General features: G+C 59.4%; 50 protein-coding genes, 1 tRNA gene and 1 other RNA gene (1 of these 52 running past the window's edge). 22 read left to right on the forward strand and 30 right to left on the reverse strand.

The annotated features are described in order from the left end of the window. Positions 1 to 39 precede the first annotated feature (39 nt). Genes RV1423_RS10310 through RV1423_RS10330 form a run of 5 tightly spaced genes read left to right on the forward strand, consistent with a single transcriptional unit; the run spans position 40 to position 7,449 of the window. Positions 40 to 2,487 carry a type VI secretion system Vgr family protein gene (locus tag RV1423_RS10310; protein ID WP_081768777.1) on the forward strand — a complete coding sequence of 816 codons (2,448 nt, stop codon included), beginning with the start codon at positions 40 to 42 and terminating at the stop codon, positions 2,485 to 2,487. A 60-nt stretch (positions 2,488 to 2,547) separates the two neighbouring features. Further along, the gene (locus RV1423_RS10315; protein ID WP_051516618.1) at positions 2,548 to 4,509 is read left to right on the forward strand and encodes a hypothetical protein; all 1,962 of its coding nucleotides are present in this window, start codon (positions 2,548 to 2,550) and stop codon (positions 4,507 to 4,509) included. Positions 4,510 to 4,547: 38 nt separating this feature from the next. Beyond that, a complete protein-coding gene (locus tag RV1423_RS10320) occupies positions 4,548 to 5,237 on the forward strand; it encodes a hypothetical protein (protein WP_155835075.1) in 690 nt (229 codons plus the stop codon). Positions 5,238 to 5,248: 11 nt separating this feature from the next. Continuing rightward, on the forward strand, positions 5,249 to 6,733 hold the full coding sequence (locus RV1423_RS10325; RefSeq protein ID WP_034296131.1) for a hypothetical protein: 1,485 nt from the start codon (positions 5,249 to 5,251) through the stop codon (positions 6,731 to 6,733). Continuing rightward, positions 6,733 to 7,449: a hypothetical protein gene (locus RV1423_RS10330; protein ID WP_034296133.1), complete on the forward strand. Its 717-nt coding sequence runs from the start codon at positions 6,733 to 6,735 to the stop codon at positions 7,447 to 7,449. Before RV1423_RS10325 ends, RV1423_RS10330 begins: the two co-directional genes overlap by 1 nt. Before the next feature lie 519 nt (positions 7,450 to 7,968). Here RV1423_RS10330 and RV1423_RS10335 read toward each other — a convergent pair. Beyond that, positions 7,969 to 8,439, reverse strand: coding sequence for an SRPBCC family protein (locus RV1423_RS10335; RefSeq protein ID WP_034296136.1), 471 nt, complete (start codon positions 8,437 to 8,439; stop codon positions 7,969 to 7,971). A 109-nt stretch (positions 8,440 to 8,548) separates the two neighbouring features. Between RV1423_RS10335 and RV1423_RS10340 the strand changes: the two genes are divergently transcribed. From RV1423_RS10340 to RV1423_RS10370, 7 genes are all read left to right on the forward strand, one after another. Further along, entirely contained in the window at positions 8,549 to 10,621 is a 2,073-nt protein-coding gene (locus tag RV1423_RS10340; protein WP_034296137.1) for a UvrD-helicase domain-containing protein, read from the forward strand. A gap of 224 nt (positions 10,622 to 10,845) precedes the next feature. After that, positions 10,846 to 11,640 carry a basic amino acid ABC transporter substrate-binding protein gene (locus RV1423_RS10345; protein WP_034296139.1) on the forward strand — a complete coding sequence of 265 codons (795 nt, stop codon included), beginning with the start codon at positions 10,846 to 10,848 and terminating at the stop codon, positions 11,638 to 11,640. 128 nt (positions 11,641 to 11,768) lie between these two features. Beyond that, the gene (locus RV1423_RS10350) at positions 11,769 to 12,512 is read left to right on the forward strand and encodes an amino acid ABC transporter permease (protein WP_034296141.1); all 744 of its coding nucleotides are present in this window, start codon (positions 11,769 to 11,771) and stop codon (positions 12,510 to 12,512) included. Next, the gene (locus tag RV1423_RS10355; protein WP_034296144.1) at positions 12,493 to 13,761 is read left to right on the forward strand and encodes a TIGR03862 family flavoprotein; all 1,269 of its coding nucleotides are present in this window, start codon (positions 12,493 to 12,495) and stop codon (positions 13,759 to 13,761) included. Before RV1423_RS10350 ends, RV1423_RS10355 begins: the two co-directional genes overlap by 20 nt. Continuing rightward, positions 13,758 to 13,970, forward strand: a complete 213-nt coding sequence (locus tag RV1423_RS10360) for a SlyX family protein (RefSeq protein WP_034296147.1) — start codon at positions 13,758 to 13,760, stop codon at positions 13,968 to 13,970. Before RV1423_RS10355 ends, RV1423_RS10360 begins: the two co-directional genes overlap by 4 nt. A 51-nt stretch (positions 13,971 to 14,021) precedes the next feature. Beyond that, positions 14,022 to 15,176 (forward strand): DNA polymerase IV, encoded by a 1,155-nt coding sequence (dinB, locus tag RV1423_RS10365; protein ID WP_034296153.1) that lies wholly within the window; start codon positions 14,022 to 14,024, stop codon positions 15,174 to 15,176. A gap of 105 nt (positions 15,177 to 15,281) precedes the next feature. After that, a complete protein-coding gene (locus tag RV1423_RS10370; protein ID WP_034296156.1) occupies positions 15,282 to 16,208 on the forward strand; it encodes a recombination-associated protein RdgC in 927 nt (308 codons plus the stop codon). 66 nt (positions 16,209 to 16,274) lie between these two features. On the opposite strand, the gene RV1423_RS10375 is transcribed toward RV1423_RS10370, so the two are convergent. Beyond that, a complete protein-coding gene (locus tag RV1423_RS10375; RefSeq protein WP_034296157.1) occupies positions 16,275 to 16,907 on the reverse strand; it encodes a TetR/AcrR family transcriptional regulator in 633 nt (210 codons plus the stop codon). 345 nt (positions 16,908 to 17,252) lie between these two features. Here RV1423_RS10375 and fusA point away from each other — a divergent pair, with 345 nt between their 5' ends. Continuing rightward, a complete protein-coding gene (gene fusA / locus RV1423_RS10380) occupies positions 17,253 to 19,361 on the forward strand; it encodes an elongation factor G (protein WP_034296159.1) in 2,109 nt (702 codons plus the stop codon). Positions 19,362 to 19,646: 285 nt separating this feature from the next. Here the strand turns inward: fusA and RV1423_RS10385 are convergent. Continuing rightward, a tRNA-Asp gene (locus RV1423_RS10385) sits at positions 19,647 to 19,723 on the reverse strand. Between the two features lie 77 nt (positions 19,724 to 19,800). Beyond that, a complete protein-coding gene (locus tag RV1423_RS10390) occupies positions 19,801 to 20,397 on the reverse strand; it encodes a nitroreductase family protein (protein ID WP_034296161.1) in 597 nt (198 codons plus the stop codon). Positions 20,398 to 20,630: 233 nt separating this feature from the next. Here RV1423_RS10390 and RV1423_RS10395 point away from each other — a divergent pair, with 233 nt between their 5' ends. Continuing rightward, positions 20,631 to 20,822, forward strand: a complete 192-nt coding sequence (locus RV1423_RS10395; RefSeq protein ID WP_034296164.1) for a hypothetical protein — start codon at positions 20,631 to 20,633, stop codon at positions 20,820 to 20,822. A 188-nt stretch (positions 20,823 to 21,010) separates the two neighbouring features. Here the strand turns inward: RV1423_RS10395 and mnmE are convergent, their stop codons facing one another. The 5 genes from mnmE to rpmH all read right to left on the reverse strand — a co-directional run bounded on the left by mnmE (position 21,011) and on the right by rpmH (position 25,026). After that, positions 21,011 to 22,417 carry a tRNA uridine-5-carboxymethylaminomethyl(34) synthesis GTPase MnmE gene (gene mnmE, locus RV1423_RS10400; protein WP_034296166.1) on the reverse strand — a complete coding sequence of 469 codons (1,407 nt, stop codon included), beginning with the start codon at positions 22,415 to 22,417 and terminating at the stop codon, positions 21,011 to 21,013. An 88-nt stretch (positions 22,418 to 22,505) separates the two neighbouring features. Beyond that, on the reverse strand, positions 22,506 to 24,158 hold the full coding sequence (yidC, locus tag RV1423_RS10405; RefSeq protein WP_034296167.1) for a membrane protein insertase YidC: 1,653 nt from the start codon (positions 24,156 to 24,158) through the stop codon (positions 22,506 to 22,508). Between the two features lie 19 nt (positions 24,159 to 24,177). Then, positions 24,178 to 24,444 (reverse strand): membrane protein insertion efficiency factor YidD, encoded by a 267-nt coding sequence (yidD, locus tag RV1423_RS10410; RefSeq protein WP_034296168.1) that lies wholly within the window; start codon positions 24,442 to 24,444, stop codon positions 24,178 to 24,180. Then, the gene (rnpA, locus tag RV1423_RS10415; RefSeq protein WP_081768786.1) at positions 24,444 to 24,806 is read right to left on the reverse strand and encodes a ribonuclease P protein component; all 363 of its coding nucleotides are present in this window, start codon (positions 24,804 to 24,806) and stop codon (positions 24,444 to 24,446) included. Before rnpA ends, yidD begins: the two co-directional genes overlap by 1 nt. Positions 24,807 to 24,888: 82 nt before the next feature. Next, positions 24,889 to 25,026 (reverse strand): 50S ribosomal protein L34, encoded by a 138-nt coding sequence (gene rpmH / locus RV1423_RS29030; protein WP_006461360.1) that lies wholly within the window; start codon positions 25,024 to 25,026, stop codon positions 24,889 to 24,891. Between the two features lie 935 nt (positions 25,027 to 25,961). Here rpmH and RV1423_RS10420 point away from each other — a divergent pair. Further along, a complete protein-coding gene (locus RV1423_RS10420; protein WP_034296175.1) occupies positions 25,962 to 27,884 on the forward strand; it encodes a PrkA family serine protein kinase in 1,923 nt (640 codons plus the stop codon). Positions 27,885 to 27,948: 64 nt separating this feature from the next. On the opposite strand, the gene RV1423_RS29035 is transcribed toward RV1423_RS10420, so the two are convergent. After that, positions 27,949 to 28,024: non-coding RNA, sX9 sRNA (locus tag RV1423_RS29035), on the reverse strand. A gap of 82 nt (positions 28,025 to 28,106) precedes the next feature. On the opposite strand from RV1423_RS29035, the gene RV1423_RS10425 reads away from it, so the two are divergent. Genes RV1423_RS10425 through RV1423_RS10435 form a run of 3 tightly spaced genes read left to right on the forward strand, consistent with a single transcriptional unit; the run spans position 28,107 to position 31,560 of the window. Further along, positions 28,107 to 29,372, forward strand: coding sequence for a YeaH/YhbH family protein (locus tag RV1423_RS10425; RefSeq protein ID WP_034296178.1), 1,266 nt, complete (start codon positions 28,107 to 28,109; stop codon positions 29,370 to 29,372). Further along, positions 29,369 to 30,910: a SpoVR family protein gene (locus RV1423_RS10430; RefSeq protein WP_034296180.1), complete on the forward strand. Its 1,542-nt coding sequence runs from the start codon at positions 29,369 to 29,371 to the stop codon at positions 30,908 to 30,910. Before RV1423_RS10425 ends, RV1423_RS10430 begins: the two co-directional genes overlap by 4 nt. 35 nt (positions 30,911 to 30,945) lie before the next feature. After that, positions 30,946 to 31,560, forward strand: coding sequence for an LON peptidase substrate-binding domain-containing protein (locus RV1423_RS10435; protein WP_051516631.1), 615 nt, complete (start codon positions 30,946 to 30,948; stop codon positions 31,558 to 31,560). A gap of 6 nt (positions 31,561 to 31,566) precedes the next feature. Here the strand turns inward: RV1423_RS10435 and RV1423_RS10440 are convergent, their stop codons facing one another. The 4 genes from RV1423_RS10440 to metH form a co-directional block, all read right to left on the reverse strand. Further along, the gene (locus tag RV1423_RS10440) at positions 31,567 to 32,247 is read right to left on the reverse strand and encodes a MarC family protein (RefSeq protein WP_034296188.1); all 681 of its coding nucleotides are present in this window, start codon (positions 32,245 to 32,247) and stop codon (positions 31,567 to 31,569) included. 128 nt (positions 32,248 to 32,375) lie between these two features. Beyond that, entirely contained in the window at positions 32,376 to 33,581 is a 1,206-nt protein-coding gene (locus RV1423_RS10445) for an MFS transporter (protein WP_306409268.1), read from the reverse strand. A 260-nt stretch (positions 33,582 to 33,841) separates the two neighbouring features. Then, positions 33,842 to 34,117: a WGR domain-containing protein gene (locus RV1423_RS10450; RefSeq protein WP_034296196.1), complete on the reverse strand. Its 276-nt coding sequence runs from the start codon at positions 34,115 to 34,117 to the stop codon at positions 33,842 to 33,844. Between the two features lie 48 nt (positions 34,118 to 34,165). Next, positions 34,166 to 37,924, reverse strand: coding sequence for a methionine synthase (gene metH / locus RV1423_RS10455; RefSeq protein ID WP_034296199.1), 3,759 nt, complete (start codon positions 37,922 to 37,924; stop codon positions 34,166 to 34,168). Between the two features lie 259 nt (positions 37,925 to 38,183). On the opposite strand from metH, the gene RV1423_RS10460 reads away from it, so the two are divergent. The 3 genes from RV1423_RS10460 (at position 38,184) to RV1423_RS10470 (ending at position 39,984) form a co-directional block, all read left to right on the forward strand. Continuing rightward, on the forward strand, positions 38,184 to 38,747 hold the full coding sequence (locus RV1423_RS10460; protein ID WP_034296202.1) for a 5'-methylthioadenosine nucleosidase: 564 nt from the start codon (positions 38,184 to 38,186) through the stop codon (positions 38,745 to 38,747). Positions 38,748 to 38,892: 145 nt separating this feature from the next. Further along, positions 38,893 to 39,477, forward strand: a complete 585-nt coding sequence (locus RV1423_RS10465; RefSeq protein ID WP_034296205.1) for a cysteine hydrolase family protein — start codon at positions 38,893 to 38,895, stop codon at positions 39,475 to 39,477. 45 nt (positions 39,478 to 39,522) lie between these two features. Further along, positions 39,523 to 39,984: a cupin domain-containing protein gene (locus RV1423_RS10470; RefSeq protein WP_034296208.1), complete on the forward strand. Its 462-nt coding sequence runs from the start codon at positions 39,523 to 39,525 to the stop codon at positions 39,982 to 39,984. Positions 39,985 to 40,055: 71 nt separating this feature from the next. Here RV1423_RS10470 and RV1423_RS10475 read toward each other — a convergent pair whose 3' ends face one another. From RV1423_RS10475 to hemE, 9 genes are all read right to left on the reverse strand, one after another. Next, positions 40,056 to 40,961 carry a LysR family transcriptional regulator gene (locus RV1423_RS10475; RefSeq protein WP_034296210.1) on the reverse strand — a complete coding sequence of 302 codons (906 nt, stop codon included), beginning with the start codon at positions 40,959 to 40,961 and terminating at the stop codon, positions 40,056 to 40,058. A gap of 40 nt (positions 40,962 to 41,001) precedes the next feature. Continuing rightward, positions 41,002 to 41,955 carry a methionyl-tRNA formyltransferase gene (gene fmt / locus RV1423_RS10480; RefSeq protein ID WP_034296213.1) on the reverse strand — a complete coding sequence of 318 codons (954 nt, stop codon included), beginning with the start codon at positions 41,953 to 41,955 and terminating at the stop codon, positions 41,002 to 41,004. A gap of 12 nt (positions 41,956 to 41,967) precedes the next feature. Further along, positions 41,968 to 42,741 (reverse strand): SDR family oxidoreductase, encoded by a 774-nt coding sequence (locus RV1423_RS10485; RefSeq protein ID WP_155835076.1) that lies wholly within the window; start codon positions 42,739 to 42,741, stop codon positions 41,968 to 41,970. Between the two features lie 98 nt (positions 42,742 to 42,839). Next, complete coding sequence (locus RV1423_RS10490) at positions 42,840 to 43,550, reverse strand: thiol:disulfide interchange protein DsbA/DsbL (RefSeq protein WP_034296218.1); 711 nt, start codon at positions 43,548 to 43,550, stop codon at positions 42,840 to 42,842. Positions 43,551 to 43,626: 76 nt separating this feature from the next. Next, positions 43,627 to 44,292, reverse strand: a complete 666-nt coding sequence (locus RV1423_RS10495; RefSeq protein WP_051516619.1) for an SPOR domain-containing protein — start codon at positions 44,290 to 44,292, stop codon at positions 43,627 to 43,629. 8 nt (positions 44,293 to 44,300) lie between these two features. Beyond that, positions 44,301 to 46,049 carry an arginine--tRNA ligase gene (gene argS, locus RV1423_RS10500; RefSeq protein ID WP_034296225.1) on the reverse strand — a complete coding sequence of 583 codons (1,749 nt, stop codon included), beginning with the start codon at positions 46,047 to 46,049 and terminating at the stop codon, positions 44,301 to 44,303. A gap of 100 nt (positions 46,050 to 46,149) precedes the next feature. Beyond that, on the reverse strand, positions 46,150 to 46,512 hold the full coding sequence (locus RV1423_RS10505; RefSeq protein WP_051516620.1) for a hypothetical protein: 363 nt from the start codon (positions 46,510 to 46,512) through the stop codon (positions 46,150 to 46,152). A 165-nt stretch (positions 46,513 to 46,677) separates the two neighbouring features. Further along, positions 46,678 to 48,714, reverse strand: coding sequence for a primosomal protein N' (locus RV1423_RS10510; protein ID WP_034296227.1), 2,037 nt, complete (start codon positions 48,712 to 48,714; stop codon positions 46,678 to 46,680). A gap of 735 nt (positions 48,715 to 49,449) precedes the next feature. Further along, entirely contained in the window at positions 49,450 to 50,529 is a 1,080-nt protein-coding gene (gene hemE / locus RV1423_RS10515; protein ID WP_034296230.1) for a uroporphyrinogen decarboxylase, read from the reverse strand. A gap of 148 nt (positions 50,530 to 50,677) precedes the next feature. Between hemE and RV1423_RS10520 the strand changes: the two genes are divergently transcribed. Continuing rightward, positions 50,678 to 51,448, forward strand: coding sequence for a transporter substrate-binding domain-containing protein (locus RV1423_RS10520; protein WP_197034921.1), 771 nt, complete (start codon positions 50,678 to 50,680; stop codon positions 51,446 to 51,448). A 37-nt stretch (positions 51,449 to 51,485) separates the two neighbouring features. On the opposite strand, the gene RV1423_RS10525 is transcribed toward RV1423_RS10520, so the two are convergent. The 7 genes from RV1423_RS10525 to atpA all read right to left on the reverse strand — a co-directional run. Beyond that, positions 51,486 to 52,259 carry an SGNH/GDSL hydrolase family protein gene (locus RV1423_RS10525; RefSeq protein WP_034296236.1) on the reverse strand — a complete coding sequence of 258 codons (774 nt, stop codon included), beginning with the start codon at positions 52,257 to 52,259 and terminating at the stop codon, positions 51,486 to 51,488. Positions 52,260 to 52,263: 4 nt separating this feature from the next. Continuing rightward, positions 52,264 to 53,070, reverse strand: a complete 807-nt coding sequence (locus RV1423_RS10530; RefSeq protein ID WP_034296238.1) for a PPK2 family polyphosphate kinase — start codon at positions 53,068 to 53,070, stop codon at positions 52,264 to 52,266. Between the two features lie 63 nt (positions 53,071 to 53,133). Continuing rightward, entirely contained in the window at positions 53,134 to 53,559 is a 426-nt protein-coding gene (locus RV1423_RS10535) for a CoA-binding protein (RefSeq protein WP_034296241.1), read from the reverse strand. A 246-nt stretch (positions 53,560 to 53,805) separates the two neighbouring features. After that, positions 53,806 to 54,228 (reverse strand): F0F1 ATP synthase subunit epsilon, encoded by a 423-nt coding sequence (locus RV1423_RS10540; RefSeq protein ID WP_034296244.1) that lies wholly within the window; start codon positions 54,226 to 54,228, stop codon positions 53,806 to 53,808. Positions 54,229 to 54,299: 71 nt separating this feature from the next. Beyond that, positions 54,300 to 55,700, reverse strand: coding sequence for a F0F1 ATP synthase subunit beta (gene atpD, locus RV1423_RS10545; RefSeq protein WP_034296247.1), 1,401 nt, complete (start codon positions 55,698 to 55,700; stop codon positions 54,300 to 54,302). Between the two features lie 56 nt (positions 55,701 to 55,756). Continuing rightward, positions 55,757 to 56,626 carry a F0F1 ATP synthase subunit gamma gene (atpG, locus tag RV1423_RS10550; protein WP_034296250.1) on the reverse strand — a complete coding sequence of 290 codons (870 nt, stop codon included), beginning with the start codon at positions 56,624 to 56,626 and terminating at the stop codon, positions 55,757 to 55,759. Positions 56,627 to 56,656: 30 nt separating this feature from the next. After that, positions 56,657 to 57,671 carry the 3' portion of a F0F1 ATP synthase subunit alpha gene (gene atpA / locus RV1423_RS10555; RefSeq protein WP_034296253.1) on the reverse strand. Its footprint extends 527 nt past the window's final position, so the window shows 1,015 of its 1,542 coding nt (coding positions 528–1,542); the start codon falls outside the window, past its right edge; the stop codon is at positions 56,657 to 56,659.

Below are 57,671 nucleotides of genomic sequence, written 5' to 3' on the forward strand. Positions count from 1 at the left end.
TAGCATGGCGAGCACTCCCTCTCGTAAAGGACACTCGCCATGCCCGATCTATTCAATCCCTCCCGCCTTGCAGCGCATCTCAAGACCCTCACCGGCCAGCAGCAATACCATGTGATCGTTCCCGGCACCGCCTCTGCGGCACTGTTGTCGGTCGTCTCCTTCGAAGCCGTCGAGAAGTTGGGCGAACCGTATCGCATCACCATCCAACTCACCCATCCGCAGGAATTACAGCGCGCCGACTATCTTGGCAAGGATGCCAGCTTCAAGATCACGCCGTCCGTCATCGATGCGCTCACCGGCTACGCCAACGATGCCCCCGAGGGCCGCACGTTCGCCGGTTGCATCACCCGGTTCAACAAACTCAAACAGACCGCCGACTTCCACAGCTACGAATTCGTCATCGAACCGCTGGTCGCGCGTCTGCGCCTGACCCACGCCAGCCGCGTGTTCCAACACAAGACCGCGCCGCAGATCATCGAAGCCATCCTGCGCAGACACGACTTCAACGGCAACCAGTTCCTCTTCAAGACCCGCAGAACCTATTCTTTGCATGCTTTTCGCCTGCAATACCAGATGAGCGACTGGGACTACATCCATCTGCTCATGCGGCAGGAAGGTCTCTATAGCTACTTCACCCCCGGCAAGTTCGGCGACATCATCGTCTTCGGCGACGACATCGACCATTACATTTATCTGCCTGAATTACGCGTTCCGTATCGCGAAACCGCCGGACTGGAGTCCGGTCAGGAAACGGTGTCTGCTCTGCAAACGCACACCCAAACGGTTCCCGCCTCCTATAGCGTGGCCGACTATCACCCCGACAACGCCTGGGAGCGTTTCAAGGAAGAAGCGAATATTGCCCGCAAGGACACCACCACCTACGGCCAGCCCTACGTCTACGGCAGCCACCATCTGGATCAGAAAGAGGCCAAATGGGAAGCACAACTGCGCCACGAAGCCGCCATCGCCCACCAAATCACCTACACCGGCCAGAGCAACATCCTCGAACTGCGCCCGGCCCGCATCCTGCGCATGGATCAGTCCCTGCCCGATGCACCGAATGGCCAGGTCATCGTCAGCGTCACCCACAGCGGCGCACGCGATGCTGCCTACAGGAACAGCTACACCGCCATCCCCAGCGACCGGCGCTTCCGCATCGCGCTCGACGAAGCCAACTGGCCGAAGATCGCCGGCACGCTGTCGGCAAGAGTCACCTCGCCGAACCAATATCCCCATGCCTACATCACCAAGCACGGTCATTACAAGGTGCGCTTCGATCTTGATTTCGACGAATGGGATCCGGGCCAGGAGAGCGTGCCGTTGCGCCTTGCCAAACCGTTTGCAGGGGCCAACGAAACCGGTTTCCACTTCCCCATCATCGACGGCACCGAAGCGGCGATTGCCTTCATGGACGGCAATCCCAACAAGCCCTACATCGCCCACCTGCACCACAACAGCCGCCAGCCCGACCACATCACCACCGAGAACCGCTGGCTGAGCCGCAACGTCATTCGCACGCAAAGCAACAACAAGCTGCGCATGGAAGACTGGAAGGGGCAGGAGCATATCAAGCTGGCGACGGAACGTGGCAAGAGTCAATTGAACCTGGGCCATCTGGTCGACAGCCAGCGTCAGGAGCGCGGACAAGGCTTTGAACTGAGGACCGACGGTCATGGCGCCATCCGGGGCGGCAAGGGATTGTTTGTCAGTACCGACATGCAAAGCAAGGCCCGCGGCCAGCAACTGGACATGCAAGCTGCGCAAACCTTGCTGCAACAACTGCAAGCCCACACACAAGGGCTCGCGCAAGCCGCCGCCGTCGCCAAGGCCGAAGTCGCCGCATTGCGCGAGCACAACGACTGGCTCACCGAGAGTGTGGCCGAACTCAAACAAGCCGTGCTGCTGCTGTCCTCGCCGGCAGGCATTGCCGCCGCCACGCCCAGCCATATCAACCTGAGCGCCGGGCAAGACATCATGCAGCACAGCGGCGACGACCACAGCATCAGCGCCGGCAAGCGCTTCTTGCTGGCCGCCAGCCAGGGTCTGTCCATGTTCGCCCACAAGATGGGCATCAAACTGTTTGCCGCCCAAGGCAAGGTACAGATACAGGCCCAAAGCGACAATCTGGAAATGGTCGGTCAACGGGATGTGCAGATCACCAGCGCCGCCGGCAAGACCGTGGTCAATGCCGCCAATGGCATCGTCCTGCACAGCGGCAGCGCTTACATCAAAATCCTCGGCGACAACGTCGAGATCGGCGGAGACGGCAAGCTCAATCTCAAGATTCGCAGCGTCGTCAAGGAAGAACCGGGCACGCTGTCGTACCCTTGCCCGTGTTCCAGCAAAAGGCCATCCCGCACACCGAACGTTACGTCCTCATGGACGGCCGTACCCTACGTCCCGCCGCCAACCACGACTACCGCATCCGGCTGGCCGACGGCCAGGTCGTCACCGGCACCACCGACGACCACGGCCGCACCAGCCTGACCAGGAACGACGTCGCGCGCGGCATCACCTTATTGACCAATCATCCGAAGGAGTCCTGACATGGCCGTCGTGAACTATCCCATCAAGCGCACTCCCCTCGACGGTGAAGAAAAGCCCGTCTATCAACATTCCGACGCCATGCATACGGTCGAGGGCGTCGAGGACGTCTTCGGCAACCTGACCTGGAAATCCTTCGAAACGCCCGAGGACTATCACGTCTACGCGCGTGTAGACCTGCCGATCAACCTGCCCGGCGTGGTGATCTTTGTGCATGGCGTGAACTCCGAAGGAGAATGGTATGACGCAGCGGAGCAGGCATTGTGCGATGGATTGAATGAGCGGCTGAATCGGGATGATCTCAAGCCGAATAAATACATATCCTATAGCCTGGAAAGTAAAAAGCCGATACGCCGTACCATTGCGCCAGGCAACGATGGCCGCTCTCCCGTCATCCGTTTCTACTGGGGTTACAGCGCCGGTAAGGGGCAAGAAAATAACTGGAGTATCCCGCTCAAGAATCCCGACCAGCAGGATCATGCCAGACATCCCGCAGCCGACGGCCCCTGGTACTGGGGCGGCGGCCCCTTCCAGAACGGCACCAACAACCTGCAACAGCTATGGAGCGGAGAAGGCTTTCGCCGTCACGTGCTGGGTGTCGACATGCAGCAGTTGAACACCGAAGCCGAGCGCGAATTGAACGACGCGCCGCCACGCGACTATTTTGCGCATGCCGCAGGACGGCTGGCGCGGCTGATCGACACCGTCCGCGAACAATCCCTAAACAGCCTCACCATCGTCGCCCACAGCCAGGGCACCATGCTCGCCATGGCCGCCACGCTGTTGTGCAAGAAGAGGCCGCCGGACGCCGTCATGCTCATGAATTCGCCCTACGCCCTGCACGACAAAGTCACCGATGCCCTGACCAGCGGCCATGACCGGCCCACCGACGGTGCGCGCCTGCGCACCTTGCAGGCGGTGGTGGACAAGCTGCGTCCCAACCAGCAACTCCTGAAGAGCAAGAAGCTGCTGGACAACATACGCATCGGCGCCACCAAGTGCGGCCAGATGCACTTCTGGCTGCCGGACATCGTGCATCCCTGCGGCACGCCCGAGCGCGACAACCACGGCCGTTTGTATGTCTACTTCAACCCGCACGACCGCGTCATGGGGGCCGAGCCCTTGCAAAGCATCGGCTGGCAGGGCATCGACGGCGGCACCCTGTTCGGCATGCAGGACGTGGTCAAGCAGCGCATGCTGGCGCGCGGCACGTCCTGCGGCGATGAACCGGCCCTGGTGCCGTTCGGCAAGCTGCCGCCGATTCTCGATCCCGAGCCGGGCGTCTCTCCGCACAATTTCTGGAACGGTAATCGCAATGTGTTGCTCGGCAAAAAACTCTGGACTGTGCCGCCAATGGAGCAGATGGCATCTATTAATGCCGAGAAGGTGCCGCAGCCGTTGACTGAAAAGGAGATGAGTCAGCCGAGGATTAAGGAAATTACAAAAATTATCAGTGGCAAAGAAATAAAAGACGAAGTTGAAGTTTATTTCGACGAAGCTCCTCATACCGAAAATCCATGGGGAGCGAAACGTGAAAGTGGAGACTATAAAGACCCTAGTTACTCTTACTTTTCTTCTATCTACACAGACAAGAAAATCGTCGATCACGACGATATCTATAGCGGGAAAATTCGTGAGGCCGAAAGTGACGAAGAAATGCAACGCCGTATTAAAAATTATCGCCCAATGCCAACTAATCACAGCACCATGCCTGAGCATGTTGAATTCATGAAACGTGTAGTCGCCTACGATTTGCCGGTTGGCTTCTGCGGCAGTTATACGCGGGAGAACTGGATCAAGTTGATTAAATTGGCGGACTGGGCCAGGTCCGACCTGTACTTCGAGACGGGGAAATTGGACGCGCCCCCCATGCCGCCCGAGATTGATCGCGAAGAAGTCAGTCACCAGATACGCCAAGCTGATGAGGAACGGATCAAGAGCAATAAAACGTATGGCGGGGCGTGATGAAGACAACGGAAAAAACAACTTCGAAGGACATAGCAATGAATGCAATCAAGACAAGTGCTGCAATAATGTTTGCCATCAGCGTAGCTGGATGTGCGGGCAATACTATTTCTGAACAAAATATTCAAACGGGCGCTATTCCACAATGGGATGTTCCCACGCAAGTCATTTATCGAATCGACGAGAATCGTTATATCTCAATGGAAAACTATGACCGGTGCTACGGTGATAGTTACTACGTTGATGAGACGGCTGGGATTCGCACCAGACTATGGCGCGGAAATTTGAGCAGATATCTCGGACGCCTGATCATTGCAGATCCGACAGGAATGAATATTGTCGTTCCCGATGCGCCGGCAGAATCTTGCGGAGATAGGGGGTGCAATGTTTATCTGTCATATTCCACTGATGGTGGACGTACCTTTAAGGATATGAAATACATGCAAAGTTCTTATCCAACAAAAGCCTCTGAAAACTACTCCATACTCGTCGCCAAGGATGGGTTTTATGTGGCTGAAAAGAGAAGCCAAACGACTGATTCTACGTACGTGATCAAATACCCTCTTGTACCAAATATTGACCTTGACAATCCTTACCCAGAAGGCGTCAAAGGGGAGGGTTTCGCTCTTTCAAAAAAATCTCTCCCACCATTACGAACCCCTTCCGGGCAAGACCGTTTCACCTGTGACGCCAGCATCCGCCCCAGCAATTTGCCCAAAGAAAAATGACTGCATTAAGGTTGCATACCGATCCGGCATGCAACCCTTACTGGGGCGGCGGCCCCTTCCAGAACGGCACCAACAACCTGCAACAGCTATGGAGCGGAGAAGGCTTTCGCCGTCACGTGCTGGGTGTCGACATGCAGCAGTTGAACACCGAAGCCGAGCGCGAATTGAACGACGCGCCGCCACGCGACTATTTTGCGCATGCCGCAGGACGGCTGGCGCGGCTGATCGACACCGTCCGTGAACAATCCCTAAACAGCCTCACCATCGTCGCCCACAGCCAGGGCACCATGCTCGCCATGGCCGCCACGCTGTTGTGCAAGAAGAGGCCGCCGGACGCCGTCATGCTCATGAATTCGCCCTACGCCCTGCACGACAAAGTCACCGATGCCTTGACCAGCGGCCATGACCGGCCCACCGACGGTGCGCGCCTGCGCACCTTGCAGGCGGTGGTGGACAAGCTGCGTCCCAACCAGCAACTCCTGAAGAGCAAGAAGCTGCTGGACAACATACGCATCGGCGCCACCAAGTGCGGCCAGATGCACTTCTGGCTGCCGGACATCGTGCATCCCTGCGGCACGCCCGAGCGCGACAACCACGGCCGTTTGTATGTCTACTTCAACCCGCACGACCGCGTCATGGGGGCCGAGCCCTTGCAAAGCATCGGCTGGCAGGGTATCGACGGCGGCACCCTGTTCGGCATGCAGGACGTGGTCAAGCAGCGCATGCTGGCGCGCGGCACGTCCTGCGGCGACGAGCCGGCCCTAGTGCCGTTCGGCAAGCTGCCGCCGATTCCCGATCCCGAGCCGGGCGTCTCCCCGCACAATTTCTGGAACGGCAATCGCAATGTGCTGCTCGGCAAAAAACTCTGGACTGTGCCGCCGATGGAGCAGATGGCATCTATTAATGCCGAGAAGGTGCCGCAGCCTTTGACCGAGGAGGAAATGAGTCAGCCGGTCGATACCGTTACGATCAATACACCTGATGGACCGAAAACAAGACCTGTCTACTTTGACCAAGCACTTGGAACAGCATACGGCTGGGGAGAAATTGATCCCAAAACGGGTAAATATCGAGAACCTGATTTCCCTCATTTTTCGTCTATCTACAAAGACAAGAAAATCGTCGATCACAACGACATCTATAGTCCGAGCGGAAAAGTCCGCGAACCTGAGAGTGACGAGGAAATGCAAAACCGGATCAAGGATTACCGGCCGCGCCCACCCAACCACAACACCATGCCTGAGCATGTTGAATTCATGAAACGTGTAGTCGCCTACGATTTACCAGTTGGCTTCTGCGGCAGTTATACGCGAGAGAACTGGATCAAGTTGATTAAGTTGGCGGACTGGGCCAGGTCCGACCTGTACTTCGAGACGGGGAAACTGGACGCGCTGCCGCCCCAGCCGCCCGAGATTGACCGTGAGACGGTTAGTGAGCAGATTCGCAAGGCCGATGAAGAGCGGATCAAGAGCAATAAAACGTACGGCGGTGCTTAATGAAAACAACAACTTTGAAAGAAAAGATGATGCATGTGATCAAGATCATGGGGGCAACGCTGTTCTCCGTCGGTGTAGCAGGGTGTGTTACAGAGCTACCCGAGCTCGCTCAAAGGAACTATCCACCGGCCAAGTTCGATGTGCCGCCACAGGTGCTATATAAAATCGATGACAACCGGTTTATCTCGCTTGAGAACTATCAACAGTGTTTTGGAGACACTTATTTCAACGATACGAAACAAGGAATACGCACAGAATTAGGACGCGGCACCATTGAACGCTATCGTGGTCGCCTCATCATTGATGACCCCACCGGAATGAACATTGTCATTCCTTCGGCACCACCTGCCCCTTGTGGAAGCCGAGGTTGCAATTCCTCCCTGATTTACTCCACTGACGGCGGTCGCACCTTCAAGGGCATGGTTTACATGAATAGCGGGATTCCCTCCAAAGCCTCTGAAAACTACTCCATTCTCGTCGCCAAGGATGGGTTTTATGTGGCTGAAAAGAGAAGCCAAACGACTGATTCTACGTACGTGATCAAATACCCTCTTGTACCAAATATTGACCTTGACAATCCTTACCCAGAAGGCGTTAAAGGAGAGGGTTTCGCTCTTTCAAAAAAATCTCTCCCACCATTACGAACCCCTTCCGGCCAAGACCGTTTCACCTGTGATGCCAGCATCCGCCCCAGCAATTTGCCCAAAGAAAAATAGCTGTATTGATGACCAGAGCGCAATCTCGACGAGTACAGCACCATGCCTGAGCACGTTGAATTCATGAAGCGCGTTGTCGCCTACGATTTGCCGGTTGGCTTCTGCGGCAGTTATACGCGAGAGAACTGGATCAAATTGATTAGTCTGGCGGATTGGACTAGGTCTGACATGTATTTCGAGACGGGGAAACTGGACGCGCTGCCGCCCCAGCCGCCCGAGATTGACCCTGAAACGGTTAGTGAGCAGATTCGCAAGCTGATGAAGAGCGGATCAAGCTACATAAGACTTATGGCGGAGTGTAATGTAGACAAGGACAAACATAACTGGGGTATGGTGGCATCGATCGTCATCGTGGAGGCTCATCATCGACGCCCACCGCAACGACGAATGGCTTCCTGCACAGTCTCAATACAGAAGTCTGTCGTCAGGGTGTTCGACAAGCGCCATAACAGAACCCGACTGCACCTTTGCGGTCTGCTTCGGGGGAGCATCAATCCACACAGCCGTGACCAGCCTCTTCTAATGCAGGGAACCCGTGACGATCAGCTCACGGATGATGCGGATGGTGTCGATGTCCGCCTCTTCATAGGCCGAGCGGCGGAACTGGTCGTAGAAGGCGCTTTCGCTGTCGACTTCTTCGGGCGCGCCGTCGTCGTATTCGAAACGTACGAACAAGGCTTCCTCTTCCGGTTCCTCGATGGTCATGCTCATGCTCGACGTCGGAATTTCGCCCTGCGCCGGCACTTGGTAATGCACGCGCAGCAGCGGCTGGTAAGTCACGATGTCGTGGATGCGCAATTCGCCATAGCGCAACATGCGCCTGACCGAATCGGCGGTCTTGTCGGACAGCCGGCATTCATCGAGATGCGGCATGAACAATTGCGGCGCTTCGGCGCGCATCACCAGGCCGCGCCATAATTGCTCGCGCGTCAGGTTGTCGATCAACGGATTGAGCGGATCGTTGATTTGGATCAGGTGGTTGAATTTCATGATGGCAGCCTGTTTCGGTATGCCGTTATTGTCCCACAGAAGCCCCGCCCGGGCAGGTCCGGCCTGCTACAATGGCGTGTTCTCCACCTCCCGACACGGCGACGATTGCATGTCTGCACCCGCATTTGGCCTGAACGCCCCGCAAAGCGAAGCTGTCCTGTACATGAATGGTCCCTGCCTGGTCCTGGCGGGCGCCGGCTCGGGCAAGACGCGCGTGATCACGCAGAAAATCGCCCACCTGATCGAAAACTGCGGCTACGAATCGCGCCACATCGCCGCGCTGACCTTCACCAACAAGGCCGCGCTGGAAATGCAGGAGCGCATCGCCAAGCTGCTCAAGGATCCCAAGCAGGCCAAGCACCTGACAGTCTCGACCTTCCACTCGCTGGGCGTCAAGATCCTGCGCCAGGAAGCCAAGCACCTGGGCCTGAAGGATCGCTTCTCGATCATGGACAGCGACGATTGCTTTTCGCTGGTGCAGGACCTGGCCGTGACCACCGACAAGCAACTGATCCGGCGCATCCAGACCGCCATGTCGCTGTGGAAGAACGGCCTGATCGATCCCGACCTCGCCCTGAAGAACGCCGTCGATGAAGAAGAGGCCCAGGCCGCGCGCATCTACCGCAGCTACGTCGCCACGCTCTCCGCTTACCAGGCGGTCGATTTCGACGACCTGATCCGCCTGCCGGTGGAGTTGTTCCGCCAGAACGAGGAGGTGCGCGACCGCTGGCAGCGCCGCCTGCGCTATCTGCTGGTGGACGAATACCAGGACACCAATACCTGCCAGTACGAACTGGTCAAACTGCTGGTCACCGGCATCGGCAAGAAGCCGATGTTCACCGCCGTGGGCGACGACGATCAGGCGATCTACGCGTGGCGCGGCGCCACCATCGAAAACCTGAAGACGCTGCAGATCGACTTCCCCAACCTGCATCTGATCAAGCTGGAACAGAATTACCGCTCCAGCACGCGCATCCTGCAGGCCGCCAATTCGGTCATTTCCAACAATCCCAAGCTGTTCGAAAAAGCACTGTGGTCGGAACACGGCCTGGGCGACCCGGTCAAGGTCATGGCGATGGACGATGACGAAGCCGAAGCCGATCAGGTGGCGATCATGCTGTCGGCGCACCGCTTCGAGCGGCACGCGAAATTTTCCGACTACGCCATCCTGTACCGCGGCAACCACCAGGCGCGCATCTTCGAAAAAGCGCTGCGACGCGAACGCATTCCTTACGTGATGTCAGGCGGCCAGAGTTACTTCGACCGCGCCGAAATCAAGGACATCATCAGCTACCTGCGCCTGATCGCCAACCAGGACGACGATCCGGCCTTCATCCGCGCCGTCACCACGCCGCGCCGCGGCATCGGCCAGGCCACGCTGGAAGTGCTCGGCACGGTGGCCGGTCAATGGCAATGTTCGCTGTTTGAGGCAGTTTACAAGGGTGGCCTCGAAGACAAGCTGGCCGACAAGCAATTGCTGCCGCTGCGCCAGTTCTGCGACTTCATCAACCAGATGGAATCGCGCGCCAGCCGGCCCGGTCCGTCCGGCAGCGGCGAGAACGCCGCGCAGGTGCTGGACGACCTGATGGAGGCGATCAATTACGAAGGTTACGTCTACGACGCCTTCGATGAGCGCCAGGCGCAAAGCAAATGGCAGAACGTGCAGGAATTCACCACCTGGCTCAAGGAGCGCGGCTGCGGCGGCAAGGACGGCGCAGGCGAAGAGAAGAACCTGCTGGAACTGACCCAGATGGTGGCATTGATGACCATGCTCGAAGGCAGGGACGAAGAGCCCGACGCCGTGCGCATGTCGACGCTGCACGCCTCCAAGGGACTGGAGTATCCCCACGTATTCCTGGTCGGCGTGGAAGAAGGCATCCTGCCGCACAAGGGCGACCCGGATGCCCCGGCCGAAACCATCGCCGCGCGCATCGAGGAAGAACGGCGCCTGATGTATGTCGGCATCACGCGCGCCCAGCGCAGCCTGCACATCACCTGGTGCAAACGCCGCAAACGCGCGCGTGAATACGTCGCCTGCGACATGTCGCGTTTCGTCAAGGAAATGAACCTGAACGTCGGCGACGCCGTGCCCAAGGAAGAAGAACAGATCACGCCGCAGAACCGGCTGGCGAACCTGAAAGCGCTGCTGCAGAAACCGCGTCCCGCCCCTGGCGGCGAGTGAGGACGCACCGGCCGGTATTTATTGCATATCGCCCAATTTTTTCGCATCAATCTCGCGCGATTCTCGGGACGATGCCCTATTTGCCTATTTGCCTATTTGCGCCGCCAATAGCGCTGAAAAGCGCCGTAAACGTTTACAATCCTCCCCTTCCCGCCCCCACGTCCTCGCGTTGCAGGCGAAACGGCTGCGGATGTCCCGCTATTTTCATTTTTACAAGGTTGGCCATGAACAAGTTCTTCAAGCAATTCGTCCCTGTGTTGGCGCTGGTTTCCGCGCTGTCCGCCTGCGGCAAGAAAGACGAGCCGGTCGCGCAAGTCCCGGCTGTGCCCGCCGCCAAGGTCTACCTGGTCGGCGTGGAGTCGGCCTATGCGCCGTTCTCCGCCGAGAATGAGCAAAAGGACGTGGTCGGTTTCGACATCGACATCATGAAGGCGCTGGCGCAAAAAATCGGCATCGAGGTCAAGTTCGTGCCGACGCCGTTTGAAGGCTTCTTCAACTTCCTGGCGCAAGGCGATCGCGACCTGCTGATCTCCGCCATCACCATCACCGACGAACGCAAGCAGACCGTCGACTTTTCCGAGCCGTACTTCGAAGCATCGCAACTGATCGCGGTGCCGGCCGGCGATGCCAAGGTGCAGAAGTTCGACGACCTGAAGAACCTCAAGGTCGGCGTGCAAAGCGCGACATCGGGCGACGAGATCGTGCAGCAGTTGCTGGGCAAGAACAATCCCAACATCAAGCGCCTCGATTCCACGCCGCTGGCGCTGAAGGAACTGGAAACCGGCGGCGTCGATGCCGTTGTGGCCGATGACGCGGTGGTCAAGAATTACATCACCAACAACCCCGCCAGCAAACTGCGCACCGTCGCCGACGCCGGCTTCCCGAAAGAGTATTACGGCATCGCCGTGCGCAAGGGCAACACCGAACTGCTCGGCAAGGTCAACAAGGGTATGGCCGACCTGAAGGCCGACGGCACCTTCGACAAGATCAGCGCACAGTACTTCGGCCCCAAGAAGTAAGGGCCTTTCCGCCGCTCCGGCCGCGCCATCCGGAGCAAGGCTGGGGGCGGCGCTGCGGTATAATGCGGACAAATGCGTAATCCGGCCGGATTGCGCATTTTTCATGTCCACCATACAACTTTCTCGCCATGGATTTCCGCTGGAGCATCATCGAGGGCTACGCGCCGCTGTTCATCAAAGGCTTCTTCATGACGCTGGAAGTCGCCGTGATCAGCATCATCGCCGGCACCGTGCTGGGACTGCTGCTGGGCATGCTGCGGCTGGCCGACGTCCGGCATGGCATGTGGAAATACGTGCTGCGTACGGCCAGGTGGATCGCCGGTTTCTACGTCGCCTTTTTTCGCGGCACGCCCTTGTTCGTGCAGATCCTGCTGATCCATTTCGCCGTGATGCCGGTGCTGATCCATCAGGACAACGGCCTGCTGATCTCGGGAGAATTGGCGCGCACCATCAAGCAGGATTACGGCGCGTTCGTCTCCGGCGTGGTGGCCTTGTCGCTCAACGCGGCGGCTTATATCTCCGAGATTTTCCGCGCCGGCATCCAGTCGATCGACCGCGGCCAGAGCTATGCGGCGTCCAGCCTGGGCATGGGCTATCGTCTGCGCATGCGCTACATCATCCTGCCGCAGGCCTTCCGCCGCATGCTGCCGCCGCTCGGCAATGAAGCGATCACGCTGCTCAAGGATTCCTCGCTGGTGTCGACCATCGGCCTGGCCGAACTGGCCTATGCCGCGCGCACCGTGGCCGGCAGCTATTCGCGCTACTGGGAGCCGTACATCACGATTTCAGTGGTGTATTTCAGCATGACGATTTGCCTGGCGACGCTGGTCGCCAGACTTGAAAAGAAATACAGTGCCCCATCCCGCCACTGACTCCCGCCGGATCGCCATTGTCGGCGGCGGTCCGGCCGGCCTGATGGCCGCCGAAGTACTGGCGCTGGCCGGCGTGCAGGTCGACCTCTACGATGCCATGCCATCGGTCGGACGCAAGTTCCTGCTGGCCGGCAAGGGCGGCATGAACATCACCCACTCCGAAAACATCGACGGTTTCCTGTCGCGCTACGGCGCGCGCCGTAATGAAATCGCCGCGCTGCTCAAGGCATTCACGCCCGATGATTTGCGCGCGTGGATACACGGTCTCGGTATCGACACCTTCGTCGGCAGCTCGGGGCGCGTCTTCCCGGCCGACATGAAAGCGGCGCCGCTGTTGCGCGCGTGGCTGCATCGCCTGCGCGAAGCCGGCGTACGCTTTCATATGCGGCATCGCTGGCAAGGCTGGGACGCCGACGGCAGGTTGCGCTTCGCCACACCCGAGGGCGAAGTCGCCGTGCCGTCGTCCGCGCTGATCCTGGCGCTGGGCGGCGGCAGTTGGGCGCGGCTCGGCTCCGACGGCGCCTGGATGCCCTTGCTGCAAGAACGCGGCGTCGCGCTCGCGCCGTTGCGGCCATCGAACTGCGGCTTCGATGTCGACTGGAGCGAACATTTCCGCAGTCGCGCCGCCGGCGAGCCGCTCAAGACGGTCGCCGCCAGCGTGACGCTGAGCGACGGCAGCATCTTGCGCCGCCAGGGAGAATGCGTCATTACCGACGCCGGCATCGAAGGCGGGTTGATCTATGCGCTGTCGGCGCCGTTGCGCGACGCCATCACGCCATCCGCGCCGGCGACGCTGCATCTGGACTTGTTGCCTGACTGGACGGCGGCGCGCCTGCTGAGCGAACTGCAACATCCGCGCGGTGCACGCTCCATGTCGAGCCACCTGCAAAGCCGCCTCAGGCTCAAAGGCGTCAAGGCGGCGCTGCTGCGCGAATGTACCGGTACAGAGGATTTCCACGACATGCACAAACTGGCGCAGGCGATCAAGCATTTGCCGGTCAGCCTGCGTGCCGCGCGCCCGATAGACGAAGCCATCAGCAGCGCCGGCGGTGTACTATTTGAAGCCATGCAAAACGACCTGATGCTGCGTCGATTGCCGGGCGTATTCTGCGCCGGGGAGATGCTCGATTGGGAAGCGCCGACCGGCGGCTATCTGCTGACCGCCTGCTTTGCCAGCGGCCGGACCGCCGCGCAAGGCGCATTACGCTGGCTGGGCGAACGCCCTGCCGGCAAGGAGAACACACCATGATCGACGAAGAACGTCTGGTCGACATCGAACTGAAGCTGACGCATCAGGAAGACACCGTCGATACACTCAACAAGATTGTCTACGAGCAGCAAAAGAAAATCGACCAGCTCGAAAAACTGCTGAGCGCGCTGGCGCGACAAGTCAAGGACACCGCTAACAGCATCAGCGAGCAGCGCACCATCGAGAACGAAAAGCCGCCTCACTATTGATATCGTGCGACCTGGTTTTCCATTGCATCGACAGACGGTTATACGCTCGCCATGAACGCCAACGCCCGCCGCATCGCGCACCTCGACATGGATGCGTTCTACGCATCCGTGGAATTGCTGCGCTATCCGGAATTGCGCGGCCACGCGGTGGTCATCGGCGGCCGTTCGGTGCATCAGCCGACCGTGCGCACGGATGGCACGCGCGAGTTCGCCAAACTGCGCGACTATGTCGGCCGCGGCGTTATCACCACGTCCACTTACGAAGCGCGCGCACTCGGCGTGTTCTCCGCAATGGGCATGATGAAGGCGGCGCAACTGGCGCCCGACGCCATCTTGCTGCCGGTGGATTTCGACTCGTACCGGCACTATTCGCGACTGTTCAAGAAGGCCGTCGCCGACATCGCGCCGCTGATCGAAGACCGCGGCATCGACGAAATTTACATCGACCTGAGCGAACACGCCGAAGAGACGCGCGCGCTTGCTACGCGGATCAAGGACGCGGTGCGCGATGCCACCGGATTGTCGTGCTCGATCGGCGTCGCCCCCAACAAACTGCTGGCCAAGATCTGCTCGGATCTGGAAAAACCTGACGGCCTGACCATCCTCGACATGGCCGATGTGCCGACGCGCATCTGGCCGCTGCCGGCGCGCAAGATCAACGGCATCGGACCGAAAGCCGCCGAGAAGCTCACGACGCTCGGCATCCTCACCATCGGCGACCTCGCCGCGGCGGACGCCGGTTTGCTGCAGGATCATTTCGGCCGCAGCTATTCCGCCTGGCTCGGCAATGTCGCGCAAGGCATCGACGACCGTCCGGTCTCGACCAGTTCCGAGCCGAAATCGATCAGCCGCGAGACCACCTTCGAGCGCGACCTGCATGCGCGCCATGACAAGGAGAAGCTGTCGAGTATTTTCACTGCGCTATGCACGCGCGTGTCGGAAGACCTGCACCGCAAAGGCTATGTCGGACGCACCATCGGCATCAAGCTGCGCTACACCGATTTCTCGACGGTCACGCGCGACGTCACCTTGCCTGCATCGGTCGCGGATGCGGCCGCCATCCGCCGCGCTGCTGGCGAATGCCTGCGGCGCGTACCGCTGGAGCAACGCATCCGCTTGCTGGGCGTGCGGGTCGGCGCCTTGTCGAGAAATGACGGCACGCCGCAAGGCGAAGATTTTTCGCAGGGCGAACTGCATTTCACCTAGAACTCAGGCGGCGTGCGGCGCAGCGCCGGGGCCGCAGATAAAGTGTGCCGGAATGACCGGCCCGATTGTGGCTGCGTGTAAAATGGACGCTTTTGCCCGAACGCCATGTGGTTTAAGAATCTCCAGATCTATCGCCTTCCCGCACCGTGGGCCATCAGCGCCGATCAGCTCGAGTCGCATCTCGCTTCGCAGGCGTTTGCCGCCTGCTCCAGCCTGGAAATGCAGTCGCAGGGCTGGGTGTCGCCGCGCAGCAACGAGCGCCTGGTGCATGTCGTCAATCGCCAGTTCCTGCTCAAGCTGGACACTGAAAAGAAGCTGCTGCCAAGCACCGTGATCAACCAGGTCGCCAAGGCGCGCGCGGCCGAGTTGGAAGAACAGCAAGGTTTTCCGCCGGGCCGCAAGCAAACCAAGGAATTGAAAGAGCAAGTCGCCGACGAGTTGCTGCCGCGCGCCTTCAGCATCGTGCGCAGCACCTGGACCTGGATCGATCCGGTCAACGGCTGGCTGATCGTCGACGCCGGCAGTCCGGCCAAGGCGGAGGAAGTCCTGAAGCTGTTGCTCAAGGCGATCCCGAAATTCCCGCTTGAAACCTTGCGCACCGTGCGCTCGCCGTTGTCGTCGATGACCGACTGGCTGGCTTCCGACGAAGCACCGAGCGGCTTTACCGTCGATCAGGACACTGAGTTGCGCGCCAGCGGCGACAGCAAGGCGACTGTGCGCTTCGTGCGCCACACCCTGGAACCGGACGACGTGCGCCGCCATATCGAATCGGGCAAGCAATGCACGCGCCTGGCGCTGACCTGGAACGACCGCGTCTCGTTCGTTCTGACCGAGAACCTGAGCGTCAAGAAGATCACGCCGCTGGATGTACTGAAGGAAGACAGCGACGTCACCGCGAAGAACGACGACGAGCGCTTCGATGGCGACTTCATGTTGATGACGGGCGAGATCAGCAAAATGCTGGCCGACCTGATCGAAGCGCTGGGCGGTCAGTTGCGCGAGAACGACGGCTCGGCTGCGCTGGCGGCCTGATTCACCTCGGCAAACAACAACGCCGGACGATCCTCGAGATCGGTCCGGCGTTTTTTTATTGTGTTTTCATTGCGCCGCGCGTTTTTTCTTGGGCACGATCAACACCGCGTCGAGCGCCTTCATAGCGTGACAAATGGTGTTGAACAGCCGTTCGCAACTGATGCCGTCGCGCGCACTCAGCGACAGCCCATGCAGGACGGCGGTATAGAAATCGGCCAGGCCGTCGATATCGGCGTCGGCACTCAACTCGCCCTGCTCCTGCGCCTTGCGAAAACGCTTCGCCAGTTCGAGACGTTTCTTCTGGCGGCGCACCGTCAGCTCGTCGGCGTGAGCGGAATTTTCCGGCGCGCAATTGATGGCCGAGGTGACCACCATGCAACCTTTGCCGTTGGCCGGATCGGCAAACATGGCGACGCTGGCTTGCAGCATGCTGCGCAAATCCTCGCGCACGCCCTTGCCTTCTTTCAAGGCGTTGATCGGCCCGACGGCGGTGGTTTCCGAATAGAAGTTGACCGCTTCGCGAAACAGCGCATTCTTGTCGCCGAAGGCGGCATACAAGCTCGGCGCCTTGACCCCGATCGCAGCCGTCAGATCGGCCATGGTCGTGCCTTCGTAACCCTTGTTCCAAAATACCTGCGTGGCCAGGCGTAGCGCTTCGTCCCGGTCGAAACTGCGCGGCCGCCCTCTTGTTTGCTGCATCGGAATTCTCCTTTTTTACAACGATTGCGTGGGATATTGAAACCCAGTTTAGCTTATTCTATCCTTATTTTAATTTAAGTTACAAAAATACCTTGACAACATTTTCAGCTAAAAACTATTATGTAACACGCATTACATAAATACTGACTATGATGATGCAAAGGTCTTCTTGCCTTGCCGGCAAGAAAGCCGACAAACGAACCGGGGAGCGCAAAACCCGGGCTGAGGGTCAATATCGGCGGATCGCATGCGGCGCATAAATATGCGCAATAATGTGAGTCCCCCGCGATTGCTTTCTGCCGGTTCATCCAACGACGTAACGAAAATGCAGCGAAAGGAAATGTCATGACACGCAAGACCCGTATAGAACATTACCGGAACATCGGTATCAGTGCGCACATCGATGCCGGTAAAACCACGACCACCGAGCGCATCCTGTTTTATACCGGCGTCAACCACAAGATCGGTGAAGTGCATGACGGCGCCGCGACCATGGACTGGATGGAACAGGAACAGGAACGCGGCATCACGATCACGTCCGCCGCCACCACCGCCTTCTGGAAAGGCATGGCCGGCAATTATCCGGAACATCGCATCAACATCATCGATACGCCGGGCCACGTCGACTTCACGATCGAGGTCGAACGCTCGATGCGCGTGCTCGACGGCGCGGTCATGGTCTACGACTCGGTCGGCGGCGTGCAGCCGCAATCCGAAACCGTGTGGCGCCAGGCCAATAAGTATGCGGTGCCGCGCATGGCCTTCGTCAACAAGATGGACCGCGTTGGCGCGGACTTCTTCCGCGTGCAGAAGCAGATCGCCGACCGCCTGAAAGGCAATGCCGTGCCGATCCAGATTCCGATCGGCGCGGAAGACCATTTCCAGGGCGTGATCGACCTCGTCAAGATGAAAGCCATCATCTGGGATGAAGCCAGCCAGGGCGTGAAGTTCGAGTACCAGCCGATTCCGGTCGAGCTTGAAGACACCGCGCGCGAGTGGCACGACAAGATGATCGAACAGGCCGCCGAAGCCAATGAACAATTGCTGGAGAAATATCTCAGCGGTACGCCGCTGACCGAAGCCGACATCAAAGCCGGCCTGCGTCAGCGCACCATCGCCGGCGAGATCGTGCCGATGTTGTGCGGCAGCGCGTTCAAGAACAAGGGCGTGCAGGCGATGCTGGATGCCGTGATCGATTATCTGCCGTCGCCGATCGACGTGCCGGCGATCAAGGGTCACGATGAAGACGACAACGAGATCGAGCGCCATCCTGCCGACGACGAAAAATTCTCGGCGCTGGCATTCAAGATCATGACCGACCCGTTTGTCGGCCAGTTGATCTTCTTCCGCGTGTATTCGGGCACCGTGAACTCGGGCGACACCGTCTACAACCCGATCAAGGGCAAGAAGGAACGCCTGGGCCGCATCCTGCAGATGCACGCCAACGAGCGCAAGGAAATCAAGGAAGTGTATGCGGGCGACATCGCGGCCGCGGTCGGGCTGAAGGACGTCACCACGGGCGATACGCTGACCGATCCTGATCACGTGATCATCCTGGAACGCATGATCTTCCCCGAGCCGGTGATTTCGCAGGCGGTGGAGCCGAAGACCAAGGCCGACCAGGAAAAAATGGGTATCGCCCTGAATCGTCTGGCGCAGGAAGATCCGTCGTTCCGCGTGCGTACCGATGAAGAATCCGGCCAGACCATCATTTCCGGCATGGGCGAGCTGCATCTGGAAATCCTGGTCGATCGCATGAAGCGCGAATTCGGCGTCGAAGCCACCGTCGGCAAGCCGCAGGTGGCCTATCGTGAAGCGATCCGCGCTACCGTCGAAGATGTCGAAGGCAAATTCGTCAAGCAATCCGGCGGACGCGGCCAGTACGGCCACGTGGTGCTGAAGCTGGAACCGCTGCCGCCCGGCAAGGGCTACGAGTTCGTCGACGCCATCAAGGGCGGCGTGGTGCCGCGCGAGTTCATCCCGGCGGTCGACAAGGGCATCCAGGAAACATTGGGCAGCGGCGTGCTGGCCGGCTATCCTGTGGTCGACATCCGCGCGACGCTGACGTTCGGCTCCTACCATGATGTGGACTCGAACGAAAACGCGTTCCGCATGGCCGGTTCGATGGCGTTCAAGGAAGGCATGCGCCGGGCCAGCCCGGTGCTGCTGGAGCCGATGATGGCCGTCGAAGTGGAAACGCCGGAAGAATACGCCGGCACCGTGATGGGCGATCTGTCGTCCCGCCGCGGCATGGTGCAAGGCATGGATGAAATCGCCGGCGGCGGCGGCAAGATCATCAAGGCGGAAGTGCCGTTGTCGGAAATGTTCGGCTACTCGACTTCCTTGCGTTCGGCAACACAGGGACGCGCGACTTACACCATGGAGTTCAAGCATTATGCCGAGGCGCCGCGGCATGTGGTTGAGCAGTTGGGTACGGAGAAGAAGGGGAAGTGAGGGTTTGATCGCAGAATGATCGAGAGTCTTTCTTCGCTCTTTGTACGACGCAAAAGCCCGGCTTAGTTTGCACTAAGCCGGGCTTTTGCTTTTGTGAGGCATTGGGGCTCGCCTACGTTCCGCAGGCCGCGGATTCGCTTGCAAGCGAATCCCTTCGGGCCCCGCCGTGAGTCGCGCAGGCGGCTCACTCCGCTCCGATGTCAGACATGCCCTTCGGGCATGATGAATAGGAGGCTTAAAAACAAAAACGCCTGCTTAGTTTTCACTAAGCAGGCGTTTGTGTTTTGGCGGAGCGGACGGGGCTCGAACCCGCGACCCCCGGCGTGACAGGCCGGTATTCTAACCAACTGAACTACCACTCCAGATTTGGTTTTCAGTCTCGCTGAAAGACCGCTATTGTAGCGGAGCTTCCCCAGGATTTCCAGTACTTTTGTACAAATTAAGCCTGAAATTTGCCTTCAAACGCCAATTTGCTCAGCGGTTCGCGCGGGCTGGGCAGTTCTCGAGCCTGCAGACCTTCAGGAAGTATGGATTTGTCGCCCAATTTGCCGATGGCAATGGCTGCTTCCACTGCAAAGTCCGCCGGAACACCCAGTTCCGTACGCGCCTTGTCCTTGTCGAAACCAGCCATGCCGTGCGCATGCCAACCCGACAAACTCGCTTGCAGCGCCATATACGCCCAGGCCGATCCGGCGTCGAAGGAATGCGTGGGCGCAGGTGCCGGGGCAGTGGCGCCGGGCGGCGTAAAGGTGGTCTTGGACAGCACGACGATCAGGACCGACGCCTTTTCCGCCCAACTGCGGTTGAAGTCATTCAACAAGCCGAGCAGGCTGTCCCATTGCGGCGTACCGCGACGCGCATAGACGAAACGCCATGGCTGCGAATTGTAGGAAGACGGCGCCCAGCGTGCAGCCTCCAGAAAAGTCAGGACGGTTTCTTCCGAGATATCGGCGCCGGTATAAGCGCGCGGTGACCAGCGACCCAGGAATTGTGGATCGATGGGATGATCGGCAACGCGCGGATTGGATTGCGACATGGTGACTCCTGAGAAATGAAATAAGTTCTGGTCAAAATCGAGCAAAGGAGGCATCTTAGCAGGTGTTTTCCGCGCCTGCAGGGCAGGCCCTGCCGCCAAACGGCATCACGCCGGTTTCGCTTCGCCAGCAGAATTGAGCGAGCGCAGGAAAACCCTGAAAAACCGCTGCCAGCTTGCCTTGCCGAAGGATTGTGCTACCATGCGCGCATACAAGAACGACACGGAGACCAGCCATGAACATCCTCAGGGAAACCGAACGCGAAGTCTGGGTCGACGGCACGATTTACCAGTTCAAGTCGAAAGTGGAAGCCAGCGGCTTCGAAGACATGTGCCGCGCCATCGGCAAACTGCATCACGCCATGCAGCTCTACCCACCAGCAGCTATCGTTCCGACCGCGCCGCATGACCGCACCGAAGAAGTCTGATCCAACATACCAATACCCCCATAAAAAAACCCGCGAACCTTGCGGTACGCGGGTTAAATCCAATCCTCAGGGGGGTGATGAATTGGAGGGGAGGGAGTAGTCAAGATAACGTCCCCATCCCCCGCCTCCTATCATTTTTACACCCTGTAACATTCGTTACATCGTCATGTACACCGTACGTTTGCGTATCATTTTCCGATACAGAAGCGTGAAAAAATCACCCCCAGCAAATCATCCGGCGTGAACTTGCCTGTGATGCTGGCGAGGCGCTCCTGCGCCAGGCGCAATTCTTCCGCAAACAAATCGAGCGACTTGTCGCTGGCCTGATTGTCGACTGAAGCGTGGAAAGCGGCACTCTCCAGATACTCGCGCGCGGCTTTCAAAGCGATCAGATGACGCTCGCGCGCGAGGTAACGCGATTCGACGGTTTGCTGCCAGCCGGCGATGCGCAGCAGTTCGCCGCGCAACAGATCGATGCCGACCTGGTCGGTGGCGGATAAGTAAATATGCGTGGCGTCGGGCATCTGGTCGACGGCCGGCTTGTGACCGGAGCGGTCGATCTTGTTCCAGATGCGGATAACGGGAATGCCGTCGGGAAAACGTTCGGTGATCTTCTCGTCTTCCAGCGTCGGGCCGTGATCGGCGTCGAGCATATGCAAGATGACGTCGGCTTTGGCGACCTCGCCCCAAGTGCGTTCGATGCCAATGCGCTCGACTTCGTCGGGGCCGCTGCCATCTTCGCCGGCGTCTCGGATGCCGGCTGTGTCGATGATGTTGAGCGGCATGCCTTCGATCTGGATGGTCTCGGTGACCTTGTCGCGCGTGGTGCCGGCAATCGGCGTGACGATGGCGACGTCGGAACCGGCCAGCACGTTGAGCAGCGAGGACTTGCCGACGTTGGGTTTGCCGGCCAGGACCACGTTGAGGCCGTCGCGCAGCAGCGCGCCTTGCGACGCATGCGTGAAGACGTCGTCGAGCGTGGCGCGTATCGCGGCGAGCTGGCCGCGCGCATCGGATTGTTCTAGGAAGTCGATTTCTTCTTCCGGGAAGTCCAGCGTCGCCTCGACCAGCATGCGCAGGTTGGTGACCTTGTCGACCAAGTCATGGATGACTTTGGAGAAGGCGCCGGAAAGCGATTCCGATGCCGACTTCGCAGCCGCCTCGGTCGAAGCCTCGATCAGGTCGGCGACGGCTTCGGCCTGCGCCAGGTCGAGCTTGTCATTGAGGAAGGCGCGCTGGGTGAATTCGCCCGGCTCGGCCAGGCGCAGGCCGATCGCGGCGCCGGCTTCGAGGCAGCGCGCCAGCAACATTTGCATGACGACCGGGCCGCCGTGGCCTTGCAGTTCCAGCACGTCTTCGCCAGTGTAGGAATGCGGCGCTTTGAAGTAGATCGCCAGGCCCTGGTCGATCATGCTGCCGTCGGCGCGCCTGAACGGCAGGTAGCTGGCGTGGCGCGGCGCCAGCGATGTTTCGTCCTTGCCGCACACGGCCTGTACGACCGGCCACAGGTTCTTGCCCGACAGGCGGACCACGCCGATGCCGCCGCGTCCCGGGGCGGTGGCGATGGCGACAATGGGGGAGGAATCGAGAGTCATGGTGCGAGAAATATTTCAGAAAAAATAATAGGCGAAAAAAAGCCCGTGAAAATCATGCCACGGGCTTCTGAGGGAAACAAGGAAGCAATTATTTCGCCTTGCCGGCTTCCAGTTTCTTGGTGATGACCCATTGTTGCGTAATCGACAGCACGTTGTTCACGACCCAGTACAGCACCAGGCCGGACGGGAAGAAGAAGAACATGACCGAGAACACGATAGGCATGAACATCATGACCTTGGCCTGGACCGGATCCGGCGGCGTCGGGTTGAGCTTGGTCTGGATGAACATCGAGACCGCCATCAACACCGGCAGGATGTAGAACGGGTCAGGCGCGGTCAGGTCGTGAATCCAGCCCAGCCATGGCGCACCGCGCATTTCGACGCTGGCCAGCAGCACCCAGTACAGCGAGATGAACACCGGGATCTGGATCACGATCGGCAGGCAGCCGCCGAGCGGGTTGATCTTTTCGGTCTTGTACAGCGCCATCATTTCGCGATTCATGTTTTGCGGATCGCCTTTGTGGCGCTCGCGAATCGCCGTCATCTTCGGCGTGACCGCCTTCATCTTGGCCATGCTGCGATAGCTGGCGGCCGACAGCGGGAAGAACACCAGCTTGATCAGCACGGTCAGCAGGATGATGGTCCAGCCCCAGTTGCCGACCATGGCGTGGATGTGGATCATCAGCCAGAAGATCGGCTTGGCGATGATGGTCAGCCAGCCGTAGTCCTTGACCAGTTCCAGCCCTGGCGCGGTGGTTTCCAGCACCTTGGATTCCTGCGGACCGGAATACAGATGCGCGTCCATGGTCACGCTGGCGCCGGGAGCAATGCTGCCCAGCGGCAGGATGTTGCCGACTGCGTACAGGTTGGTGGCGACCTTCTTGGTGAAGATGTCGCGCTGCGCTTTTTCAGGCGGGATGAAAGCCGAGACGAAATAGTGCTGCACCAGCGCGATCCAGCCGTTGTCGGACTTGGTGGCGTGCTGCTCCTTGCCTTCTTCGATCTTCTCGAAGGTCAGCTTCTGGAAATGATCGGCGTCGGTATACACCGCGGGGCCGGTGAAGGTGCTGTAGAAATGCGATTCGCCGCCCGGCTTGTTGCCGTCGCGCAGCAGTTGCAGGTACAGCGAAGGAGTGATCGCGGCGGCGCTGTCGTTGGTGACGGTATGCTTCAGATCGATGAGGTAGCTGTCGCGCTTGAAGGTATAGGTCTTGGTCAGCTTGACGCCATTCTCCTGCGCTTCCAGCACCAGTTGGACTTCATTGCCGCCGTCTAGCGCACGTGCGCCCGGCTTGGCTGTGAAAATCGACTTGTGGTTCGGGAACTGGCCGCCGATCAGGCCGGACTCGGCCAGATAGGTGTGGCCGGCGCTGGAATCGAACAGGACTAGGTTCTTGGTCGGGTCGACGGTGTCGCGGTGCTTCAGCAGTTCCAGGCGCTTGAGCTCGCCGCCCACGGTGTCGATGTCGGCCTTGACGACATCGGTCGTGATGGTGATGGTCTCGCCCTTGGCGGCAGGCGCGCCGCCAACGTCAGCCGCGGTCGCAGTAGGATTGGCGGCATTGGCGGCTTGCGGCACCGGCGATTTCGACGGGTCAGCGCCGGCGGCTGCCGGTTGCGCCTCTTGGGTTGCCGTCGGAAAAAACATCGAAGGCTTGCCGTTATGGCGTTGCCAGCTATCCCAGAGCAGCAGCAGGGAGAACGAGAACACAACCCACAGGACGGTACGTTTGATATCCATAAGAGTATTGACCAATAAATCAGGAGTGGCTGCAACCGTCGGCGGTCACAGTGGGAGAGGAATCCGGAGTGGTGGACTCAGGCACAGGGTCGAGTCCGCCGGGATGCCAGGGATGGCATTTGCACAAGCGCTTGCCGGCCAGTACGCTGCCCTTCCATGCGCCGTGGCGGCGAATGGCTTCCGCCGCATAATCTGAACAACTGGGATAGAAACGGCAGTTCTGCCCGAGATAGGGGCTGACTCCCAGCTTGTAGGCGCGTAACAGCAGGAGTAAAGGCGTTTTCATCACTTATTTCCCGGCTTCCTGGCAAACGCTGTCGCGTTCAGCAAAAATGCGAACAACTGTGACAGTTCTTCGCGCAATTCCGCTTTCAGTTTCGCGTTGGTCGCCGGTCCGTTCTTGCTGTTGACCGGCTTCGACAAACGCACAATGCAATCGACCTGGGGCAATGCCGCCTGCCGGAACAATTCGCGGGTGACGCGCTTGATCGTGTTCCGGGTGACTGCGCGCGGCGCCATGCGTTTGGCAGCGACGACGCCCAGGCGGGCTGACGACAAGTCGTTATTGCGGGCATACAGTACGAAATGGGACGTACGATACACCGGACGCAAACGAAAAACGGATGAAAACTCATCCGTTTTAACGATTCGCTGATCGCGTGAGTAGAGATAGGAAGGATCGCCTGTCACGCAAACAGCAACGCACTTATTTCTTGGCGTATTGCTTGGATCAGACTGCGGCCAGACGCTTGCGGCCCTTGGCACGGCGAGCGTTGATGACAGCGCGACCGCCACGGGTTGCCATACGTGCGCGGAAACCGTGGGTACGCTTACGACGCACGACGGATGGTTGGTAGGTACGTTTCATGTTGGACTCGCTTACTCAATAATCAGCAAAAATAAATCGGAATCTCCGCGGAATTTCTGTTTTTCTGCGCGTGTCTTTTCTTGTTGATCAGAGAGACATTTGAGAGCCGAAACCGCAAGGCGACAGCACGAACGCAATTCAACGGATGGTGAACCCTGAATTAGACTGCATTTTTCACTTGTTTGTCAATGACTTATCCGCGCGGGTTCTTTTGCCGCCCCCGCCCGCAAGCGGGGCCGCAAACCATACCTGTCGCATCGTGAACGGATTTCCCCTGTCAGCCTGTAGGGCCATGCTATCGATAAGATCGCGGAGCTTATTAGAAAACTATCGATGCAATCGTTGCGGACCGACCACATATCAATCAAGCAACAATTCCAGATAGCAACGCAATCCTGCTCACTCCCATAAGTCCATGGATCCAATGCTCACGTCATCGGGGGCAAACCCGGCATCAAACTTGCATTGCCTGAATCGAGCTTTCGCTGCAGCGCGGGAATTGTCCCTGAAGGCCGAAAACCCCTCTCAGATTCATCTGCGAGGCGATCGTTTAAATTCGTCGGCGCGGTCAACCATCCATCTCGCTCAACCATTTAGACGATAGGGGAAAACACCAAAAACACGCGCGCGATTTCAGTGTTTCCGCATATCGAAAAGCTGAATGCGAAAACGTTGGTTGTTTGTGGATATAAGAAAATGATTTCGCAGTAGGCTGAAACAAAAGCAGCACGTTCACGTCACGAAAAAAGGAATAGAATAAAAACGGATTTTTTATTTTCCGGTCCAGATTCATCAGCGCGCAGCATTGAAAAATTCGACGCCGCGCACAATGATGAAATTGATCAGGAGCGGATGCTCAGGGAAACGCGGTCGATAAATCTAAAAACATAACGCACGTATTCAATTTGTTATCTCATTGAAGTTACGGAGGTGGTATGGATATCTACAGCAGCTTTGCGAGTCGCTTTGACAAAACCAGAGAAGAAGAATTTTCGCTTGAAGAGTATCTGAGTCTTTGCAAAAACGATCCGGCTGTGTACGCATCGGCCGCAGAACGCATGCTGATGGCGATTGGCGAACCGGAGAAGGTCGACACTCGCGAAGATCCCCGTTTGTCCCGTCTGTTCGCCAACAAGGTGATCAAGGTCTATCCGGCCTTCAAGGAATTCTACGGCGCGGAAGAAGTCATCGAACAGGTCGTCGCCTACTTCCGCCATGCGGCGCAAGGCCTGGAAGAAAAGAAGCAGATCCTGTATCTGCTGGGCCCGGTCGGCGGCGGCAAGTCGTCCATCGCCGAGCGCCTGAAACAGCTCATGGAGCACATCCCCTTCTACTCGATCAAAGGTTCGCCGGTCAATGAATCGCCGCTCGGCCTGTTCGACTATGAAGAAGACGGCCAGATCCTGGAAGAACAATACGGCATTCCGCGCCGCTTCCTCAAATCAATCCTCAGTCCGTGGGCGGTCAAGCGCCTGCATGAATTCAACGGCGATATCCGCAAGTTCCGCGTGGTCAAACGCTATCCGTCGATCCTGCGCCAGATCGCCATTTCCAAGACCGAACCGGGCGACGAAAACAATCAGGACATTTCCACGCTGGTCGGCAAGGTCGACATTCGCAAGCTCGAACAGTACTCGCAGGACGACGCCGACGCCTACAGCTATTCCGGCGGCCTGTGCCTGTCCAACCAGGGCCTGCTGGAATTCGTCGAAATGTTCAAGGCCCCGATCAAGGTCCTGCACCCGCTGCTGACCGCGACCCAGGAAGGCAACTTCAAGGGCACCGAAGGTTTCGGCGCGATCCCGTTCGACGGCATTATCCTGGCCCACTCCAACGAGTCGGAATGGAAGGCCTTCCGCAATAACAAGAACAACGAAGCGCTGCTCGACCGCATCTACATCGTCAAGGTGCCGTACTGCCTGCGCGTGTCGGAAGAGATCAAGATCTATGAAAAGCTGATCCGCAGCTCATCGCTGGCCAAGGCCACATGCGCGCCGGGCACGCTGAAGATGATGGCGCAGTTCTCGGTGCTCACGCGCCTGGGCGAGCCGGAGAATTCCAGCCTGATTTCCAAGATGCAGGTGTACGACGGCGAAAACCTGAAAGACACCGATCCCAAGGCCAAGTCGTATCAGGAATACCGCGACTATGCCGGCGTCGACGAAGGCATGACCGGCATCTCGACGCGCTTCGCGTTCAAGATACTGTCGCGCGTGTTCAACTTCGACACCACCGAGGTGGCGGCCAATCCGGTGCACCTGATGTACGTGCTGGAGCAGCAGATCGAGCGCGAGCAGTTTCCGCCCGAGCAGGAGCAAAAATACCTGTCCTTCGTCAAGGACACACTGGCGTCGCGCTACGCGGAATTCATCGGCAAGGAAATCCAGACCGCCTACCTGGAGTCATATTCGGAATACGGCCAGAACGTGTTCGACCGCTACGTCACGTATGCCGACTTCTGGATTCAGGACCAGGAATTCCGCGACCACGACACCGGCGAAAGCTTCGACCGCGCGGCATTGAACGCGGAACTGGAAAAGATCGAAAAGCCGGCCGGCATCAGCAATCCGAAGGACTTCCGCAACGAAATCGTCAACTTCGTCCTGCGCGCGCGCGTCAACAACGGCGGCAAGAATCCGCTCTGGACCAGTTACGAGAAGCTGCGGGTGGTGATCGAGAAGAAGATGTTCTCCAATACCGAGGATTTGTTGCCGGTGATCTCCTTCAACGCCAAGGGTTCGACCGAAGAGATGCAAAAGCACGAAGACTTCGTCAATCGCATGGTCAGCAAGGGTTACACGCCGAAACAGGTGCGCTTGCTGTGCGAATGGTATTTGCGCGTGCGCAAATCTTCTTGAGTCAGAAGAGGCGGATTGCCTGCGGAGTTAACGACATCGCTTCATTGCAAATCGCATTTGGACCTGCTTTCGATCTGTAACGAGAGACCGTCAGCCGGTGTCGGCCGGAGCGCAGGAACCGGAGTGTACTCCAGGTACATGAGGATTTCGAGCACCGCCCGGCGCCGGATCACGGTCTCGCAGTAAGATCGGGAGCAGGTCCCCACTAGCAGGAGAACGGACTTGCTGCATCAGATAATCGACCGTAGGCTTGCTGGCAAGAACAAAAGCATCGCCAACCGGGAGCGTTTTCTCAGGCGCTTCCGCAGCGATATCCGCCGTTCCGTTACCGAAGCGGTACGCGATCGCAGCATCAAGGATATCGAGAACTCCAAGAGCATCAGCATTCCGCGCAAGGATATTTCCGAACCGGCCTTTCATCACGGCCGCGGCGGCCGGCGCGAAATCGTGCATCCGGGCAACCAGGATTACCTGCAGGGCGACCGCATTCCGCGCCGCAGCGGCGGTTCCGGCGAAGGCGGCAGCACCGCCAGCAACGAAGGCGAGAGCCAGGACGACTTCACCTTCGAGTTGTCGCGCGAAGAATTCATGCAGTACTTCTTCGAAGACCTCGAGCTGCCGCGCCTGATCCAGACCAACCTGATGACGATTCCGAACTGGAAGAACATGCGCGCCGGTTACTCGGTCGACGGTTCGCCCAACAACATCGACATCGTACGCTCGCTGCGGAGTTCGCTGGGCCGGCGCATTGCGCTGGGCGGCCCGCTGGTTGCCAAGCTGCGTGAGCTGGAAGAACAACTGTGCGAACTCAACAAAAATCCCAACGACAAGCTGCCGGAAATCAGCCTGCTCGAAGACGAGATTCATCATCTCAAGGCGCGCATCTGGCGCATTCCCTTCATCGATCCGTTCGACCTGCGCTACGTCAACCGCATACGCCAGCCGCAGCCGTCGAGCCGCGCCGTGATGTTTTGCGTGATGGACGTATCGGGTTCGATGGACGAGCAACGCAAGGATTTGTCGAAACGCTTCTTCATCCTGCTGTACCTGTTCCTGACGCGCAATTACGAACACATCGAGGTGGTCTTCATCCGCCACCACACGCGCGCCGACGAAGTCGACGAAGAGACCTTCTTCCACTCGCAGGAAAGCGGCGGCACGGTGGTGTCGAGCGCGCTGGAACTGATGCAGGACATCATCAAGGAACGCTACCCGTCGAACGAATGGAACATCTATGGCGCCCAGGCCTCCGACGGCGACAACTGGAACGACGATTCGCCGAAATGCCGCGCCATCCTGGACGAAAGCATCCTGCCGATGTGCCGTTATTTTGCCTATATACAAGTGGCCGAGCCGGAACAGAATCTGTGGACGGAATACACGCAACTGTTGTCCCAACATCCGCACTTCGCGATGAAGAAGGTGCAATCGTCGGCCGAGATCTATCCGGTCTTCCGCGAACTTTTTGAAAAACAGGCCACGGCATGAATACGCGACTCAAGACGCCGATCAAGTACGATCCCCTGCCTTGCCCGTCGGACTGGAGCTTCGAGCTGATCGAGCGCTACAACGACGAGATCGCCAAGGTCGCGGAAAGCTACAAGCTGGACATCTATCCGATCCAGCTCGAGATCATTTCCGCCGAACAGATGATGGATGCCTATGCCTCCTCGGGCATGCCGGTCAACTATCGCCACTGGTCGTTCGGCAAGCATTTCCTGGCGACCGAGCGCGACTACAAGCGCGGCCAGATGGGCCTGGCCTACGAGATCGTGATCAACTCCAATCCCTGCATCGCCTACCTGATGGAAGAAAACACGATGACGATGCAGGCGCTGGTGGTGGCGCATGCGGCGTATGGACACAATTCCTTCTTCAAGGGCAACTACCTGTTCCAATTGTGGACGGATGCCAGCGCCATCATCGATTACCTGGTCTACGCCAAGAGTTATATCGCCGAATGCGAGGAGCGCCACGGTTTCGATCGCGTCGAGGAATTACTCGACTCCTGCCATGCGCTGATGAATTACGGCGTCGATCGCTACAAGCGCCCGCAACGCATGTCGCTGGCGCAGGAACAAGCACAGCGGCGCGAGCGCGAGACCTATGCACAATCGCAGGTCAATGAATTGTGGCGCACGCTGCCGGCCAAAAAGGAAACCACAGCGGCGCAGGTCGAAGAGCGGTTCCCACCGGAACCCCAGGAAAACCTGCTGTACTTTGCCGAAAAGAACGCGCCGCTGCTCGAGCCCTGGGAGCGTGAGGTCATCCGCATCGTGCGCAAGATCGGCCAGTACTTTTATCCGCAGCGGCAAACCCAGGTGATGAATGAAGGCTGGGCCACGTTCTGGCATTACACGCTGCTCAACACCATGTACGACCAGGGCAAGCTGACCGACAGCTTCATGATGGAATTCCTGCATTCGCATAGCAACGTGGTGTTTCAGCCGCCGATCACCAAGCCCTATTACAACGGCATCAATCCGTATGCGCTGGGCTTTTCGATGATGAGCGACATCCGCCGCATCTGCGAGAACCCGACCGACGAAGACAAGCAGTGGTTCCCCGACATGGCCGGCAGCAACTGGCTGGACACGCTGCACTACGTCATGCGCAACTTCAAGGACGAGAGCTTCGTGGCGCAATACCTGTCGCCCAAGCTGATGCGCGACATGCGCATGTTCGCCGTGCTCGACGACGAAAGCCGCAGCGAGCTGGAAGTTTCCGCCATCCACAATCAAAGCGGCTACCAGTACGTGCGGCAAGCCTTGTCGCGCCAGTACGACATCAACCATCGCGAACCGAATATCCAGGTGTGGTCGGTCAACACGCGCGGCAATCGGAGCCTGACCTTGCGCCACTTCCGCAGCGACGGCCGCTCGCTGGGCGACAACACCAATGAAGTCTTGCGCCACATGGCGCGGCTCTGGCAATTCGACGTGTATCTGGAAAGCGTGGACGACAACGGCTACATCGTGCAACGCTATGAATGCATCAGCGACAATCGCTATGTCTTGCGTACGTAGACGGCCCGGATGGCCATAAAGCATTGCTGGTAAACATGGAAACCATTCCGCTTTTCCCGCTCGGTTCGGCGCTCTTTCCGGACGGGCGGCTGCCGTTGCAGATATTTGAAGTCCGCTATCTGGACATGATCAACAAATGCATCGCCAGCGGTACGTCGTTCGGCGTGGTGGCGCTGACGGCCGGCAATGAGGTGCGCAAACCGGGCCAGGTCGAGAGTTTCGTGCCGGTCGGCACGCTGGCCCACATCAATGAATGGTCGGCGCCGGTGCAAGGCCTGCTGCGTATTTCCTGCAGCGGCACCTCGCGCTTTCGCATCGCATCCAAAGAACAATTGAAGCACGGCCTGTGGATGGCGCAGGTAGAGCCGCTGGAAAACGACCGCAGCGTCGCCGTCCCGGAAGAACTGCAAAATACCGTCACGGCGTTGATGAACCTGCTGGCGTCGCTGAAAAATCATTCCATCCCGGAGAGCGACATTCCGGTCGCATCGCCTTACCGCCTCGACGACTGCGGCTGGGTTGCCAACCGCTGGAGCGAGATGCTGCCGATGAGCGTGGAGCAAAAGCAGGGCTTGCTGGCGCTCGACAATCCCCTGCTGCGGCTTGAGCTGGTGCAGGATCTTCTCGGCGAACGCGGCTTGCTGCACTGAAGTCGCTCAGGGTGGCAGTATCCCCGTTTCCACCAGCAAACCGGTGACGCCGGACCAGAAAATCTGTATGCCGATGCACAGCAGGATGAACGCCGACAGACGCAGCACCACCATCGTGCCGAGACGGCCCAGCAGGTTGACGATCTTGTTGGCCGAGCGATAGCACAGATACACCACCAGCGCGGTCAACGCCGAGCCAAGCGCCGCGCTGCCGATCGACATCACCCAATCCACCAGCCGCGCCGGCGTGTTCGCGCCCAAGGTAATCGATGCCGCGATGGTGCCCGGCCCGACCGTCAGCGGAAAGCTGATCGGATAAAAACTGCGCGCCTTGAGTTCTTCGTTCGATTCATCGTCATAGGTTTTGGCCACCTGCGTCGGGATCGAAGCCTCATGCTCGTTGTCGCCCAGCAGGCGCCAGCCCGACACCGCCACCAGGATGCCGCCGCCGACGCGCACGATGGGCAGTGAAATACCGAAAAAAGCCAGCACGTGCGAACCGATGAAGATCGCGCCGACCAGCATGAACCAGCAATTGATCGCTACCTGGCGGGCAACGCGGTTTTCGATCTGGCGCGGCACGTTGCCAAGCAGATTAGCGAATACCGGCGCCACCCCAAAGGGATTGAGGATGGGCAGCAAGGTCACCGGGATCAGCAGCACAGCTTTGAGAAAAATAATTAGCATCTGGGGCCTGTTAACATTCAATTTGCGAGATGCGAAAAACAAGGCAGGCGGTCGCCTGCACTTCCCATAGCGTAATGCAGGAGCGCCGCCAAATCAAACCGGCAGAAGCGGCATCGTCGGATTCCCGTCTAAACGCTTGCGCCCCGCAAACCACCATTAGCACCATTAGCACCATTAGCACCATTAGCACCATTGTTGCGCAGCGTGCGCCGCAACAGGAACGCGCCGATGCCGAAATTAAGCAGGTTCCACAGGATGCCGTTGACGAAGGCAACATGATAGGAACCGGTCAAATCGAAGATCTGACCCGACATCCAGCCGCCCAGGGCCATGCCCAGCATGGTGCACATGATGACCGCCCCGACCCGGCCGCCGGCTTCGGAGGCAGGGAAGTACTCACGCACGATGATCGCATAGGACGGCACGATGCCGCCCTGGAACAAGCCGAACAGCGCCGAAATCACATAGAGAGACGCCAGTCCGTCGAACGGCAGGAACAACAGCAGCGCAATGCCCTGCAATGCCGAACCGAGCAACAAGGTGCGCAAGCCGCCAATGCGATCGCAGATCAGGCCGGAAATCAGCCGGCTGACCACGCCGCAAGCCAGCATCAACGACAGCATCTGCGCACCGCGCGCGGCGCCATAACCGAGGTCGCCGCAATAGGCGACGATATGCACCTGCGGCATTGCCATTGCCACACAGCATGCCACGCCGGCCACGCACAACAACAACTGCGCCTTGTTCATCGCCAGGCCGAAAGGACGATCGGACGTCAGATTCATGCCGCCGCGCGAGGCCGCAACGGTCGCCACCGGCGGACGGCGGCGCATCAGCAGCGCGAGGCCGCCCATGACGATAAAACACACTACACCGAGCCCGAAATAGGTCTGGCGCCAGCCGACCGTATCGACGAAATGCTGCACAATCGGCGGCCAGATCGCGCCGCCCAGATAATTGCCGCTGGCGCACACAGCCACTGCGATGCCGCGCCGACGCACGAACCACAACGACGTATCGGCGATCAGCGGCGAAAACGTCGCCGAGCTGCCGCACAAGCCGATCAGCACGCCATGTGCGAGCGTAAACACGACAATGTTCGGCGCCATGCCGGCAACGATGAATCCCACGCCAAGGCAGACCGCGCCGACCAGCAGCGGAACCATCACACCGAAACGATCGGCCAGTTTGCCCATCAGCATGCCGCCGATGCCGAAACCGATCATACTCAGCGTGTACGGCATCGACGCCACGCCGCGCGCGACGCCGAATTCGGCCTGCACCGCCGGCAGCACCACGGCCACCACATACATGCCGCTGGCGCCGACCACCATCAGCACCAGCGTAATCAGCAGGCGCACGACGGCATAGGAAGAATCTGTTTCGGATGGGGGATGTGCTACGGGAGTTGAAATCACGCGCGGGTTCTCCGTCTCGTTTGTTGAGGTCTTGTCATGTCTCCTGCGGCTTCGGCGAGAATGGCCAATACGACAACACATTCATCAATTTAGCAGCGGAGCACAGCCTAACATGAGACGCCGACGCCTGCAGACAAGGGGGCCAAAGCAAAACCTCCGGGGAAAAATCCTCGGAATCAGATCAGGCGATAGCCGCTTTTCTCTTTTTTCTGGGCGATCTTCTGGATCATCTTGAAACCCGCTTCCTGATCGCTCACCACCGTCACGCGTCCGCCGCCGCGCGCTTGCGGCTTGCCGGTCCAGCTTTGCGTGACGATCCAGTCGCCCAGCAAATCCTGCGTCAGATCGGCGATGAAGATGCGCGCCGCATCCGGCTGCTCGGTGAAAAAATTCAGGCGCATCGGCCCGGTGACTGGCAGCATATGGGTAACGTTGTCGGCGGAATCGATCATGGCGCGATGAGAAAACAGGATAAATGAAAGAGTAAGCGAAAACGCCGGTCAGGACAAATTCGGCGCCAGCCAGCGTTCCACGTCCTCCTTGGCGACGCCGCGGCGCGCGGCCATGTCGGCGACCTGGTCGTCGCCGATCTTGCCGACCACGAAATACTTGGATTCCGGATGAGCGAAGTAGAAACCCGACACCGACGCGCCCGGGAACATTGCATACGATTCGGTCACGCTCATGCCGATTTCGTCGCATTGCATGACCTTGAAGGCATCGCCCTTGACCGTGTGTTCCGGGCAGGCCGGATAGCCGGCGGCGGGACGGATGCCGACGTATTTTTCCTTGATCAGCTCTTCGGCGCTGAGCGACTCCTGCGGCGCATAGCCCCACAAATCGGTGCGCACGCGCTCGTGCAGGTATTCGGCAAAGGCTTCGGCAAGACGGTCGGCCAGCGCCTTCAACATGATCGATGAGTAATCGTCGTGCGCGTCTTCAAAACGCTTTTCGTACTTCTCGATGCCGAGGCCGGCCGTCACCGCGAACATGCCGATGTAATCTGCGATGCCGGACTCCTTCGGTGCGATGAAATCGGCCAGGCACTGGTTCGGACGCGCCACGCCGTCGATCACCGGCTTTTCGGTCTGCTGGCGCACGCCGTAATAGGTCAGCGCCACTTGCGTGCGCGTCTCGTCGGTATAAATTTCGATGTCGTCGTCGTGGACGGTGTTGGCCGGCAACAGCGAGACAATGCCGTTGGCGGTCAGCCAGCGGCCGTCGATGACTTTTTTCAGCAGCGCCTGTGCTTCTTCGAATACCTTGCTGGCAGCCTCGCCCACTACTTCATCGGTCAAGATCGCAGGATACGGTCCGGCCAGATCCCAGGTCTGGAAGAACGGACCCCAGTCGATGTATTTCGCCAGCGTCGCCAGATCGACGTTCTTGAACACGCGCCGGCCGATGAACTTCGGTTTGACCGGGGCAAATTCCAGTTGCATCTTGTTGTCGCGCGCGGCGGCGATCGGCAGCAGCGGCACTGCTTTCTTGTTGGCGTGCTGCTCGCGGATGCGTGCGTAATCGGTCGCGATGTCGGCGACGTACTGGTCCTTTTGTTCGGGCGTGAGCAGCGACTGCGCTACCGCGACGGCGCGCGAAGCGTCCGGCACGTAGACCACCGGACCATCGTAATTCGGCGCGATCTTGACCGCTGTATGCGCGCGCGACGTGGTGGCGCCGCCGATCAGCAATGGCATCTTGAGGCCGCTGAAGTAACTGTCGCGCTGCATTTCCTTGGCGACGTACGCCATTTCTTCCAACGATGGCGTGATCAGGCCGGACAGGCCGATGATATCGGCGTTCTCTTCCTTGGCCTTGGCCAGGATCTGCGAGCACGGCACCATCACGCCCATGTTGACGACTTCGAAGTTGTTGCATTGCAGGACCACCGAGACGATGTTCTTGCCGATATCGTGGACGTCGCCTTTCACCGTGGCGATGACGATCTTGCCCTTGGGCTTGGCGACCACGCCGGTTTCCTGTTCGACCAGGCGCTTTTCTTCCTCGATGAAGGGAATCAGATGCGCCACCGCCTGCTTCATCACGCGTGCGGATTTCACAACTTGCGGCAGGAACATCTTGCCCTGGCCGAACAGGTCGCCGACGATGTTCATGCCGTCCATCAGCGGACCTTCGATCACATGGATCGGCCGGCCGCCGCTGTTGAGCAGATTCTGGCGCGCTTCTTCGGTGTCTTCGACGATCCATTGCGTGATGCCATGCACGAGGGCGTGCGCAAGGCGCTTATCGACCGGCTCACTGCGCCATTCCAGCGTTGCTTCTTCCTTCTTGTCGCCGGCCTTCAAGGTGGCGGCGATGTCGATCATGCGTTCGGTGGCGTCGGGACGCCGGTTCAGCACCACGTCTTCGACCGCCTCGCGCAAGTCGGCAGGCAAGTCGTCGTAGACGCCGATCATGCCGGCGTTGACGATGCCCATGGTCATGCCGGCCTTGATGGCGTGATACAGGAATACGGTATGGATGGCTTCGCGCGCCGGGTCGTTGCCGCGGAAGCTGAAGCTGACGTTGGACACGCCGCCGCTGATCTTGGCGTACGGCAGGTTCTGGTGGATCCAGCGCGTCGCTTCGATGAAGTCGACGGCGTAGTTGTTGTGTTCTTCGATGCCGGTCGCGACCGCGAAAATGTTAGGGTCGAAGATGATGTCTTCCGGCGGGAAGCCGACCTTGTCGACCAGCAGGCGATAGGCGCGCTCGCAAATCTCGATCTTGCGCTTGAACGTGTCGGCCTGGCCGACTTCATCGAACGCCATGACGATCACTGCGGCGCCGTAGCGGCGGCACAGCTTGGCTTCATGCAGGAATTTTTCCTCGCCTTCCTTCATCGAAATCGAGTTGACGATGGACTTGCCCTGCACGCATTTCAGGCCGGCTTCGATGACCGACCACTTGGACGAGTCGATCATGAGCGGCACGCGCGCGATGTCCGGCTCGGAGGCGATCAGGTTGAGGAAACGCGTCATGGCGGCGACCGAATCGAGCATCGCTTCGTCCATGTTGATGTCGATGATCTGGGCGCCGTTTTCGACCTGCTGGCGCGCAACGGCCAGCGCTTCGTCGTATTGCTCATTGAGGATCAGGCGCGCAAATGCCTTGGAACCGGTGACGTTAGTGCGTTCGCCGACGTTCACGTAGAGCGAGTCGTCGTTGATGATGAAAGGCTCCAGGCCGGACAGCAGCATCTCGTGCTTGCCTTCCGGAACCTTGCGCGGCGCGATGCTGGAGACGGTGTCGGCGATCGCCTTGATGTGCGCGGGCGTGGTGCCGCAGCAGCCGCCGGCGACGTTGACGAAGCCGCTTTCAGCGAAATCCTTCAATAGCGATGAGGTGACATCCGGGGTCTCGTCAAAGCCGGTATCGCTCATCGGATTGGGCAAACCCGCGTTCGGATAAATGCAGACGAAGGTGTCGGCGATCCTGGACAGTTCTTCCGCATAAGGACGCATCAGCGCCGCGCCCAGTGCGCAATTCAGGCCGACGGTCAGCGGTCTGGCGTGACGGATCGAATGCCAGAAGGCCGGCACGGTCTGGCCGGACAAGATGCGGCCCGAGGCGTCGGTGACGGTGCCGGAGATCATGATCGGCAGACGCGCTTTTCCCTTGGCCTCGGATTCTTCGAAGAAGGTGTCGATCGCGAACAGTGCCGCCTTGCAGTTGAGCGTGTCGAAAATGGTCTCGACCAGCAGCACGTCGGCGCCGCCTTCGACCAGCGCGCGCGTCTGCTCCAGATACGCAGCGACAAGCTGGTCGAACGTGACGTTGCGCGCAGCGGGATCGTTGACGTCGGGAGAAATCGACGCGGTCTTCGGCGTCGGTCCGAGCGCGCCGGCGACGAAGCGCGGCTTGTCGGGCGTCGAATACTTGTCGCAGGCGGCGCGCGCCAGCCTGGCCGACTGCACGTTCATCTCGTACACGAGATGCGCCATGTGGTAATCGTCCTGGGCCACGCCGGTGGCGCCGAAGGTATTGGTCTCGATCAGGTCGGCGCCGGCCGCCAGGTATTGCTCGTGGATTTCCTGGATGATGTGCGGCTGGGTCAGGCTGAGCAGTTCGTTATTGCCCTTGACGAACAATTCCTTGCCCGGCACGCTGAAGTCCTTGAAACGCTCGCCGCGATAATCTTCCTCCGTCAGTTTGTATTGCTGGATCATCGTCCCCATGGCGCCATCCAGAATCAGGATGCGCTGCGACAGCAGGTCACGCAACAGCAGTTCGGTTTGGGACAGATCGTTTGGCTTCATGGCGAGATTCTTCGGTGTGAAATAATGAGGACTTACGCAAAACCGCCCCGGCGTCGTTGTGCTTCCTGGCCGTACTGTCTTCGTCAGCACGCCCGGCCGGGACAATTTTGCGCAAGTCCTGATAATGCAAAAACCCGGACATTCAACATGCCGGGTTCATCAAATCGGTAAAGTCTTGAAATTATACGTGAAACGCCCGCAAAACCTTTGGTCGGCACCGCTGGCTTCTTCCGCAAACAACGCATACCCGAAACCCACAATGACACAGAAAATCCTGATCCTGACTGCCCTCGCCTCCGAACTGAACGGCGCCACCGCCCCGGCCGGGGTGGACGTCATCTATACCGGGGTCGGCAAGGTCAACGCCGCCTCCACCGCAACGGCAGCGATCCTGCAGCATCAGCCGCAACTGGTCATCAATTTCGGCACGGCGGGCAAGATCAATCCAAACGTTGACGGCCTGCTGGAAATCGCCAGCGTCATCCAGCGCGACATGCTCGCCATTCCGCTCGCCGAACGCGGCGTCACGCCCTTGTCGGACGAGCCGAGCAGCTATGCTTCCGGCCATGGCGACGCGCGCTGCGGGACGGGCGACAGTTTCGTCACGGCTGGCGATGCCTGGCTGACGGCGCAAGGCGTGGATGTTGTCGATATGGAACTATTCGCCATCGCCCATACCTGCCATCGGTATGGCGTGCCGTGGCGCGCCTTCAAGTTCATCACCGATACGGCCGACGACAATGCCGCCGACCACTGGAACGACAATGTACACCGTGGCGCCGACCTGTTCTGGGAACGCTTGCGCACGATGCTGACAGCGTAAATTCAAAATAGTATTCGAACCATTTCTCGACATTTTTCCGATATGTGCTGATTCTGCACATATCTTGTGACGCCGCGCTACTGTTGGCCCGCCGGCTGCTCGCCTATTCTTCGTCCTGTCGCTTATCAACCCAGGAGAGGAAAACATGTCGCACCCAACCATTCGCACCATCGCCGGCGCTTCCGCACCGGTTGCACTGCAAGCCGCCAGCACCGCGCTGCTGGTGATCGATTTCCAGAACGAGTACTTCAGCGGCAAGATGCCGATTCCCGACGGCATGGCGGCGCTGAACAACGCCAAACGCCTGATCGCTTTCGCCGACCAGCACAAAATTCCGGTGTTCCACGTCCAGCACGTCACGCCGGCAGGCACGCCGATCTTTGCTATCGACGGCGACACCGTGGCCATCCACAAGGACATCCGGCCCGCGCCTCACCATACCGTGGTGCAAAAAAGCTCGGTGAGCGTCTTCCCCACCACCGGCATCAAGACGCTGATCATTTCCGGCCTGATGACCCATGCCTGCGTCGCCGGCGCGGCGCGCGACGCGGTTCCCGCCGGTTACGACGTGATCGTCGCTGCCGATGCGTCGGCAACACGCGACATCGACGCCCCCGGTGGCGGCGTGATTGCCCATGACGTCTTGCATCGCACCGCATTGACGACGATTGCCGACACGTTCGGCGATGTGATCGGCACCGACGCCGTTCTCGAATTGCAAGTGCAGTAAAACCCCATGCCGGCGCTGCCGGAGTCAACCTTCAAGAGGATAGATATGAAACGTATTGCAACAGCATTGCTGTTCCTGGCCGCCGCCGGTGTCGCTGCCGGCAGCCTGGCGAACGACAACAAGAAAACTGGCAAGGCTGCCGTCCAGCCGCTGGTGTCCTTCCCGGCCGCCGATCTGAAATGGCGCGAACTGCCAGGCACCGGCGGCATCAAGGTCGCCGACGTGCGTGGCAGCATCACCGGCAAGGGGCCTTACGACGCCTTCGTGATTTTCCCTGCAGGCAAGGACAATCCGTATCACCTGCATACGCAGAACCTGCCGACCGTGGTGCTGAAGGGCACGTTCTACGCCGTAATCGACGGCGAGCGCATCGACTATCCGGCCGGTTCCTTCTATAACCTGCCGGCCAACATGCCGCACTACAGCGGTTGCGCCAAGGGTGAAGACTGCTTGCTGTTCCAGTACCAGGCCGACCATTTCGATCTGGTGCCGGTCGAGAAGAAGTAGTCCGCGCTTTCCGGCGGAAGCAAAAAAGGCTTCACCTTTACCGGTGAAGCCTTTTTTTATATTCGCGGCGCTCAGAACTCCCAGCGCGGCGTCGCATAGTAAGTCGCCAAGAAATCCACGAAGGCGCGCACCTTCGGCGACAGATGATGATTTTGCGGATACAGCACGTAAAGATCGCGCGACTGCAGGCGATACTCGGGCAGAACCTCCACCAGATCGCCGCGCTTCAGATCTTCATGTACGACAAAAGTGGCCGATGCCGTGATGCCCATCCCTGCGCGCGCGGCGGCGCAGACGATCAGGCCGGTATTGGCCTGGACATTACCGCTCAGGCTGACCAGTTGATCGTGTCCGTCGGGCCCGGTGAATACCAGTTCGGTGGTTTGCAACGCCAGCGAATACGCGAGGTAATTGTGTTGCAGCAAATCCTTAGGCTCGCGCGGCACACCGTGTTTTTTCAGATAGGCCGGCGAAGCCACCAGAGCCATGCCGCTGCTGATCAGACGTTTGGCGACCAGCGTCGAATCGGGCAAGGTGCGCGTGATGCGCAAACCGACATCGAACTCCTCGCTGATGAGGTCGACGAAGCGGTCGTTGCAGACCAGATCGACTTTCAGTTCGGGATACGCTTGTATGAATTGCGGCAGCCAGTTCGGTATTTCCAGCATGCCGAACACCATCGGCGCATTGATGCGCAATACGCCGGCGGGACGCGCCTGGTGGTGCGACACGACGCGCGTGGCGTCCTCGACCTGATCAATGATGTCGACGCAGCGCTGGTAATACACCTGCCCGACTTCGGTCAGCGAAAAACGACGCGTGGTCCGGTTGAGCAGTTGCGCTCCCAGCAACTCTTCCAACTGGCGCACCTGCCGCGATACCACCGTATGGGAGATATCCAGCACATCGGCCGCCGCCGAAAAGCCTCCGCTTTCCACCACACGCCTGTAGATGCGCATTGCCGCCAGTTGATCCATTCTTTCTCCGCGATCGTTGCCGCCTGCAACGGAAACTGCGTTATCGGAACACTCCATCCGTCAACGCAAAGCCTTTGAGAAATTCTGCCACCGGCAGGCGCTTGCCGCCAGGCTTTTGCAATTCCGTGACCTGCAGCACGCCTTTGCCGCAGGCGACTTTCACGCCGTCCTGCGCATTCGCGGCGAGCACGCTGCCGGGCGCGGCGGATGTGTTTTCCGCCAGCGCCCGCGCTTGCCACAGCTTCACCGTCACATCGCCGCACTGGGCCGACGCGCCCGGGAAAGGATTGAAGGCGCGAATCTTGCGCGCCAACACCTCGGCCGGTTGCGTGAAGTCGAGCGCAGCTTCTTCCTTGCTGACCTTGGCGGCATAATTGGCGCCCTCGTGCGGCTGCGGCGTGGCGGGCAAATCATTTTTCTCCAGCTTCTGCAGCGCCTCGACGATCATCTTGCCGCCCAGCGCCGCCAGCTTGTCGTGCAGGCTCCCGGTGGTGTCGGTCGCGGCGATCGGCAACGATTCGATCAGCAACATGGGGCCGGTGTCCAAACCTTCTTCCATCTGCATGATGGTCACGCCGGTCTCGTTGTCGCCGGCTTCGATGGCGCGATGGATGGGCGCGGCCCCGCGCCAGCGCGGCAGCAACGAGGCGTGGATGTTGATGCAACCCAGACGCGGGATATCGAGCACGCTGCGCGGCAAGATCAGGCCATACGCGGCGACGATCATGATGTCGTGCGGCGTGTTGCGCAGCAACGCGTGCGCCTCGCGCGCCACCTCGGGATACTTGCCGTCCAGGCGCAACGATACCGGCTGCGCCACCGGCGTGCCGTGCGCGATGGCGCATTGCTTGACCGGCGAGGCATGCAACTGCATGCCGCGGCCGGCAGGCCGATCGGGCTGAGTCAGCACCAGCGTGATCTCATGGCCTGCGGCGTACAGCGCTTCCAGCGCGACGGCGGCGAATTCAGGGGTTCCGGCGTAGATGATTTTCATGGCGTTGCTCGTTCATAGATGTCGTTTCTTGTGCGGCGCCCGGGCAAAGGCGAAGTCGTACAAGCAGTTCGGCAGCAGGCGCAACAGCTTGGCGACCACACCCATCTGCCACGGGATCACGCGATAGCTGGCACCGGCGGCGATGGTCCGCAAGGCGCGCGCGGCGAATTTTTCCACCGGCATCAGGAAGGGCATGCGGTAGTGATTGACCCGGGTCATCGGCGTCTCGATGTAGCCGGGCGCGATCGTCACCACCTTGATGCCGCTGGCGCGCAATTCGACGCGCAGCGATTCGCAATAGCTGATCACGGCAGCCTTGGAGGCACTATACGCCTCGGCGCCGGGCAGGCCGCGTATGCCGGCGACGCTGCCGATGCCGACCAGGCGGCAATCCTGCGGCCGTGGCTGCGCTTTCATGGCGGCGATGAAGGGATGGAAAGTAGCGACCGTTGCTGTCACGTTGGTGGCGATGATGCGTTCGAATACGGGGATGTCTTCCGCATATTCCGTCAGCGTGCCTTGCGAGATGCCGGCGTTGGCGATCACCACGTCGGCGCCACCGGCGGCCGCGAGAAAATCTTCCGCCGCCTGCTGCAAGACTGCATGATCGGTCACATCCAGCGCATAGATATAATGCCGCTCGGGATGATCCAGACCGGCGTGAATCTGCTCCAGCATGTCGCGGCGGCGCGCCGCCAGGCCCAGCACGGCGCCCTGCTTTGCATAGGCTTTGGCAAGGGCGGCGCCGATGCCGCTCGATGCGCCGGTAATGAAGACGCGCTGCATGGAATTCCCTTTGATCGATTCAACGCCATTCAATTGACGCGCCAATAAAAACGGTCCGTCCTCTCGCGAGCGACGGACCGGGTTCGGTACGGTGCGGCTTATTTCTTCTTTGCCGCCTTGATCGGTTCGGCCGGCTTGTCGCCGCCCTTCTCTGCGATCAACTTGGTCAGCAGGTGATCCATCACTTGCAGCGACGCGGCTTGCTGCATCGACTCCGGCTGATTAGCCATCGACGCGCCCGCAATCGACGGCGAAGTCAGGTAACGGCCATCGATGGCGATCGTCGGCACGCCGTCGATCTTGTACGATTCCTGCAACTGCGCGGCACGACGCACCTTGGTCTGCACGCCGAAGGAGTTGTACAGGTCGAGGAATTTCTGTTTATCGATGCCCTGCTTCTCGATGAATTCCAGGATGGTCTTGTCGGTATCGACGCGCTGGCGGTCAACGTGGATGGCCTGGAAAATCTTCGGATTCATTTCAGCGGTCTTGCCCATCGCTTCCAGCGTGTAATACAGCTTTTGCTGGGGAATGAAAGACTCGCGGAATGCCACTGGTACTTGCTTGAAGACAATCTTGTCGCCCTGCTTCTTGACCCACGCCGTCAGCGACGGATCGAAGGCCGCGCAATGCGGGCAGCTATACCAGAAGAATTCGGTGACTTCGACCTTCTTGCCGGAATCGGTAGGCTGGACTTGCTCCAGCGTACGATAATCGGTGCCGTTTTGCGGATTGGCGGGAGACGCGCCGGCCGAAACGGCCAGCAAACCCAGGCTGATGGCAGCGAGAGCATGACGGAACAAACGCATAAACTTAACCCCTTCTCAAGGTGTTCGACGATGAATATGATGGCGGGCCGCCACGCAATGACGAAAAAACCGGCCCTTATTTTGGTATGCGGACGATGGCTGCATCGACCCCGTTGTCAGACAATTTGCTCCGCATCCGGTTCACTGTCTCCTGCTGGGTGATCGGACCGATACGCACGCGATACAAAGTGCCGTTATCGGAGGGCCGTTCGCTGACCTTGGCTTCGAAACCGAGCAGGGCCAGCTTGGCGCGCGCGCTCTCGGCATCGGCCTGCTCGCGGAAGGCGCCAGTCTGCAGGAAATACGTCCACTTGTCGTCGGCCGCAGCATCAGACTTCGCGGTCTGATCCTTGGCTGCCTGGTCCTTGACCGGCTTGTCCTTGGCGGCATCAGCCGCCTTCGGCGTCGGCGCTGGCGCCGGCACAACGTCGGGCTTCTTGACTTCAGGCGCCGGCTTGTCCTGCTCGGCATCCTTGGGCGCTGCCGGCGCCGGCGGGGCTTCCTTGGCGGTGTCCTTGTTGCCGTACAGCGGCTTGTTGGGATCGGCCGCCTGGCCCGGCGACAGTTCGGTGCGCTCCTGCTTGGTCACCTTGTTGACGAAAGGAATCGGCGACTTGGTGATCATCAGGGCCACGACCACGGCTATGCCGAGACCGACGATGAGACCGAGGATCAGACCGAGGAAAGTGCCGCCGGCCTGCTTGCGTAAAATCGGATGGTGTTGTTTCACTTGTGTATTCATCGACAGGGTTACATTCTTGACGGAGCGGAGACGCCGATCAGTGCCAGGCCGTTGCGCAACACCTGGCGGGTTGCGCTCATGAGCGCCAGACGCGCCATTTTGGTTGGGACATCATCAACCAGCACGCGTTCAGCATTGTAGTAGCTATGCAATTCGCCTGCCAGATCGCGCAGGTAAAAGGCGACCTGATGCGGCCCCAGTTCCTGCAGGGCATGCGCCAGCGCTTCCGGATACTCGGCCAGCTTGGCCAGCAGGCTGACCTCGCGCGGTGCGGTCAGCGGCGACAGGTCGGATACCTGGCCCAGCGCTGCTTCATCGCCGCCCCATTGGCTCAGCACCGAACAAATACGCGCATGAGCGTATTGCACATAGTAGACCGGGTTTTCGTCGTTGCGCGTCAGGGCGACGTCGACATCGAACACGAATTCGCTGTCGGCCTTGCGCGAGATCAGGAAGAAACGCACGGCGTCGCGGCCGCGGGTCAGATCGGCCGCCCCGCCGCCTTCGGCCTCATTTGCCTCATTGCTGCCGTTGGACCATTCGATCAGGTCGCGCAACGTGACATAGGAACCGGCGCGCTTGGAGATCTTGACCTCTTCGCCGTTTTTCATCACGGTGACCATCTTGTGCAGCACATAGTCGGGATAGCCTTGCGGGATACCGACATTGGCCGCCTGCAAGCCGGCGCGCACGCGCGCGATGGTGCCGTGATGGTCGCTGCCCTGGATGTTGATGACCTTGCCGTAGCCGCGCTGCCATTTGGTGATGTGGTAAGCGACGTCGGGCACGAAGTAGGTATAGGTGCCGTCCGACTTCCTCATGACGCGATCCTTGTCGTCGCCATAGTCGGTGGTGCGCAGCCAGAGCGCGCCGTCCTGCTCGTAGGTCTTGCCGGCCTTGATGAGAGCGTCGACGGCGGCCGCGACCTTGCCTTCGGTGTAAAGCGAGGATTCGAGATAGTAATTGTCGAACTTGACCCCGAAGGCCTGCAAATCGAGGTCTTGCTCGCGACGCAGGTAAGCGACGGCGAAGCGGCGGATCGATTCGATGTCGTCGACGTCGCCGCTGGCGGTGGCCGGCTCGCCATCGCTGGCGGAGACGGTTTTCTTCGCCTTGAAATCTTCCGCGATGTCGGCGATGTAATCGCCGTTATAAGCCGATTCCGGCCAGCCGGCATCGCCCGGCTTGAAGCCCTTGGCGCGCGCCTGCACGGAAGTCGCCAGCGTGGCGATCTGCACGCCGGCGTCGTTATAGTAGAACTCGCGCGTGACGTCGTAGCCCTGCGATTGCAGCAAGGCCGACATGGCGTCGCCGAGCGCGCCCTGGCGGCCGTGGCCGACATGCAGCGGACCGGTCGGATTGGCCGAGACGAATTCGACCAGCACCTTCTTGCCTTCGCCGGCATTGCTCCGGCCGTATTGCACGCCTTCGGCCAGGACCGCCTTCACCACCGCCTGCTTGGCGGCTGCGGCCACGCGCAGGTTGATGAAGCCGGGACCGGCGATGTCCGCCGAAGCGATCAGTTCTGCGCTGCCGGGCTGGGCCAGCACGGCGTCGACCAGCGCCTGCGCCAGTTCGCGCGGATTTTTCTTGAGCGGCTTGGCCAGTTGCATGGCCAGGTTGCAGGCGATGTCGCCGTGCGACGGGTCGCGCGGGCGTTCCAGCGTGATCGTCGGCGTCAGGCCGGTGCCGGCGACCAACGGCGCCACGGCGGTCTGGAATAATTCGGTGATGCGTTGTTTTTGTTGGGCAAGCATGGGAACAGATGGGGTAGGCGGCACACGCCGCACTTTGAACTATAAACCCCGGATTATACCGGCTTGCCGCCCTCGGATTGAAGGCGATCTTTCCGCCCGCTCAGATTGCCGGCTGCGCCGACGGCAATTGCGCCTGGCGATAAAGATGCAAGATTCGCAACATGCAGCCCAGCGAGACGCCAATGAACAGGCCGTAAAGCAAACCGACCGTCGCCGTGAACAACCTCCCCTGGACGTAGCCGGAATGCAGCGCGTGCAACACGCCTACCGTGTATTTGACGGCGAAGACGGCGATCATCATCGACAGCGGGAGCCAACTGCCGCGCAGAAAAACGGTGCCGCGCTCCGGATGCGGCACCGCGCCGGTGCGCCCGGCCGCAGACCAACTCCAGGCGCCGCTGCCCAATGCCGCCAGCAAGGCCCAAACCCAGTGGGGCGTATGAACGACGATCTGCTGCAACATGGCGTCTCCTGAACGGCAAAGTGGGAAGGAATGCCGCCATGCTAGGCAATCGCCTGGGATTTCCCCAACGATATGCGACCAAAAGCCGGATTGCGGTAAATAGCCGCCGGTTTGATGCGATGAACGGCCAAAGCTGCGGCGTCAGCGCAGATCGTGAACAAGTTCTCAGATATCGACCGGATCGACTTCGAGCGACCACTTGGCGCGCGTCTTCATTTGCCGCAAGATGGCCATCCAATCGCGCAGGAAGGCCTGCAAGGCCGGACGCGAGGCGCATTCAACCAGCAACTGGGCGCGCTCGACGTTGGCCACGCGCGTCATGGTCATCGGGATCGGGTCGTTGATGGTGATGCCGGAATGTTCCATGCATGCGGCGGCGTCCTTCAGGAAGGCCAGCGCAACGTCGAGCTCGCCGGCTTCCGCGCGCAGCAGCGCCTGGTAGATGAACGGCGGCAACGCTGCCTGCTGGCGCTCTTCCAACAGTTGCGTGGCGAAACCGTCATAATCGTGCGCCGCCACCGCGCCGTACAGCGGATGGTGCGGATAGCGGCTCTGGATCAGCACCTCGCTGGGACTGCCGCCCTCCTTCCGGCCGGCCCTGCCGGCGCGGCCGGCAACCTGCATCAGTTGCGCGAACAGGCGCTCGCTGGCGCGATAGTCGTGCGAAAACAAGGCGGTGTCCGGATTCATCACGCCGACCAGCGTCAGACGCTTGAAGTCGTGCCCCTTGGCGACCATTTGCGTGCCGATCAGGATATCGACGTCGCCGCGATGCACGCTGTCGAAGGCAGTCTGTGCAGACCCTTTAAGGCGCGTCGAATCGGCGTCGATGCGCAGAATGCGTGCCTCCGGGAACATTGCCTGCAAACCTTCCTCGACGCGCTGCGTACCGCGTCCCAGCGGCTGCAAGTCGACGTTGCCGCACGTCGGACAGGCTTTGGGGATGTACAGTTCGAGGCTGCAATGGTGGCAACGCAGGCGCCGCTCCGGTTTGTGCAGCACCATGAACGAGGTGCAGCGCATGCAGTTGCTGATCCAGCCGCAGGCGTCGCAACTCAGCACCGGCGCATAGCCGCGCCGGTTCAGGAACAACAACGATTGCTCGCCGCGCTCCAGGCGCAGCTTCAGCGCCGCGACCAGCGTCGAGGTCAGGCCGTCGTTGGGACGGTCGCGTTCCATGTCGATCATTTTTACCGTCGGCAGGACGGCGTCGCGCACCGCACGCTCGCGCAGTTGCAGCTTGCGGTAGCGCCCGGCCTGGGTGTGCTGCCAGGTTTCCAGCGACGGCGTGGCCGAACCCAGCACCACGGGTATGCCCAATTGATGCGCACGCCATACCGCGAGATCGCGCGCGGAATAGCGCAAGCCTTCCTGTTGCTTGTAGGACGGATCGTGCTCTTCGTCGATTACGATCAGCTTCAGGTGCGGCAGCGAGGACAGGATCGCCAGCCGCGTGCCGAGCACGATGCGCGCCTGGCCCTCGTGCGCCGCCAGCCAATTGAGAGTGCGCTCGCCTTCGGCCAAGCCGCTGTGCAGGCTGACCACATGCACGCCGGGAAAGCGCGCGCGGATGTTCGATTCAAGTTGCGGCGTCAGGTTGATTTCCGGCACCAGCACGAGGATCTGCGCCGTCTCGCCGGCGGCTTCGCTCTGTGCCAGGATGCGCGCCGCAGCCTGCAGGTAGACCTCGGTCTTGCCGCTGCCGGTGACGCCATACAGCAGCAGCGGCGCGAAGCCTTGCGCGCTGGCGATGACATCGACCGCTTCTTGCTGTTCGGGCTTCAGTTGGGGCGTGTTGACGGGATTGCCGTCATGGCCGGCGTCGGACTTGGCCAATTTCTTGAGTGCGCGATCCAGCGCGGTGGTGGTCAGGGTGCGCAAGTTCTTGGGCAGGCCGGGCAAGGCCACTTCGCCCAAAGGACGCTGGTAATAGTCGGCTGCAAAGTTGCACAAAGCCAACCATTGCGGCGGCAACGGCGCCAACTGGCTGCGCACGGCGATCACGTCTTTGAGCTTGTCTTCAGGCACATCGGTCTGCTCGACAACGCCGATGATCAGACCTGCGACTTCGCGACGACCAAAGGGCAAGATCGCCAGTTGTCCAACCTGGGGAATCGCCTCGTCGCCGCTGCGGCGCCAACGATAGTCGAAGGTTCTGTCAAGCGGCGTATCGAGAGCGATCTGGAGAATGCGTTGTTCCACGAACTTAATGTGATTCCTGAAAAGATGACCTAACTAACGGTTTCATAACTACTTTTTCAACTATCCACAAATCCTGTGGATAACTTTGTGGGCAACTCGACCTTGACAGCCCTTTTCCCAGTCTGGATGCGGGTTTCAATAAATTGCCCAAATCGAAAGCAGAAATTAATTCGTTTAAAATCAATAAGTTATAAAAACACGACTAAGGACGAAAAATTTATTTTTAAATTTTTATTATTGCCGCGCACAAAAGCATTTTTGTGCATAAGTCCAATTTCTCCGCACCGAAACGGCATCGCTTCAAGATCATCTGCACTACTTTCCGTCAAGAAAAATTTGTCGGCAAGCATCCGACGGCGACGTAAGATTCCTTGCGCATTGCTCAAGTAAAACGTGAAAAAGGCACGTAACCCCCGGTTTCATAAGTGCTTTTTCAACTATCCACAAAACCTGTGGATAACTTTGTGGGCAAATGCCTCTTGACACGTCCGGAGCCTCCATTTCATGCGGGTCTCAATAGTTTGCACAAAACCCATGCAAGAAATAATTTCCTTAAAAATCAATTACTTGAAAAAATCGCATATCGTGCCGCCAACAAATATTGATATGAATGATTCCTGCTAAGAAAAGCCCAAGCTTTGTGCATAAGTAATGGCAGATTGTTAAAAATTTCGTTTCTGCTACATGCTGGTGAGTATGCCCGGATATTCACTGTTTCATTCCGGCCCATCCCACTTAGCCGCGCAATTCCCGGCTGATATTGTGGACGGCCTCGACCAGCGTGGTGACGGCTTCGGGCGGCGTGAATTGCGAAATGCCATGACCAAGGTTGAAGATATGGCCTACACCGGCTTCCGGCTTGCCGAAAGATTCCAGCAATTTGCGCACTTCCGCCTCGATTTGCGACGGCCCGGCGAACAATACGCTGGGATCAAGGTTGCCCTGCAAGGCGACTTGATGGCCGACGCGACGGCGCGCTTCGGCGAGATTGACGGTCCAGTCCAGACCGACGGCATCGGCGCCGATATCGGCGATCTGTTCCAGCCACAAGCCGCCGCCCTTGGTGAAAACGATTGCCGGAATCCTGACGCCATCCTTTTCACGCTTGAGCTGGCGCATGACTTCGGCCATGTAGCGCAACGAAAACGCCTGATAAACACCATCCGCCAGCGCTCCGCCCCAGGTGTCGAAGATCATCACGGCCTGTGCGCCGGCGTCAATCTGCGCGTTCAGATAGGCGGCAACGGCGGCGGCGTTGGTCCTGAGGATGTGATGCATCAGGTCGGGACGGTCGTACAGCATGGTCTTGACCGTGCGGAAATCGTCCGATCCGCCGCCTTCCACCATGTAGCATGCCAGCGTCCACGGACTGCCGGAAAAGCCGATCAGCGGCACGCGGCCGTTCAGTTCTGTACGGATCTGGGTGACGGCATCGAACACGTATTGCAGGCTGTCCGGTTGCGGTCCCTGCAGCGCCAGCACCGCCTTCTCGTCGCGCAGCGGACGCTCGAACTTGGGTCCTTCGCCGTCGGCGAAAAACAGGCCCAACCCCATGGCATCCGGCACGGTGAGAATGTCGGAAAACAAGATAGCCGCATCCAGCGGATAGCGGTCCAGCGGCTGCAACGTGACTTCGGTGGCGTAATCGGGATTCTTGGCCAGGCCGAGAAACGAGCCGGCGCGCGCGCGCGTGGCGCGATATTCCGGCAAATAGCGGCCAGCCTGACGCATCAGCCATAACGGCGTGTATTCGGTCGGCTGGCGCAGCAAGGCGCGCAGGAAAGTGTCGTTTTTCAGCGGAGCAAATTGAGGCATGAGCAATCGGGGCAATCGTGTTGGCCGAACCGGCAAACGCGTATTATCTCATTCAATCCGGGAACCGGATGCGCCGGATTGATGAGCGGCAGGCCTCGTGATATTGTCGTCGCTCTATAAAAACAAGGAGACAGAGATGAGCAAGTCCATGAAGACATGGCTGGCGGCGGCGCTGCTGACCGGCCTGGCGATAGTGCATACGGCCGGCGCCGCCGAGACCAGCCGCCTCGACGAGGTCCTCAAGTCAGGCAAGTTGCGCGTGTGCATGACCGGCGACTATAAACCGTTCACCTATTTCAAGACGGACAATACCTTCGAAGGCATGGATGTCGATCTGGCGCAATCGCTGGCCAAGGCGCTCGGCGTCGAAGCGCAATTCGTCAAAACCACCTGGTCGACGCTGATGGAGGATTTCCTCGCCAAGTGCGACATGGCAATGGGCGGTGTATCGGTCACGCTGGATCGCCAGAAGAAGGTCTCGTTTGCGGTCTCGCACATGCTGGACGGCAAAGCCGCCATCGCCCGTTGCACCGATACGCAGAAATTCCAGTCGCTGGCCCAGATCGACCGGCCGACCACGCGCGCCATCTTCAATCCCGGCGGCACCAACGAGCGCTTCGCCCGCGCCAATTTCAAGCAGGCTCAGTTGGTCCTGCATCCGGACAACGTCACGATTTTCCAGCAGATCGTCGACGGCAAGGCCGATATCATGGTGACCGACGCCAGCGAAACGCTATGGCAGGCCAAACAGCATCCGGAACTGTGCCCGGTCAATCCGGACAAGCCGCTGCAGTTCGCCGAGAAAGCCTTCATGCTGCCGCGTGCCGATGTGGCATTCAAGGAATATGTCGACGCCTGGATGCACATGCTGAAGGCGACCGGCGACTACGACCGCATCTTCAACAAATGGCTGCATTGATCGTCCGTCAATTGACATCCATTTGATTCGCGCCGATTCATGCCTTCGGCGCCGCGAACCAGGCCGCAGCGGCCTGCACCAGTTGTTGCGCCCAGATGCGTACGCCTGCCGCCGAAGGATGATAACCGTCGTGTGCCATCAGGCTGCGATCGCGGGCGTCGCTGCGGACCGGCACATAGATGGCGTGCGGCGTCGAGGCCGCCAATTGCTGCGCCACCCGGCTCAGGGCGCACGCCTTCATGCCGAGCACATGGCGCAAGGGCTGCGGCAAGGCCGGAAACAGATGCAGCGGCGGCACGCCGGCGATGATCAGCAGTTCCGGCGCCAGTTGCCCTTGTACGGCCGCGATCAGCGTCGCAAGATCGCGACGATAACGGCCGCTGCTGTGGAATGAGGTGCTGTCGTTGACGCCGAAAGCGATCAGCACAATCCGCTTCTTGTGCTGCGGCAGCGCCTGCAGCAGCGGCAAGACCTCGCCAATAGCATCGGCCACGGTAGCGCCGTTTTTCCCGAAAGCGGCCCAACGCACCGATTGCCTACGACATGCCGCCAGTTGCCGGGCGAACTCGGCGGTGATGGCATGCTCCTGCGTCTCCACGCCGACGCCTGCGACCGGCGACTCGCCGATGGCGAACAATTCGATCGCTCCATCGCTCTGATCATCTCCGCCACCGCCCTCCGGCAGACACACGCCTTCGCGCGCACCGGCCGCTTCCGGCAGGCGCGGTGTCACGCGGCGCGTGCGTTTGCCCTGCGCCTGCAGCCAGGGCAGCAGCGGCAAGGCGAACAATTCCGGCAACCAGCGGCGCATGACCCTATTTCACCTTGAGTCCGACCAGTTCCTGCTTGGCCGGTGGGAAGGCCAGCTTCATGTCCTGCAGGGTTTCCAGGACGATGCCGGCGATCGCGAGGTTGCGATGGGTCTTTGAGTTGGAGGGAATCACATACCACGGCGCGTGGTCCGTATCGGTGGCCTGGATTGCCTGGCCATAGACCTTTTGATAGTCTTCCCAGCGCTTGCGTTCTTCCAGATCCTGCACGTCGAACTTCCAGTGCTTGGTCGGGTCGTCGATGCGCTCCTGCAGCCGCGCACGCTGCTCGTCCTTGGAAATATGCAGGAAGAACTTGAGGATGACAGTGCCCGTTTCGCTGAGCATACGCTCGAAATCGTTGATCTGCGTATAGCGCCGCTTGCATTCGGCGGCGTCGATCCAATCATGGACGCGCGTGATCAGCACGTCTTCGTAATGGCTGCGATTGAAAATGGCCAGCTCGCCCTTGATCGGCACTTGCTGGTGGACGCGCCAGAGGTAGTCGTGCTGCAGTTCCCGCTGGCTCGGCGCCTTGTAACTGACGATGCGCATCCCCTGCGGATTGACGCCGCCGAACACGCCCACGACAGTGCCGTCCTTGCCGCTGGTGTCCATGCCCTGCAATACCACCAGCACTTTCCTGTCATGCACGGCATAGAGCATGGCCTGCTGTTCGCCTATCTGCGCGGCGATCTGCTGGGTTTGCAGCCTGTCGGCGGCCTTGTCGCCGCTCAAGAGCGGTTTGGCGGCGGCGTTGTCGTCCTTGATGTCGATCTTCTTGCCGGCACGGAACTGCTCGCGAATCTTCATGTTGCCATTCTCCTTGTTGGTTGGCGGGCGATGTGGCAGCGACGGAAATGCCTGCGCTTCTTTCTACAGCACGCCGTGCGTGATTCCCATTGCATGGTCGACTTTGATGCAACGGTCCATGATGACAGTCAGGCCGGCGGCCTCCGCCTTCGTTGCGGCGGCTTCGTTGACAATGCCTTGCTGCATCCAGACGCATGCGGCGCCGATGGCGATGGCTTCATCCACCACCGGCGGAATGTCGCCCGACTTGCGGAAACAATCCACGATGTCGATCTTCACGCCACTGCCGGCCAACGCTTCGGCCGCTTTGGTCAGGCTCGCATAACAGTGCTCGCCGAGTATCTCGGTACCCGCGTACATGGGATTGACCGCGACGATACGGTAGCCCTGCCGCTGCATGTAGGCGCTGACATCGTAACTGGGACGATCGGGTCGATTCGACAACCCGACGACGGCAATGATGGGCTTGGAAGGGTTGCTGACGTTCACAGGGCGAGTTCCTTTGCTGCAAGTGGCGTAACTGCGCGGCATGATGATGCATGATCGGCGCGTGTCGGTTTACTTTACCTCATCATGCAGCGCATCGGCATCGGACGATGAACCCGGACCATTCAAACGGCAAATGATGCCGCCAATGAATGTCGTCAATGCGGTCAGGGCAGGCAGCCAATAAAAAAGGCAGCCTGAGCTGCCTTCCTTATTGATGCCAAATGACTGATCGCCAATGCTTGCCGTCTAACGCTTCTGACGCAGTTTCTGAATCGCTGCCAATTGCGCCACCGCAGTTGCCAGTTCGGCTTGTGCGGCTGCGTAATCGATCTTGGAATCACGATTTGCCAGCGCTTCTTCCGCAAGTTTCTTCGCGGCGCTTGCCTTGGCTTCGTCCAGATCGGCGCCGCGGATTGCAGTGTCGGCCAGAACGGTCACGGTGTCAGGCTGCACTTCCAGCAAACCGCCGGCGACGAATACGAACTCGTCGTGCGCCTGTCCTGGAATCTTGATGCGTACGGCGCCCGGCTTGATGCGCGTGATCAAGGGGGTGTGGCGAGGATAGATCCCCAACTCACCCGCTTCACCCGGCAACGCGACGAATTCCGCTTCGCCGGAGAAGATTGCTTCTTCGGCGGAGACTACGTCAACGTGAATAGTATGTGCCATATCGTTTCCTATCCGGTCAGCCGCCTCGCCCGGATTCCAGGCAAGGACGACATCGCGAGAATCAAGAGATCTTAGTTGATCTTCTTGGCCTTTTCGATTGCTTCTTCGATCGTGCCAACCATGTAGAACGCTTGTTCCGGCAGGTGATCGAGTTCGCCGCTAGCGATCATCTTGAAGCCCTTGATCGTGTCTTTCAGCGAAACGTATTTACCTGGCGAACCGGTAAACACTTCGGCAACGTGGAACGGTTGCGACAGGAAACGTTGCATCTTACGTGCGCGGGCAACGATGAGCTTATCTTCCGGAGCCAGTTCGTCCATGCCCAGAATCGCGATGATGTCGCGCAATTCCTTGTAGCGTTGCAGCGTACCCTGAACAGCGCGTGCTGTTTCATAGTGTTCCTGGCCGACGACTTGCGGATCCAGTTGGCGCGATGTCGAATCGAGCGGATCGACCGCAGGGTAGATACCCAGCGAAGCAATGTCGCGCGACAGAACGACGGTCGAGTCCAAGTGGGCAAACGTGGTTGCGGGCGACGGGTCGGTCAAGTCATCCGCTGGCACGTAGACGGCCTGGATCGAGGTGATCGAACCGGTCTTGGTCGAGGTGATGCGCTCTTGCAGACGGCCCATTTCCTCAGCCAGCGTCGGTTGGTAACCCACGGCGGAAGGCATACGGCCAAGCAGCGCGGACACTTCGGTACCGGCCAGCGTGTAACGGTAGATATTGTCGACGAAGAACAGAACGTCCTTGCCTTCATCACGGAAACCTTCAGCGATCGTCAGACCGGTCAGCGCCACGCGCAGACGATTGCCCGGCGGCTCGTTCATCTGACCGTAGACCATGGCAACCTTGGAGTTTTCCGGGTTTTCCAAATCCACAACCTTGGCGTCGGCCATTTCGTGATAGAAGTCGTTACCTTCACGAGTACGCTCGCCAACACCGGCAAACACGGACAGACCGCTGTGCGCCTTGGCGATGTTGTTGATCAGTTCCATCATGTTCACGGTCTTGCCCACACCCGCGCCGCCGAACAGACCGACCTTACCGCCCTTGGCGAACGGACACACCAGGTCAATCACCTTGATGCCGGTTTCCAGCAGTTCTTGCGATGGCGACAGCTCGTCGTATGCAGGCGCCTTGCGGTGAATCGTTGCGGTTTGCTCGTGACTCACCGGACCGCATTCGTCAATCGGATTGCCCAGCACGTCCATGATGCGACCCAGCGTGGCTTTCCCGACCGGCACGGTGATTCCCTTGCCGGTGTTCTTGATTGTCATGCCGCGACGCAGACCGTCCGAAGTGCCCAGCGCAATGGTGCGGACGATGCCGTCGCCCAATTGCTGTTGCACTTCCAGCGTCAGTTCCGAGCCTTCCATCTTCAAGGCGTCGTAAATCTTAGGCATCGCGTCGCGGGGAAACTCAACGTCCACCACAGCGCCGATACACTGAACGATTTTGCCATCAGCCATTTTCGTTCCTTCAATATATAAAATTAAAACCTGTTACGCATCTCTGCATTAAGTCGTTAGACCGCAGCCGCACCGGCGACGATTTCGGACAGTTCCTTGGTAATCGCTGCCTGACGAGTCTTGTTGTAGATCAACTTCAACTCGCCGATCACGTTACCGGCGTTATCGCTTGCTGCCTTCATCGCGACCATACGGGCCGATTGTTCAGACGCCATGTTTTCCGCCACAGCCTGATAGATCAGCGCTTCGACGTAACGCACCAGCAACTCGTCAATCACGCTTTGCACGTCGGGTTCGTAGATGTAGTCCCACGAATGCTTGCCTTCGTCGGCTTGCAACTTGTCGCTCGACAGCGGCAGCAATTGCTGCAGCGTCGGCTCCTGGCGCATCGTGTTGATGAACTTGGTATAAACCAAATAGACCGCATCCAGCTTGCCTTCCTGGTAAGCATCGAGCAGCACCTTGACGGGGCCGATCAGCTTTTCCAGGTGCGGCGTGTCGCCGACCTGGACCACATGCGACACCACTTTGGCGCCGATACGGTTCAGGAAACCAAAACCCTTGTTGCCGATCGCAACGGTTTCGACCGCATTGCCTTGCGCTTCCAGTTCGCGGATCTTCGCAGTGGTCAGGCGCAAGGAATTGGTGTTCATGCCGCCGCACAGACCCTTGTCGGTCGTGACGATGATGAAACCCACCTTCTTGGCACTGTCCTGCTTGACCATGAAAGGATGCGTATACTCCGGATTGGCGCGCGACAAGTTCGAAGCGATGTTACGAATCTTGTCACTGTAGGGACGCGCCGCATGCATCCGGTCCTGCGCCTTGCGCATTTTGGATGCAGCGACCATTTCCATCGCCTTGGTGATCTTCTTCGTATTTTCTACGCTCTTGATCTTGCCGCGTATCTCTTTACCTGTAGCCATGAGATTGACTCCTTATAGCCTCAGTTGAGATTAGTACGCGCCGGATTTTTTGAAATCGGCAATCGCAGCAGCCAATGCCGCTTCAGCATCTTTATCGAGTTGCTTGGTGTCTTCGATTTTTTGCAGCAGGGCAGCGTGGCTGGTCTTCACAAAATTGTGCAGACCGCTTTCGAACGCCAGCACTTTCTTGACTTCGACGTCGTCCAGGTAACCCTTGTTGACGGCAAACAATGTCACGGCCATCAGCGAAATCGACAATGGAGAGTATTGCGCCTGCTTCAACAGTTCGGTCACGCGTGCACCGCGGTCCAGTTGCTTGCGGGTGGCTTCGTCCAGGTCGGAAGCGAACTGCGCGAACGCAGCCAGTTCACGATACTGCGCCAGGTCGGTACGGATACCGCCGGACAGGCTCTTGATGACCTTGGTTTGAGCAGCGCCACCGACGCGCGACACCGAAATACCCGCGTTGATCGCAGGACGGATACCGGCGTTGAACAGCGATGTTTCCAGGAAGATCTGACCGTCGGTAATCGAAATCACGTTGGTCGGAACGAATGCGGACACATCGCCGGCTTGTGTTTCAATGATCGGCAGTGCTGTCAGCGAACCGGTCTTGCCCTTGACTTCGCCGTTGGTGAACTTCTCGACGTAATCAGGGTTGACGCGCGCTGCACGCTCCAGCAGACGGCTGTGCAGATAGAACACGTCGCCCGGATAGGCTTCACGACCCGGCGGACGGCGCAGCAGCAGGGAAACCTGACGGTAGGCAACCGCCTGCTTGGACAGATCGTCATACACGATTAGCGCGTCCTGGCCGCGATCGCGGAAGTATTCGCCCATCGCGCAGCCGGAGTAGGCCGACACGTATTGCATAGCAGCCGATTCGGAAGCCGATGCGGCGACGACGATGGTGTAATCCATCGCGCCGTGCGCTTCCAGCGAACGCACGATGTTCTTGATCGACGATGCCTTTTGACCTATCGCGACGTAGATACATGTCACGTTCTGGCCCTTTTGATTGATGATCGCATCGATCGCCACGGCA

This window comes from Herbaspirillum sp. RV1423 (assembly GCF_000577615.1).
In the GTDB taxonomy this organism is placed as follows: Bacteria; Pseudomonadota; Gammaproteobacteria; order Burkholderiales; family Burkholderiaceae_D; genus Herbaspirillum.

Bases quoted from the DNA above. Each gene is read 5' to 3' on its own strand.
- RV1423_RS10490 (WP_034296218.1), bottom strand. From the start codon at position 43,550: ATGCGTTTGTTCCGTCATGCTCTCGCTGCCATCAGCCTGGGTTTGCTG.
- RV1423_RS10440 (WP_034296188.1), bottom strand. From the start codon at position 32,247: ATGCTAATTATTTTTCTCAAAGCTGTGCTGCTGATCCCGGTGACCTTG.
- atpD (WP_034296247.1), bottom strand. From the start codon at position 55,700: ATGGCTGATGGCAAAATCGTTCAGTGTATCGGCGCTGTGGTGGACGTT.
- RV1423_RS10525 (WP_034296236.1), bottom strand. From the start codon at position 52,259: ATGCGCCGCTGGTTGCCGGAATTGTTCGCCTTGCCGCTGCTGCCCTGG.
- RV1423_RS10450 (WP_034296196.1), bottom strand. From the start codon at position 34,117: ATGATCGATTCCGCCGACAACGTTACCCATATGCTGCCAGTCACCGGG.
- RV1423_RS10320 (WP_155835075.1), top strand. From the start codon at position 4,548: ATGAATGCAATCAAGACAAGTGCTGCAATAATGTTTGCCATCAGCGTA.
- RV1423_RS10360 (WP_034296147.1), top strand. From the start codon at position 13,758: ATGATCGACGAAGAACGTCTGGTCGACATCGAACTGAAGCTGACGCAT.
- RV1423_RS10485 (WP_155835076.1), bottom strand. From the start codon at position 42,741: ATGCAGCGCGTCTTCATTACCGGCGCATCGAGCGGCATCGGCGCCGCC.
- RV1423_RS10375 (WP_034296157.1), bottom strand. From the start codon at position 16,907: ATGCAGCAAACAAGAGGGCGGCCGCGCAGTTTCGACCGGGACGAAGCG.
- RV1423_RS10370 (WP_034296156.1), top strand. From the start codon at position 15,282: ATGTGGTTTAAGAATCTCCAGATCTATCGCCTTCCCGCACCGTGGGCC.
- rpmH (WP_006461360.1), bottom strand. From the start codon at position 25,026: ATGAAACGTACCTACCAACCATCCGTCGTGCGTCGTAAGCGTACCCAC.
- RV1423_RS10465 (WP_034296205.1), top strand. From the start codon at position 38,893: ATGTCGCACCCAACCATTCGCACCATCGCCGGCGCTTCCGCACCGGTT.
- RV1423_RS10435 (WP_051516631.1), top strand. From the start codon at position 30,946: ATGGAAACCATTCCGCTTTTCCCGCTCGGTTCGGCGCTCTTTCCGGAC.
- RV1423_RS10350 (WP_034296141.1), top strand. From the start codon at position 11,769: ATGGATTTCCGCTGGAGCATCATCGAGGGCTACGCGCCGCTGTTCATC.
- fmt (WP_034296213.1), bottom strand. From the start codon at position 41,955: ATGAAAATCATCTACGCCGGAACCCCTGAATTCGCCGCCGTCGCGCTG.
- atpG (WP_034296250.1), bottom strand. From the start codon at position 56,626: ATGGCTACAGGTAAAGAGATACGCGGCAAGATCAAGAGCGTAGAAAAT.
- RV1423_RS10445 (WP_306409268.1), bottom strand. From the start codon at position 33,581: ATGGTGGTCGGCGCCAGCGGCATGTATGTGGTGGCCGTGGTGCTGCCG.
- RV1423_RS10335 (WP_034296136.1), bottom strand. From the start codon at position 8,439: ATGAAATTCAACCACCTGATCCAAATCAACGATCCGCTCAATCCGTTG.
- RV1423_RS10475 (WP_034296210.1), bottom strand. From the start codon at position 40,961: ATGGATCAACTGGCGGCAATGCGCATCTACAGGCGTGTGGTGGAAAGC.
- hemE (WP_034296230.1), bottom strand. From the start codon at position 50,529: ATGCCTCAATTTGCTCCGCTGAAAAACGACACTTTCCTGCGCGCCTTG.
- RV1423_RS10345 (WP_034296139.1), top strand. From the start codon at position 10,846: ATGAACAAGTTCTTCAAGCAATTCGTCCCTGTGTTGGCGCTGGTTTCC.
- RV1423_RS10495 (WP_051516619.1), bottom strand. From the start codon at position 44,292: ATGAATACACAAGTGAAACAACACCATCCGATTTTACGCAAGCAGGCC.
- RV1423_RS10540 (WP_034296244.1), bottom strand. From the start codon at position 54,228: ATGGCACATACTATTCACGTTGACGTAGTCTCCGCCGAAGAAGCAATC.
- argS (WP_034296225.1), bottom strand. From the start codon at position 46,049: ATGCTTGCCCAACAAAAACAACGCATCACCGAATTATTCCAGACCGCC.
- RV1423_RS10330 (WP_034296133.1), top strand. From the start codon at position 6,733: ATGAAAACAACAACTTTGAAAGAAAAGATGATGCATGTGATCAAGATC.
- RV1423_RS10530 (WP_034296238.1), bottom strand. From the start codon at position 53,070: ATGAAGATTCGCGAGCAGTTCCGTGCCGGCAAGAAGATCGACATCAAG.
- dinB (WP_034296153.1), top strand. From the start codon at position 14,022: ATGAACGCCAACGCCCGCCGCATCGCGCACCTCGACATGGATGCGTTC.
- RV1423_RS10315 (WP_051516618.1), top strand. From the start codon at position 2,548: ATGGCCGTCGTGAACTATCCCATCAAGCGCACTCCCCTCGACGGTGAA.
- RV1423_RS10505 (WP_051516620.1), bottom strand. From the start codon at position 46,512: ATGTTGCAGCAGATCGTCGTTCATACGCCCCACTGGGTTTGGGCCTTG.
- yidC (WP_034296167.1), bottom strand. From the start codon at position 24,158: ATGGATATCAAACGTACCGTCCTGTGGGTTGTGTTCTCGTTCTCCCTG.
- fusA (WP_034296159.1), top strand. From the start codon at position 17,253: ATGACACGCAAGACCCGTATAGAACATTACCGGAACATCGGTATCAGT.
- yidD (WP_034296168.1), bottom strand. From the start codon at position 24,444: ATGAAAACGCCTTTACTCCTGCTGTTACGCGCCTACAAGCTGGGAGTC.
- RV1423_RS10395 (WP_034296164.1), top strand. From the start codon at position 20,631: ATGAACATCCTCAGGGAAACCGAACGCGAAGTCTGGGTCGACGGCACG.
- RV1423_RS10390 (WP_034296161.1), bottom strand. From the start codon at position 20,397: ATGTCGCAATCCAATCCGCGCGTTGCCGATCATCCCATCGATCCACAA.
- RV1423_RS10310 (WP_081768777.1), top strand. From the start codon at position 40: ATGCCCGATCTATTCAATCCCTCCCGCCTTGCAGCGCATCTCAAGACC.
- metH (WP_034296199.1), bottom strand. From the start codon at position 37,924: ATGAAGCCAAACGATCTGTCCCAAACCGAACTGCTGTTGCGTGACCTG.
- RV1423_RS10340 (WP_034296137.1), top strand. From the start codon at position 8,549: ATGTCTGCACCCGCATTTGGCCTGAACGCCCCGCAAAGCGAAGCTGTC.
- RV1423_RS10460 (WP_034296202.1), top strand. From the start codon at position 38,184: ATGACACAGAAAATCCTGATCCTGACTGCCCTCGCCTCCGAACTGAAC.
- RV1423_RS10470 (WP_034296208.1), top strand. From the start codon at position 39,523: ATGAAACGTATTGCAACAGCATTGCTGTTCCTGGCCGCCGCCGGTGTC.
- RV1423_RS10520 (WP_197034921.1), top strand. From the start codon at position 50,678: ATGAAGACATGGCTGGCGGCGGCGCTGCTGACCGGCCTGGCGATAGTG.
- RV1423_RS10420 (WP_034296175.1), top strand. From the start codon at position 25,962: ATGGATATCTACAGCAGCTTTGCGAGTCGCTTTGACAAAACCAGAGAA.
- mnmE (WP_034296166.1), bottom strand. From the start codon at position 22,417: ATGACTCTCGATTCCTCCCCCATTGTCGCCATCGCCACCGCCCCGGGA.
- RV1423_RS10430 (WP_034296180.1), top strand. From the start codon at position 29,369: ATGAATACGCGACTCAAGACGCCGATCAAGTACGATCCCCTGCCTTGC.